This is a genomic window from Pseudomonas sp. WC2401 (assembly GCF_041200115.1).
GTDB classification, from domain to species: domain Bacteria; phylum Pseudomonadota; class Gammaproteobacteria; order Pseudomonadales; family Pseudomonadaceae; genus Aquipseudomonas; species Aquipseudomonas fragi.
In genome coordinates this window covers 1,403,358-1,459,648 of record NZ_CP165623.1, presented here as the reverse complement: position 1 = coordinate 1,459,648, position 56,291 = coordinate 1,403,358, and the positions used below count along the sequence as shown (strand labels likewise).

The 56,291-nt window shown below is 56.9% G+C and carries 54 protein-coding genes and 7 tRNA genes (2 of these 61 cut by a window edge); 18 read left to right on the top strand and 43 right to left on the bottom strand.

Translation table 11 applies throughout. From position 1 onward, the window contains the following. Together cra and AB3G35_RS06695 are read left to right on the top strand one after the other, a co-directional pair. A protein-coding gene (gene cra / locus AB3G35_RS06700) for a catabolite repressor/activator (RefSeq protein WP_016779456.1) crosses the window boundary here: on the top strand, positions 1-201 show its 3' end. 795 nt of this gene lie to the left of the window's left edge; only the last 201 of its 996 coding nucleotides appear in the window; its start codon lies off the left edge, out of view; the stop codon is at positions 199-201. Positions 202-203: 2 nt separating this feature from the next. Next, entirely contained in the window at positions 204-986 is a 783-nt protein-coding gene (locus AB3G35_RS06695; RefSeq protein WP_134049271.1) for a TatD family hydrolase, read from the top strand. Positions 987-1,168: 182 nt separating this feature from the next. Here the strand turns inward: AB3G35_RS06695 and ampE are convergent, their stop codons facing one another. From ampE to AB3G35_RS06680, 3 genes are all read right to left on the bottom strand, one after another. Beyond that, positions 1,169-2,005, bottom strand: coding sequence for a regulatory signaling modulator protein AmpE (ampE, locus tag AB3G35_RS06690; RefSeq protein ID WP_169910906.1), 837 nt, complete (start codon positions 2,003-2,005; stop codon positions 1,169-1,171). Further along, a complete protein-coding gene (ampD, locus tag AB3G35_RS06685; RefSeq protein WP_016779453.1) occupies positions 2,002-2,565 on the bottom strand; it encodes a 1,6-anhydro-N-acetylmuramyl-L-alanine amidase AmpD in 564 nt (187 codons plus the stop codon). Before ampD ends, ampE begins: the two co-directional genes overlap by 4 nt. 83 nt (positions 2,566-2,648) lie before the next feature. Further along, complete coding sequence (locus AB3G35_RS06680; protein ID WP_369782405.1) at positions 2,649-4,091, bottom strand: DUF1631 family protein; 1,443 nt, start codon at positions 4,089-4,091, stop codon at positions 2,649-2,651. A 401-nt stretch (positions 4,092-4,492) separates the two neighbouring features. Between AB3G35_RS06680 and nadC the strand changes: the two genes are divergently transcribed. Beyond that, positions 4,493-5,341, top strand: coding sequence for a carboxylating nicotinate-nucleotide diphosphorylase (gene nadC / locus AB3G35_RS06675; protein WP_016779451.1), 849 nt, complete (start codon positions 4,493-4,495; stop codon positions 5,339-5,341). Positions 5,342-5,907: 566 nt separating this feature from the next. Here nadC and AB3G35_RS06670 read toward each other — a convergent pair. The 8 genes from AB3G35_RS06670 to AB3G35_RS06635 form a co-directional block, all read right to left on the bottom strand. Continuing rightward, a complete protein-coding gene (locus AB3G35_RS06670) occupies positions 5,908-6,399 on the bottom strand; it encodes a methylated-DNA--[protein]-cysteine S-methyltransferase (protein WP_088378960.1) in 492 nt (163 codons plus the stop codon). A gap of 2 nt (positions 6,400-6,401) precedes the next feature. Continuing rightward, positions 6,402-7,892 carry a DNA-3-methyladenine glycosylase 2 gene (locus tag AB3G35_RS06665; protein ID WP_169911383.1) on the bottom strand — a complete coding sequence of 497 codons (1,491 nt, stop codon included), beginning with the start codon at positions 7,890-7,892 and terminating at the stop codon, positions 6,402-6,404. Between the two features lie 520 nt (positions 7,893-8,412). Then, a complete protein-coding gene (locus AB3G35_RS06660; protein ID WP_047282207.1) occupies positions 8,413-9,456 on the bottom strand; it encodes a hypothetical protein in 1,044 nt (347 codons plus the stop codon). Then, a complete protein-coding gene (locus AB3G35_RS06655; protein WP_369782404.1) occupies positions 9,456-10,991 on the bottom strand; it encodes a hypothetical protein in 1,536 nt (511 codons plus the stop codon). The genes AB3G35_RS06660 and AB3G35_RS06655 overlap by 1 nt, the downstream gene beginning before the upstream one ends. Continuing rightward, entirely contained in the window at positions 10,991-11,806 is an 816-nt protein-coding gene (locus AB3G35_RS06650) for a hypothetical protein (protein WP_047282205.1), read from the bottom strand. The genes AB3G35_RS06655 and AB3G35_RS06650 overlap by 1 nt, the downstream gene beginning before the upstream one ends. 9 nt (positions 11,807-11,815) lie before the next feature. Beyond that, entirely contained in the window at positions 11,816-13,261 is a 1,446-nt protein-coding gene (locus AB3G35_RS06645) for a hypothetical protein (protein WP_369782402.1), read from the bottom strand. 815 nt (positions 13,262-14,076) lie between these two features. After that, complete coding sequence (locus tag AB3G35_RS06640) at positions 14,077-14,508, bottom strand: hypothetical protein (protein ID WP_369782401.1); 432 nt, start codon at positions 14,506-14,508, stop codon at positions 14,077-14,079. A 293-nt stretch (positions 14,509-14,801) separates the two neighbouring features. Then, the gene (locus AB3G35_RS06635) at positions 14,802-15,665 is read right to left on the bottom strand and encodes a hypothetical protein (RefSeq protein ID WP_369782399.1); all 864 of its coding nucleotides are present in this window, start codon (positions 15,663-15,665) and stop codon (positions 14,802-14,804) included. A gap of 1,981 nt (positions 15,666-17,646) precedes the next feature. On the opposite strand from AB3G35_RS06635, the gene AB3G35_RS06630 reads away from it, so the two are divergent. Continuing rightward, positions 17,647-18,570, top strand: a complete 924-nt coding sequence (locus AB3G35_RS06630) for a phage integrase N-terminal domain-containing protein (RefSeq protein WP_095001613.1) — start codon at positions 17,647-17,649, stop codon at positions 18,568-18,570. Positions 18,571-18,794: 224 nt separating this feature from the next. Here AB3G35_RS06630 and trfA read toward each other — a convergent pair whose 3' ends face one another. The 6 genes from trfA to AB3G35_RS06600 all read right to left on the bottom strand — a co-directional run bounded on the left by trfA (position 18,795) and on the right by AB3G35_RS06600 (position 22,702). Continuing rightward, positions 18,795-19,568 (bottom strand): plasmid replication initiator TrfA, encoded by a 774-nt coding sequence (gene trfA / locus AB3G35_RS06625; RefSeq protein WP_369782729.1) that lies wholly within the window; start codon positions 19,566-19,568, stop codon positions 18,795-18,797. A gap of 113 nt (positions 19,569-19,681) precedes the next feature. Beyond that, a complete protein-coding gene (locus AB3G35_RS06620; RefSeq protein ID WP_083331127.1) occupies positions 19,682-19,885 on the bottom strand; it encodes an AlpA family transcriptional regulator in 204 nt (67 codons plus the stop codon). 106 nt (positions 19,886-19,991) lie between these two features. Next, positions 19,992-20,741: a hypothetical protein gene (locus tag AB3G35_RS06615; RefSeq protein WP_369782398.1), complete on the bottom strand. Its 750-nt coding sequence runs from the start codon at positions 20,739-20,741 to the stop codon at positions 19,992-19,994. After that, the gene (locus AB3G35_RS06610) at positions 20,734-21,954 is read right to left on the bottom strand and encodes a tyrosine-type recombinase/integrase (protein ID WP_369782397.1); all 1,221 of its coding nucleotides are present in this window, start codon (positions 21,952-21,954) and stop codon (positions 20,734-20,736) included. Before AB3G35_RS06610 ends, AB3G35_RS06615 begins: the two co-directional genes overlap by 8 nt. A 164-nt stretch (positions 21,955-22,118) precedes the next feature. After that, positions 22,119-22,194: transfer RNA gene (locus AB3G35_RS06605), tRNA-Thr, on the bottom strand. A 100-nt stretch (positions 22,195-22,294) separates the two neighbouring features. Then, positions 22,295-22,702 carry a prepilin-type N-terminal cleavage/methylation domain-containing protein gene (locus tag AB3G35_RS06600; protein WP_016779448.1) on the bottom strand — a complete coding sequence of 136 codons (408 nt, stop codon included), beginning with the start codon at positions 22,700-22,702 and terminating at the stop codon, positions 22,295-22,297. A 211-nt stretch (positions 22,703-22,913) separates the two neighbouring features. On the opposite strand from AB3G35_RS06600, the gene AB3G35_RS06595 reads away from it, so the two are divergent. The 4 genes from AB3G35_RS06595 to yacG are packed head-to-tail and all read left to right on the top strand — an operon-like array spanning position 22,914 to position 25,819. After that, entirely contained in the window at positions 22,914-24,131 is a 1,218-nt protein-coding gene (locus AB3G35_RS06595) for a type II secretion system F family protein (protein ID WP_340078960.1), read from the top strand. Positions 24,132-24,133: 2 nt separating this feature from the next. Continuing rightward, on the top strand, positions 24,134-24,994 hold the full coding sequence (locus tag AB3G35_RS06590; protein WP_369782395.1) for an A24 family peptidase: 861 nt from the start codon (positions 24,134-24,136) through the stop codon (positions 24,992-24,994). 1 nt (position 24,995) lies between these two features. Next, entirely contained in the window at positions 24,996-25,619 is a 624-nt protein-coding gene (gene coaE, locus AB3G35_RS06585; RefSeq protein WP_016779445.1) for a dephospho-CoA kinase, read from the top strand. Continuing rightward, a complete protein-coding gene (gene yacG / locus AB3G35_RS06580) occupies positions 25,616-25,819 on the top strand; it encodes a DNA gyrase inhibitor YacG (RefSeq protein ID WP_016779444.1) in 204 nt (67 codons plus the stop codon). Before coaE ends, yacG begins: the two co-directional genes overlap by 4 nt. Positions 25,820-25,921: 102 nt before the next feature. Here yacG and AB3G35_RS06575 read toward each other — a convergent pair whose 3' ends face one another. After that, entirely contained in the window at positions 25,922-26,608 is a 687-nt protein-coding gene (locus tag AB3G35_RS06575; RefSeq protein ID WP_088378954.1) for an energy-coupling factor ABC transporter permease, read from the bottom strand. 109 nt (positions 26,609-26,717) lie between these two features. Here AB3G35_RS06575 and AB3G35_RS06570 point away from each other — a divergent pair, with 109 nt between their 5' ends. The 4 genes from AB3G35_RS06570 (at position 26,718) to AB3G35_RS06555 (ending at position 29,467) form a co-directional block, all read left to right on the top strand. Further along, complete coding sequence (locus AB3G35_RS06570; protein ID WP_016779443.1) at positions 26,718-27,347, top strand: DUF1780 domain-containing protein; 630 nt, start codon at positions 26,718-26,720, stop codon at positions 27,345-27,347. After that, positions 27,344-27,871: an MOSC domain-containing protein gene (locus AB3G35_RS06565; RefSeq protein WP_086795850.1), complete on the top strand. Its 528-nt coding sequence runs from the start codon at positions 27,344-27,346 to the stop codon at positions 27,869-27,871. Before AB3G35_RS06570 ends, AB3G35_RS06565 begins: the two co-directional genes overlap by 4 nt. Before the next feature lie 54 nt (positions 27,872-27,925). Continuing rightward, positions 27,926-28,099, top strand: coding sequence for a DUF3094 family protein (locus AB3G35_RS06560; RefSeq protein ID WP_016779441.1), 174 nt, complete (start codon positions 27,926-27,928; stop codon positions 28,097-28,099). A 66-nt stretch (positions 28,100-28,165) separates the two neighbouring features. Further along, positions 28,166-29,467, top strand: coding sequence for an NAD(P)/FAD-dependent oxidoreductase (locus AB3G35_RS06555; protein ID WP_134049263.1), 1,302 nt, complete (start codon positions 28,166-28,168; stop codon positions 29,465-29,467). A 197-nt stretch (positions 29,468-29,664) separates the two neighbouring features. Here AB3G35_RS06555 and AB3G35_RS06550 read toward each other — a convergent pair whose 3' ends face one another. Next, on the bottom strand, positions 29,665-31,062 hold the full coding sequence (locus AB3G35_RS06550) for a glutamate decarboxylase (RefSeq protein ID WP_088378950.1): 1,398 nt from the start codon (positions 31,060-31,062) through the stop codon (positions 29,665-29,667). A gap of 171 nt (positions 31,063-31,233) precedes the next feature. Here AB3G35_RS06550 and glsA point away from each other — a divergent pair, with 171 nt between their 5' ends. Together glsA and AB3G35_RS06540 are read left to right on the top strand one after the other, a co-directional pair. Continuing rightward, positions 31,234-32,187, top strand: coding sequence for a glutaminase A (gene glsA, locus AB3G35_RS06545; RefSeq protein ID WP_016779438.1), 954 nt, complete (start codon positions 31,234-31,236; stop codon positions 32,185-32,187). 15 nt (positions 32,188-32,202) lie between these two features. Next, positions 32,203-33,735: an amino acid permease gene (locus tag AB3G35_RS06540; protein ID WP_106117485.1), complete on the top strand. Its 1,533-nt coding sequence runs from the start codon at positions 32,203-32,205 to the stop codon at positions 33,733-33,735. Between the two features lie 118 nt (positions 33,736-33,853). On the opposite strand, the gene AB3G35_RS06535 is transcribed toward AB3G35_RS06540, so the two are convergent. The 9 genes from AB3G35_RS06535 to rluD all read right to left on the bottom strand — a co-directional run bounded on the left by AB3G35_RS06535 (position 33,854) and on the right by rluD (position 39,240). Next, positions 33,854-33,929: transfer RNA gene (locus AB3G35_RS06535), tRNA-Lys, on the bottom strand. 16 nt (positions 33,930-33,945) lie between these two features. Then, positions 33,946-34,021 (bottom strand) — tRNA-Asn (locus tag AB3G35_RS06530). 119 nt (positions 34,022-34,140) lie between these two features. Beyond that, a tRNA-Pro gene (locus AB3G35_RS06525) sits at positions 34,141-34,217 on the bottom strand. A 92-nt stretch (positions 34,218-34,309) separates the two neighbouring features. Continuing rightward, a tRNA-Lys gene (locus AB3G35_RS06520) sits at positions 34,310-34,385 on the bottom strand. 5 nt (positions 34,386-34,390) lie between these two features. Next, positions 34,391-34,467: transfer RNA gene (locus AB3G35_RS06515), tRNA-Pro, on the bottom strand. 9 nt (positions 34,468-34,476) lie between these two features. Next, a tRNA-Asn gene (locus tag AB3G35_RS06510) sits at positions 34,477-34,552 on the bottom strand. A gap of 306 nt (positions 34,553-34,858) precedes the next feature. Further along, a complete protein-coding gene (gene clpB / locus AB3G35_RS06505; RefSeq protein WP_016779436.1) occupies positions 34,859-37,426 on the bottom strand; it encodes an ATP-dependent chaperone ClpB in 2,568 nt (855 codons plus the stop codon). 120 nt (positions 37,427-37,546) lie between these two features. After that, entirely contained in the window at positions 37,547-38,281 is a 735-nt protein-coding gene (gene pgeF / locus AB3G35_RS06500) for a peptidoglycan editing factor PgeF (RefSeq protein ID WP_016779435.1), read from the bottom strand. Continuing rightward, a complete protein-coding gene (gene rluD / locus AB3G35_RS06495) occupies positions 38,278-39,240 on the bottom strand; it encodes a 23S rRNA pseudouridine(1911/1915/1917) synthase RluD (protein ID WP_029611231.1) in 963 nt (320 codons plus the stop codon). The genes pgeF and rluD overlap by 4 nt, the downstream gene beginning before the upstream one ends. Positions 39,241-39,388: 148 nt before the next feature. On the opposite strand from rluD, the gene AB3G35_RS06490 reads away from it, so the two are divergent. Next, positions 39,389-40,402: an outer membrane protein assembly factor BamD gene (locus AB3G35_RS06490; RefSeq protein WP_016779433.1), complete on the top strand. Its 1,014-nt coding sequence runs from the start codon at positions 39,389-39,391 to the stop codon at positions 40,400-40,402. A gap of 118 nt (positions 40,403-40,520) precedes the next feature. Continuing rightward, positions 40,521-40,751, top strand: a complete 231-nt coding sequence (locus tag AB3G35_RS06485) for a PP0621 family protein (RefSeq protein ID WP_016779432.1) — start codon at positions 40,521-40,523, stop codon at positions 40,749-40,751. A gap of 253 nt (positions 40,752-41,004) precedes the next feature. Here the strand turns inward: AB3G35_RS06485 and thiO are convergent, their stop codons facing one another. From thiO to pilV, 5 genes are read right to left on the bottom strand one after another with little or no spacing between them, the layout of a single operon-like run. After that, positions 41,005-42,105, bottom strand: coding sequence for a glycine oxidase ThiO (thiO, locus tag AB3G35_RS06480; protein ID WP_016779431.1), 1,101 nt, complete (start codon positions 42,103-42,105; stop codon positions 41,005-41,007). Positions 42,106-42,138: 33 nt separating this feature from the next. Then, the gene (locus tag AB3G35_RS06475; RefSeq protein WP_016779430.1) at positions 42,139-42,540 is read right to left on the bottom strand and encodes a type IV pilin protein; all 402 of its coding nucleotides are present in this window, start codon (positions 42,538-42,540) and stop codon (positions 42,139-42,141) included. Between the two features lie 10 nt (positions 42,541-42,550). After that, a complete protein-coding gene (locus AB3G35_RS06470) occupies positions 42,551-43,093 on the bottom strand; it encodes a PilX N-terminal domain-containing pilus assembly protein (protein ID WP_106116379.1) in 543 nt (180 codons plus the stop codon). 7 nt (positions 43,094-43,100) lie between these two features. After that, on the bottom strand, positions 43,101-43,784 hold the full coding sequence (locus AB3G35_RS06465; RefSeq protein ID WP_369782394.1) for a PilW family protein: 684 nt from the start codon (positions 43,782-43,784) through the stop codon (positions 43,101-43,103). Beyond that, positions 43,781-43,990 (bottom strand): type IV pilus modification protein PilV, encoded by a 210-nt coding sequence (gene pilV / locus AB3G35_RS06460; protein WP_081481015.1) that lies wholly within the window; start codon positions 43,988-43,990, stop codon positions 43,781-43,783. Before pilV ends, AB3G35_RS06465 begins: the two co-directional genes overlap by 4 nt. 249 nt (positions 43,991-44,239) lie before the next feature. Between pilV and AB3G35_RS06455 the strand changes: the two genes are divergently transcribed. Beyond that, positions 44,240-44,746, top strand: coding sequence for a GspH/FimT family pseudopilin (locus AB3G35_RS06455; RefSeq protein WP_369782393.1), 507 nt, complete (start codon positions 44,240-44,242; stop codon positions 44,744-44,746). Here AB3G35_RS06455 and ispH read toward each other — a convergent pair. From ispH to murJ, 6 genes are all read right to left on the bottom strand, one after another. Further along, on the bottom strand, positions 44,743-45,690 hold the full coding sequence (gene ispH / locus AB3G35_RS06450) for a 4-hydroxy-3-methylbut-2-enyl diphosphate reductase (RefSeq protein WP_016779425.1): 948 nt from the start codon (positions 45,688-45,690) through the stop codon (positions 44,743-44,745). The two genes, AB3G35_RS06455 and ispH, sit on opposite strands and share 4 nt — an antisense overlap. A gap of 65 nt (positions 45,691-45,755) precedes the next feature. Further along, positions 45,756-46,193, bottom strand: coding sequence for an FKBP-type peptidyl-prolyl cis-trans isomerase (gene fkpB, locus AB3G35_RS06445; protein ID WP_086795845.1), 438 nt, complete (start codon positions 46,191-46,193; stop codon positions 45,756-45,758). Further along, positions 46,186-46,704, bottom strand: coding sequence for a signal peptidase II (gene lspA, locus AB3G35_RS06440; protein ID WP_016779423.1), 519 nt, complete (start codon positions 46,702-46,704; stop codon positions 46,186-46,188). The genes fkpB and lspA overlap by 8 nt, the downstream gene beginning before the upstream one ends. Further along, complete coding sequence (ileS, locus tag AB3G35_RS06435) at positions 46,697-49,528, bottom strand: isoleucine--tRNA ligase (RefSeq protein ID WP_088378939.1); 2,832 nt, start codon at positions 49,526-49,528, stop codon at positions 46,697-46,699. The genes lspA and ileS overlap by 8 nt, the downstream gene beginning before the upstream one ends. Then, a complete protein-coding gene (gene ribF / locus AB3G35_RS06430; protein ID WP_369782392.1) occupies positions 49,525-50,475 on the bottom strand; it encodes a bifunctional riboflavin kinase/FAD synthetase in 951 nt (316 codons plus the stop codon). Before ribF ends, ileS begins: the two co-directional genes overlap by 4 nt. Before the next feature lie 118 nt (positions 50,476-50,593). Then, complete coding sequence (gene murJ, locus AB3G35_RS06425; protein ID WP_016779420.1) at positions 50,594-52,132, bottom strand: murein biosynthesis integral membrane protein MurJ; 1,539 nt, start codon at positions 52,130-52,132, stop codon at positions 50,594-50,596. Positions 52,133-52,383: 251 nt separating this feature from the next. Here murJ and rpsT point away from each other — a divergent pair, with 251 nt between their 5' ends. Next, positions 52,384-52,662, top strand: coding sequence for a 30S ribosomal protein S20 (gene rpsT, locus AB3G35_RS06420; protein ID WP_003443902.1), 279 nt, complete (start codon positions 52,384-52,386; stop codon positions 52,660-52,662). 275 nt (positions 52,663-52,937) lie between these two features. Here the strand turns inward: rpsT and AB3G35_RS06415 are convergent, their stop codons facing one another. The 4 genes from AB3G35_RS06415 to rpmA form a co-directional block, all read right to left on the bottom strand. Beyond that, complete coding sequence (locus tag AB3G35_RS06415) at positions 52,938-53,399, bottom strand: CreA family protein (RefSeq protein ID WP_369782391.1); 462 nt, start codon at positions 53,397-53,399, stop codon at positions 52,938-52,940. Positions 53,400-53,413: 14 nt separating this feature from the next. Further along, positions 53,414-54,532, bottom strand: coding sequence for a glutamate 5-kinase (gene proB, locus AB3G35_RS06410; RefSeq protein WP_369782728.1), 1,119 nt, complete (start codon positions 54,530-54,532; stop codon positions 53,414-53,416). A gap of 122 nt (positions 54,533-54,654) precedes the next feature. Beyond that, on the bottom strand, positions 54,655-55,881 hold the full coding sequence (gene cgtA, locus AB3G35_RS06405) for an Obg family GTPase CgtA (protein ID WP_016779417.1): 1,227 nt from the start codon (positions 55,879-55,881) through the stop codon (positions 54,655-54,657). Positions 55,882-56,078: 197 nt separating this feature from the next. Beyond that, positions 56,079-56,291 carry the 3' portion of a 50S ribosomal protein L27 gene (gene rpmA / locus AB3G35_RS06400; protein ID WP_003443913.1) on the bottom strand. 63 nt of this gene lie beyond the right edge of the window, so only the last 213 of its 276 coding nucleotides appear in the window; its start codon lies beyond the right edge, outside the window; the stop codon is at positions 56,079-56,081.

Genomic DNA, 56,291 nt, shown 5'->3' with positions numbered 1-56,291 from the left:
CCGCCATCGCGCCTGGCCACCTTTGGTGACACACAGCTGCTGGATTTCCTGCCACTGCCAGTCAATGCGATGGGCCAACAACACAAACTGATTGCCGAAACAGCCCTGAACCTGGCGCTGGCTGCAATTGAAGAGCAGAACTACGTGCCCGGTATCCATGCCATTGCGCGTAACTTCAAACAGCGTATCCACCAGGCCTGAGCATGCAACTGATCGACACCCATACCCACCTCGACTTCCCGGACTTTGATGCTGACCGCCCGCAGTTACTGGCAGGCAGTCGGGCGTTGGGGGTTGAGAAAATGGTGGTACTGGGGGTCTACCAGAGCAATTGGCAGCGCGTGTGGGACTTGGTCCAAACCGACAGTCAGCTGTATGCCGCGTTTGGCCTGCACCCGGTGTACCTCAACGAACATCGCCCCGAGCATGTGGTTGAACTGGGGCAATGGCTGAGCCGTCTGGCGGGGCACCCGCAAGTGTGTGCCGTGGGTGAGATTGGCCTGGACTACTTTCTGCCCGAGCTTGACCGCGAGGGCCAGCAACAACTGTTTGAAGCCCAATTACAGTTGGCTGCCGACTTTGCCCTGCCCGCCCTGCTGCATGTGCGCCGTAGCCACGCGCAAGTGATTGCCACCCTCAAGCGCTTCAAGCTGCAGCGCGGCGGGATCGTGCATGCGTTTGCCGGCAGTCGCGAAGAAGCCCGCGAGTATATAAAGCTGGGCTTCAAGCTGGGCCTGGGCGGCGCTGCGACCTGGCCACAGGCCTTGCGCCTGCGCAAGGTGATCGTCGACCTGCCGCTGGACGCCATCGTGCTGGAAACCGATTCGCCCGATATGGCCCCGGCCATGTACCCCAACCAGCGCAACAGTCCCCAGCACCTGCCCGATATTTGCCGGGCACTGGCCGAGGTAATGGGCATCAGCCCTGACGCCCTGGCAAGTGCAAGTACCACCAATGCCTGCGAGCTGTTTGGCTGGAAGCCCTGACCTCGCTCCCTGTAGTCGCTGACGAGTAGTATGAGGCTGCGTTCGAGCGCGAAGCGGTCGCAAACCTTGTAACCGCAGTACACCTGAATCACCGGGTTACATTGTTTTACGACTGCTGCGCAGCCGAACGCAGCCTCGTGCCTCGTCAGCGACTACAGAGTATCGACAGGGGTTGTGTGCTGTCAGAGCAACAACGCCCACACCGCAAAGCACGCATACCACAGCACCGCCGCACGCAGCAGCAAGGCCCACAGGGTGTCGAGGCTGCTCACGCCTTCAGGCCCAAGCTGCGGCACAGGGATTTCGGCGGCGGCACAACCGGCCTTGTCGATCAGCTGCGCAGCACTGATGTCCCAGCTCAGCAATTCATGCAGCATCACCCGGCTGACCGCCGCAAAGTTGCCCACCAGGGCAAAGCTGGCCGCCAGCAGCCGCACCGGCAACCAGTCAAAGGCATGGCGCAATTGCCCGGCACGTTCGACCAGCGCCGGGTTCTGGCTGTGTTCCTGCGCCAGGGCCAGCAGGCGATAACTCAAGACCGCCACCGGACCCAGCAGGAAGTACCAGAAAATCACTGCAAAGAAGCTTTGATAGGCCTGCCACAGCAGGTGCCTCTGCACGTTCTCCAGCAATTGCTCACCGCTGTCAGCAGTTACCCGCAGGTCACGCTCGGCCACATGAGCGGCCGCCTGCAGATCACCCCGGCGCCAGGCGTCGCGAAACGGCCCCAGCCCCCCCAGCAGATCGCCGCGCCCCAAGCTGTAAATCACCACCAGCAGATGGATTGGCAGCGCCAGCAGGCCATAAGCCACCGGGTGCAACACCACCAGCAGCAACCCCAATATCGCTGCAGGCAACGCAATCAGGATAAACAGCACCCACCAGGGCTTGTTGCCCAAACCAGCGCTGGCTTCCAGCTTGTGCAGCTCGCGCAACCAGCCGCCATCACGCTGCAGGCGCTGACGTACGCCCGAGAATTTCTCGACCAGAATCGCCAGCAGTAACACCACAAAACTCATTGTTTATCTCCTGTGTGCTGCAACGCGCTGCGAAAGCGCTGCCAGTCAAAAGCCGGCCCCGGATCGGTCTTGCGCCCGGGTGCCACATCGCTGTGGCCACATACCCGGTGCCCGCTAATGGCGGGAAATGCCGCCTGCAACTGTCGGCTCAAGGCCGTCAGCGCCTGATATTGCGCATCCGTATAGGGCAGATCATCGGTGCCTTCAAGCTCAATGCCCAGGGAAAAATCATTGCAGGTTTCCCGGCCCTCGAAACTCGAAACCCCCGCATGCCAGGCACGATCAAAACAGGAGACAAACTGGGTGACTGCGCCGTCACGTTCAATCAGAAAATGCGCACTTACCCTCAGGTCAATGATGCCTGCAAAGTAAGGATGTTCTGTGACGTCCAGTTGATTCTGGAAGAACTCCTGCACCTTGCCGGTGCCGAACTGCCCCGGCGGCAAACTGATGTTGTGGATCACCAACAGGGAGATTTCGTCGCTCGGACGCGCATTGAAGTTGGGTGACGGGCAATGGCGCACGCCATGAAACCAGCCGCTCGCGGGGTCCATCTGCATACAGGCTCCTTCGACAGGCAAAACCAAAGGCCCAGTATGCCGCGATGCGCGCGTCGATGGGGAGCAATCTGTGCCGGGCGTGATTACTCCGCGCCGGACTGCCGCAAACTGTCTATCACCGATTCCAGCGCCCGGTCGACTAACAGACGGTCATCCACCAGCAGGATACTGCCGTTGCGCAGTTGCACGATTAAATCGTTGCGGTTCTTTTCCAGCACCTTGGCCCCGATACGGTTTACAAAGATATGCGTACCGTCCGGCTCCAGAATCGTAATCAACTTACAACGCAACTGTGTGCAGCCCTCTTCCTGCAACTCGATCCAGCTGCCAATACGCAGCTGGCTGACCAACAGCAAACCCAGATGGCCCTGTTCATCGAGAGCCGGCAATGGCCACGGCTGCACCGGGTCCGGTTGCAGCGCCAGACGGCGTCTCGCCTGCTCGGCATCTCGGGTGCGCTGCTCAAGCAACTCCGTGCGGCTGCGCTCGCCGCGGGTGAACATCGAAAAGTCATGCAACAAGGACTCAAGCAACGCCGGGTTATTGCCGGCATAGCGGGCCAACTGCAGTACCACATGCTCGACCTTACGGTAGAGCGGATCGTTGCGGCTATCGGTGCAGGCATCCCAACCGATCGCGGCATCGGCCATGACGTTTAACAGGCGTCGGGCCGGATGGCTGTCACAGCTGAAAAAATTCTGATCGCATCGAGCGATCTGCAGCATCGGCTCACACAGCAGCGCGAGCAATTTGCGCAACGGTTGCGACAGATTGCTGTCATCGTGGATGTATTCAAAAATCAGCCCCACCAGCTTGCTCGCGTCTTCGCTGGCCTCGGGCAATGCTTGCGCATGGATCCCCACCTTGGCGGCGCAGCATGAGGCCCGGTCGGACAGGTCAGGCAGCACGCCCGTGGCGATCAACAGCTGGTTGGCATCGGCGTACAACTGCCCGGTCTGGTCAAGCAGGTACTTTTCGAACAGCCGCATCATGATCAGCTTGACCTTGATGTCCATGCCCTGGTCGCGCTTGGCCTGCAAAAAATACTCACACAACATCGCCGGGCCCAGCGGGTTGTTGTGCTCATCCAGAGGTACACAGCTGAGGGTATTGAGACGCGTGCTTAACTGGCACAAGGCCAACTGGCTGCGGGTCAGCACCCGCGTCACCATCGCATGAGTCACTTGCGTGCGCTCAAGATCATTGGCCATCAGCGAGAACACCGCTTGCGCCGGTGCAATGCCCGGCAGGGTAGGTTCACTCACATCGGGTTGGGTCAGCCGGATAAAGGCCTCGAACAGACGCTCAAGAAACCCGCGCTCAATGCTTTTGCGTTTTAGCCGCACATCGCGCATGGCCTCGAAAAACAGGCTTTGCTCGGTGTCGTTCTGCGCCTTGTCAGCCATTTTGAAGAGCGTGGCGTCAGCGTTTTCAAACAACACCTGCAGGTCGTTTCTGAGCTGCTGGGCAGCCTTGTCATGAACCTGCAGCAGGATCACAGGCAGGCGGGCAAGCGGCGAGTGCATCGCCAACTCCGTGGTGGTCCTGTGCCCAGGCCCCACTTTCCCGTCATTTTGCATCCTGGCCTCCCTGAAGGGTCTCTTCGCTTGCCAGTGAACGCGCGTGGTCAGAGCCATTTTTGACGCTCACAAACAGAAACCGGCAGGCGCTCGAGCACTGGCCGGTGTATCGAAATTTAGAGCTATGGCAGCACGTCAAAGCTATGGCGCCAATCGCAAGGCGGATTATCTTGTAAAAGATGGCGCTTGTACCAGCGGACTCTTCATTTGAATGAATGCAGGGGCAAATTAATGCTCAAAGTGCCGAAAACAGCACATTGCAGGTATTTGCATGTGACTCTTCGCACACCTTGGGTTCCCCCGTGGCATGCCCCTATAATCGGCGCACTTTGTTTGTGGAGCTCGTTATGCCGAATTTACGCCTGGCCGACCTCACTGCCGAAATCGAAGCCAACGTGCGTCGTGCGTTAGCCGAAGACATTGGCAGCGGCGATATCACTGCACGGCTGATCCCGGCCGAGCGCCTGGCCAAAGCCACGATCATTACCCGTGAAGCGGCGGTGATCAGCGGTACCGCCTGGGTCGACACTGTGTTTCGCCAGCTTGACCCACGGGTTGCCGTGCATTGGCAGGTGGCTGATGGCGAGCGCGTAAGCCCCAACCAGGTGCTGTTTCACCTGGAAGGCCCGGCCCGTTCGCTGCTCAGCGGCGAACGTAGCGCACTGAACTTCCTGCAGATGCTGTCAGGCGTCGCCACCCATGCACAGCATCTGGCCGATCAAGTGGCGGACACTCAGGTCAAGCTGCTGGACACCCGTAAAACCCTGCCAGGTTTGCGTATGGCGCAGAAATACGCAGTGACCTGCGGTGGCTGCCACAATCACCGTATCGGGCTTTACGACGCATTCCTGATCAAGGAAAACCACATTGCCGCGTGCGGTGGCATTGCCCAGGCCATCAGCGCTGCGCACAAGATCGCCCCGGGCAAGCCGGTCGAGATCGAAGTTGAAAGCCTGGCAGAACTCAAGGAAGCGCTGGCGGCAGGGGCCGATATCATCATGCTCGACGAATTGAGCATGGCTGACATGCGCGAAGCGGTCCGCCTGAACGCGGGCAAGGCCAAGCTGGAAGCCAGCGGCGGCATCAACGAGACGACCTTGCGGCCGATCGCCGAAACCGGTGTCGACTACATCTCCATTGGTGCTATGACCAAGGATGTAAAGGCAGTGGACTTGTCGATGCGGCTAAGCCTGTAACCCCCCTGTGGGAGCGGGCTTGCTCGCGATGGTATCACCACGGTTTTCCTGACAGCCCCCTGTGCCTGCATCGCAGGCAAGCCAGCTCCCACTGGACTTTCGGCGACATTGTGGGAGCGGGCTTGCTCGCGATGGTATCGCCACGGTTTGCCTGACAGCCCCCAGTACCTGCATCGCAGGCAAGCCAGCTCCCACTGGATTTACGGCGACATTGTGGGAGCGGGCTTGCTCGCGATGGCATCGCCACGGTTTGCCTGACAGCCCCCTGTACCTGCATCGCAGGCAAGCCAGCTCCCACTGGACTTGCGGCGACATTGTGGGAGCGGGCTTGCTCGCGATGGCATCGCCACGGTTTGCCTGACAGCCCCCTGTACCTTTATCGCAGGCAAGCCAGCTCCCACTGGACTTGCGGCGACATTGTGGGAGCGGGCTTGCTCGCGATAGCATCGCCACGGTTTGCCTGACAGCCCTCAGTACCTGCATCGCAGGCAAGCCAGCTCCCACTGGACTTGCGGCGACATTGTGGGAGCGGGCTTGCTCGCGATGGCAAAACCATGGCATATGTATCAGTCGTGCCGGCGGCACTTGATCTCATGTTCCAGCAGCCATTGTTTGGCTGCCAGACCACCGGCAAAACCGGTCAAGGTGCCATTGCTGCCAATCACCCGGTGGCACGGGATGATGATCGGGATCGGATTGCGCCCGTTCGCCGCCCCCACGGCACGGGACGCTTTGGGCCGGTGGATCTGCTGCGAAATCTGGCCGTAACTGGTGGTCAGCGCATAAGGAATGGTGGTCAGCGCCTGCCAGACCGACTGCTGAAAGTCGGTGCCCAGCGGTTTGAGAAACAGGTCAAACGTCTGACGCTCACCCGCAAAATATTCCTCCAGCTGACGGCGAACTTCTGCGAGCTTTTGTGGCGAATGCACCCAGCCTTCCTGCGGTGCATGGGGCCGACGGTCCAGCTCAAAACGCACTTCGCGCAAACCTGCATCATCGGCGACCAAGAACAACGGCCCAATCGGTGATGGCATGTACTCGTAGTAAATCTGTGTCATGTTCACACCTTGCGGGCAGCGGCCGAATCGGTCGCCGCACGCCATAAATACATCACTGAATAAGCTCGCCACGGGCGCCAGCTTTCAGCTAGTGCCTGCAGCCCCTTGGTACTCAACGGCTCGCCTTGGGGGTTGGCTTCGCGGCGCAGAATCAGGTCCGCCGCCGGAAACGCATCAGGATGCTTGAGCACGCGCATGGCGATGTAATGCGCGGTCCATTCGCCAATGCCGGGCAGTTGCACCCAGCGCCGGATAAAACGTTCCAGGGGTTGCTCCACGGCAAAGTCGACGCGGCCTTCCATCAGGGCACGCGCTATCTCCTGAATCGTGTTGATCCGTGCCTGGGTAATGCCCATTTGCCCAAGATCAGCCTGCGCCAACTGCTCGGGGCCGGGGAACAACCGATCCAGCCCCGAGCCCTGGTCGGCCTCAATGGCAACGCCATGACGCTGCACGATTCGACTGGCCAGGGTGCGTGCAGCAGCCACGCTGACTTGCTGCCCCAGTACGGCTCGCACCGCCACTTCAAAACCGTCCCAGCCACCTGGCAAGCGCAGCCCCGGATAACGCCCGATCACAGGCGCCAGCAGCGTGCTGGCATTCAAGGTGCGGGCGATAGCCAGCGGGTCGGCATCCAGATCGAACATGCGCCGGATCCGCGTGACGACCGCCAGCATCTGCCCGGGCGGCACATTGCGCAGTTCCAGTTGCAACGCATGCTGTTCACCCGGCCAGGCACTGACCCGCAACCAGCCGGGGGCGTCAGAATGGCCAAACACCCGCTGATAGCTGCGCTCATCGACCTGTTCGATACCGGGCAAAGCGCGGGTCTGCAAAAACCCCAACAAGGCCGCGAAGTCATAAGGCGGGCGATAGCCCAGGCGCAACACCAGTGCCTTGTCTGCCCCTGCCTTTGGGCTGCGCCTGAAGGCACGCGGCTCGGCATGATTGGCTTCGGCAAAGGCCGCATTGAAACGACGCAGGCTACCAAAACCGGATGCCATTGCCACTTCAGTGATCGACAGGTCGGTTTCGGTCAACAGCTGCTTGGCAAACAGCAGGCGCTGGGTGGCATGCACGGCCATCGGCGGCGCCCCCAGGTACTGAACAAACAGACGACGCAATTGCCGCGCGCCGATGTTCATGCGCTCGGCCAACCCCTCCAGTGAGTGCTCGGCCAGGTAACCCTCATTAATGAGCTTCAAGGCTCGCGCCACCAAATGCTCGCCCTGCAACCAAAGCTGATTGCCCGGTGCCAGCTCGGGCCGACAACGTAAACAAGGGCGAAAGCCTTGGGCCTGAGCCGCTGCTGCGCTGGGGTAATAGACCACGTTTTCAGCTTTTGGCGCACGGGCCGGGCACACGGGGCGGCAGTAGATCCGGGTACTGAGCACGGCAGTGAAAAACACCCCGTCAAATCGCGCATCGCGGCTCAGGCGAGCGATTTCGCAGGCTGCGGTGCTGGGCGTGGACAGGCTGTTATCTGTGGTCATGGGCCGCAGAATAGCATCGCGCTTTTGCCGCTTCTCGCCATTTTCGGACGTCAATGTGCCAGGCGTTGCGCAAGAACGAAAAAAGCCACCCGGCATTGACCGGATGGCTTTTGAAATGGTGCCGGAGACAGGAATCGAACTAATTTAACCAAGCCCAGTAAAAGCTCGAATACTTGTAGCTATAAAAACGAAATAGGTACTCATTAAGGCACTCAGCAAAAAACAAGGCCTACCGCCAGCTCTTAACTGGCGAGGCACATATGCTTTGTCCGGCAGCTGCACTTGTGCTGTTGCTCCATCATCACGGTCAGGCTGCGCATGTGTTCGTCATCCTAGCGATTCCGTATCTTATCGGAATGCCACGGATCGACCTTGGCGCTTGCTTCGCTCCAAGCGGTTGTTAGTCGTTACGACAGGCAGCAATCGGCCGATTCTGTTGATAAAGTCGGATTTTTAGATCATTTGAACTCAGGCACGACCACACAAGGAGACCCAGCTCGGTTACATGGGTGCCTTGATATCAGCGTCTAGTCTCGATCTTGTAGAAGTTTCTTTCAACCTGAATACGACGACGATCCGAAACAGGCGCGCTCTGGATCTGGCTTGTGAGCCGAACGAAGTATCTACACTCATTTTTTTCGCCGAGTGCTTTGATGGCTGACGTTGAACGAACGAAGTCGTCGTAGCCTCGTGAGGTATCGGCCATCAAATCGTCGAACCCAGGTAAAGCCTGGGCATCTGGCAGACGCGAAGCTGGCCAGGCCGGCTCAAAGGTTAGGTTGTCGTCTTTGAGAAAGACGGCCAGAAACATCTCAGGCTTTCCGGCACTATCAACCCAGCAAGGCGGCAGATCACCACCCTTGCCCCGACTCAGCTTGTTGTTGAGAAATTGCAACTGCCCCTTCAGGTCGCTATTTGCCTTCTGCAGTGCAACAGGGTTGAGCCCCGACTTTTCCGCAGTGGCGTAAGCAGTAGCATCCTGAACTATCTTCTGAACCTGCTCAGCCGTGGGGATAGAGTCAGTTTTCAGGGCATCTCTGACCGCTGTTTCTGTTGCTTTTAGCTCTTCAACCCGCTTCACGACATCGGTTGGCTTTACATCCTTTGAAGGATCAGTGACCAGCTTCTTGAGTTGCTCATAGGACATGAGCGTCTCCAAAACTAAGCGCTTTGCGTCATCCCCCTGATCCTTGCTCCCACTTTCTTCCAGCGCTTTATTGATCGGCACCAGCGCAGCGAGTTGTTCGTCCTTCTGGGTAAGGAGAACCTTCAGTCGCTCCGACTCGTCTCGAGTTTTGGAGGCATCCATGAGTTTGGCAATGACCTCGTCAGGGTTCTTGATACCGAGATTCTTCAGCTTCACCTTGAAGGCGTCGGTAGCTTCATCAATCGCCTTCTCGCGATCACTCAAGTCGTTCAGGCCTGCGACCTTTTGCTCGAGCGAGTTCTTCTCTTTTGTCAGCTTCCACACCTGCCATCCGGTCAAGAGGAGAAGGATGAACGCAAGCACCATCCAAATTTCTGTGATCGACAGATTGAACACCTGGTCATTCTTTTGACTCATTAAACTGGCCTCACGTCAGAAGTCGACGGCACCAAATGCGACGTAACATGGGTATCTACCTCACTAGGTATGACGTATTCATTAGCAGCTGGCTGACGAACCTCAATTTGGTTAATGTAATCAATCTTGCGAACTAGCTCATCGAGGTGATTGTAAGCAGTTTCAAGAGAGGAATTCCCGTGAATGACTTGCGACGCCAGCGCCCTATGGGTTTCGTTATTTGAAGCGATCGATTGGATCAACGGGGTCAAGGTAGTCTTTATCGATTCCGAGAACGCTTCGTTAGATCGCTGGCTGATTTCGCCGACGGCTCGGAAGGCCTCGACGATGTCGTTACTTAAGGAGGCCTTTGAATCGTCTGCTTCAATGTACTGATGGAGAGCCTGTAGCTTGTCGACAACCTTTTCTATCACTTCTCGGTTTGATTTTATTTCCTCCTGGAAGTCCTTTTGATAGTCATCCAAAGTATCGAGGAACTCCTTCTGTACGCGATCAACGCCTTCGATCATCGTCGTACCGTGGCTGCTCATCGCATCCATCAAACGCTGCTGGCTATCGACTATGCCACTGAGGGATTGCAGAGTTTCTTCCAGGGTTTGAGTCTTCGTGTTTAGACCGCGAATGGCGGTACCTACCGTGCGAGCAGCCGTCTTAACGTCGTCAGCAAGAGTAGAGATGCTTTCGTTAACCCCTTCGGTCGTCTGTGAAAGCACATCAATAGAGGGTTGGAGTTTGTTGGCGAAGAGGTCGTCCGGAAAGAGAGTTTGCTCTAAACGTCTCGTCGCCAAGTTGCCGAAGTCCAGAGCGTGGGACTCCATGCGTTCGAGAGTATGCCCACTCTTTTCGGCCAACCCGTTAATTGTCACCAGCAGATCATCACTAGCAGATTTGGCATCCTTGAGCATGGCCTCGAATGCCTCGTTGCTACGCTGGGTTGCATTGGCGAAGTAGGTATCCATAGCAGCAATGCTATGCTTTTGGATTTCTTCGATTTGCTCTCTGGCGCCGGCCGTAGTTTCTTTAGAGATCGCCACCACTTCGTCGCGAAAGCGAGTGAGCTTTTCGCGTGTCTCATCGAACATGAAGGCAAGCTGCTCAGACGCGCTAATGGCACGTTCTTCTACGCTACGCACCGCGTCCTCTTGATCGGGGCGAAATCCGACGTGCAATGTACGGGCAACCATGCCGATTGCGGTACTTACCATAGCAGCGCCAAAGCGTGTAGCCATGTTGGTCAAGTTGTCGCCGATACTCTGGATGTCGAAAAGACAGATGATTATGCTGACGACTGTGAATAAGAAACCGAGGTAATAGATCGAATCGGCAAATTTCGCGAGAGTCAGTTTGACGTCGTAGAGCTCGCGTACGCGATACCCTACAGCCCAATAAGAAAGCATTACTGTGATTGGGATTATGAAACCGAACCATATCGCGTCGTTGAACTTTAGGCTTAAGCCAGCGCTCACTATCTTGAGCACAAGAGCAATCACGAACCAGGTCTGGACGCGATAGATCAGCGCGTTTTGACTCTTCATTACAGCCCCTCCATGGGGTTAACACTTTCAAGGTTGGCTCCATTGGCCGAGAAGAACTCAGCCCAGAACTCCGACCGTTTCAGGAAGGGGGTAGCATTGGGTTCGGCGGCCATCATGTTGATTGTTACCGAAACATCTGCCAGCGAAGGAGCGACCGCTTTCTGGTAATAGCTCGTTTTAGCGAAGTCTCTGTAGTTGAGCTGCGCATTTCGATACATGGAGAAATCGCCGGTATTAGCAGCCATGTCTGAGAAGATAATCAGGCGTTTTTCGCCATTGGCATTCTGATGATTCAACCCATTAATGCTAGCCATTTGCAGCATTTCGAAGATTGGAGACGTTTTACCTCGGGAATCTAGGGGGATTCGGTTTACTACTGCCTCAAGAGGCTTCAAGAATTTCTCATTGAAATCCTTGTCCACAAACTTCTTGGTCCTGTTAAAGCCCTCACCCTCGACCCATTGGCCTGGGTTGCATCTTTCAAACACTGGATCGCCGTTATGCTTGTAGTCCTCTCCCAGCAGAAAAACTGTGAGCATGGCTCCGGCCGGAAGGTCTTTCATTACTAAATCTTTGAGTCGCTGCTTGAGTGCTGCCTTCTGAGTGAAGGGGAATGGCGACGTGTTGTCGATCAACACCACGAACTGTCCCTTCGGCCCACTGGAGGGGCACAAGGTGATTTTGTCGAACGTATCCTGAGTGTTGCTCTTCCACATCAGGAAGCCACCACCAGCAATAATAGCTACGGCTGCCAAAACACTAACGGCAACAAGCGCCGGCGAGGTGCTGCTTTTTTTTCGGCGATAAACAGACATCTTTCAGTCCTATACAAGGCTCTCAAGGGGCTTCAGCTGGTCGAATCTAGCAGTGAAGGACGACTGGACTTTAGATCGAGTAGGCTCAACGATGTCGCGTATTTGGCGAAGCATTTGCTCTTGAATACGCAGACGGTTTTCGTCGCTCTCGATACCGAAATCTGGGAAATCCTGATCGCTGAGCTCAACTGGATCATTGAAGTAGTCAGGCCTTGGCTTGCCTGCAGGCCTAGCTAGTTGATTCTCATACCGATATGCCTGAATCAGAGCCCTGATAGTATTATCAGCGAGGACTAGATGTTCCGTCACTTTCCTCTTGGCTACGGACTTCTCACCCATATTGGATTTAAAATATCGAATAGATTCCTCAGCTTTCTGAGCTTTGAGCTCGATCAGGCTGATCGTGCCCTGCTTCTCATCTTCAAGCTTCTCCGTCAGCTCTTGGATGAGCTCGATGACATTCCCACTCGCCGCCGAGTACTCACCGTAAACCTTCTCGTAGTCCGGATAGCGATCTTGCCAAGTGTAACCATGGCGCATCGCAACCATGCCGAAGATCACCGTGATGGCGCAGAGCGCGACGCCCTCAATGTCGGTGAAGGGTGAGACGTGGGCAACAAGGTTCTGCCATACGAGAGCTAGCTGGTTTGCGCCATCATCATCGATTTGGGGTAGAACAAAGCGGAGGTATGCCACTACGATACCGGCGCAAGCTGTCCACGCGAAACCAAAGACTCCTGCGAACCATCCCGCAGTCTTGCGCGCGGCATTGACGTGGTTTTTGTTGATGAGCGCCCTGCCGCAGAAGAATGCCACCACTAGGTTAAGGCCAGCAGCCATGACTGCCATCATCAAGCCCCCTAGGAAACCACCAGCTAAGCCTTGGGCGAAGAAGTTCGCGTTGATTAACGACTCAACTGCGCAAAACATGACTAGCACACTAAACTTGAAAATATGATCTTTAAAACCGTGCATTTTCGGCGGAGTGTCTGGCAGACGATTGTCTGCCCGGAACTGCTCAAGAATCACCTTTCGAGCTTTAGCAATTCTGATCGCTTCTTGAAGCTCACCATCTGCGCTTGAAAGAATCGCATCTGCTTTACGAGCGAACTCCTCACCAAGTTGAATGGTGTGATTGAATTCTTTTGTGAGATCAATCCCATCGAGCCGAGCCTGGATTTGAGTGAGCCATCGCTCACCGGTTTTGAGCGTGGCTAGGCGCAGCTTACCCACGGTTCCTTGGATCTGATGCTCAATTTCAGTCAGCCGCGTATCTCTGTAATCAGGAACACCCTTTTCGCCATGGGTACGCGCCGTCTCTATGATTTTGAGATCTGCCTTGATCTTGTTAGGGTCGATTCTAGGAAAGCTCGCCTCATCCTGATCCTCAACACGCTTACCAGTGCCCAACATGAAACTTCTGATCGCTTGCCATAACCTTTTCAGAAAAGACATTTCAAAATATCCATAACTCGTGATTGCCAACGAATCCTTATTGCACCCAGTCAGAAACAGGGAGCCAGTAGGGCTGTACTCCAGGAACTGGAAAGCTCAATAGATCCGTATCGACATGAGCTGATTTCACAGCTCGGTGGATCGGGACACGCTGGTTTTTGAGGCTATCGCCCCAACCTTTATCCGCACGGTTCCACCGCTGTTCGGCAGTTGTCTCACGCGAGTACCCGATGGTTAAGGAATGTGCCCATGCCCGAAATGGGATTCACGGCATGCTAGCGGAAAAGAAAATGCTGTCAAAGTGCCATTTTCAGACTTGTTGAAGATAAGTGGGGAAACGTAGGAGTGAGCAATCTGCATGAGGGTCGGGGTCAACTGAAATAGGTCTCCACTTGGCCCTGATGCTTTTGGACACTTTTTTTGCAAAAAAACGCCCGCGCGCAGAGAGAGCAACTGCCAAAGTTCGCGGCGTTCGGCTTGGGCCCAAGCCGGTATTAACACTGGAACAGGTCAGTAATGCGCGACAATCGATTGCCGAAGAACAGCGTCAAATGACAGAAGCTGCTCATCTATTGGGAGTACATAAAGCGCCCCTTTATAGAGCGCTGAGCAAATAGCGAGCTCTGTTTAGATTTTAGCCTAGGCCTGTCGACGGCGAGTTCAACTCTATCTTATTTTGGCTTCGAGAGTTTATAGTCTAAGTACAATTTGGATCAGCAGTCCTACTCGCCTTGGCTCCTTCACTCTATAAAAAGCAGCCCCCCTTTACACATCAAATTTAATTTAGACGTAAAGCCCAGAAAAAGCCATTTTCTCTACTTACCCCCCTTGCATTCAAATAACCACTCCTTAATATCGTTAATTTGCGCCTCAAGCATAGCCTGCTTGGCTTCCAACAAATACAGGCTGTATCGCCCAGCAACATCTATTTCGTAGATAGCTGGCACATTGCATTCCTCTACAGGCTTGAGTGAAATCTCAGTAGCAGCAACCGTTTCCACGACATATAACGAGCGTAACTTTTCCGAACCATCAGTGGCACCGAAAGCGACATACAAACCTTGCTGAAGTCCAACAACATTTATTTTTAATCCTTCTTTATCTTTTGGCAGGAATGCTGCAACCTTTACTCTTGCATTTTGTCTATGAACAAGAGCACTCCAACCTCTTTTATAATACTGTCTATCCATACTTGAAAAATGAGGATTTTCAATACAACCGGCATAATCGATGGGTAGTAAAAGCATTATAAACCTCACAGTTATTTGTAAAAATAACCCTATCAACTTTCCTTCTTGCCCTCCACCGAACTTGATGCAGTTTCGTGTACTCGGCGGCACACCCACGAGCTCGCGTCAGATTGCCGCAGTTCGACCAGCATCTAGTACTAACCGGCACTGGCAGAGATAGGTCAATGGGCATGGGCAGCGGATGGGGCAAAGTAGTTGAATTGCCCCCAATCTACCTGCGTACCTTGGGTTAATCTGACGTCGGCGAGCTCTCGCAAGCATTCACCGACCCCGGTCACTTGGAAGTGTTGCTACGGGTTTCCAGCTATCTTCCGGGCGTAATAACGATCACTGAGATCCTTCTTCGGATCAGCCTTGACCCATCTCACTGGTTTACTACAGCCCATGCAGATCAGTACATTTTTGTCCGCGCTAAGGGTATACAGGGCAGCGCTAGAACCAGCTCCGACCTTCAAGCCAGCATCCGTCACCTCAAATTCAGGAGCCTCATACCCCAGTCGATCCATATTCTCAAATTTGAACGACCAGACTCTTATCTGTTTTGCACGCCAGATGCCCATGATGGTTAAAGGATCATGCTTCGTAGTGCGCTGATATACCCAATCACCTTCATATGGTGTCAGCTTCGGGGCCTCGGAATCCCGGCGTATCTTTTCCAGGGTTTTCTTCTGCATTTTTTCCAACTCGACATTCAGGGCTTCCTCTTTTCTACGGGCTTGCTCCTCAAGCATCTGACCCACGTCATACGGCCCTTTGGGGTCATACTGCCAAACATGCTCATCCGCACTCATGCCTAGAACCTTGCAATTAAGGCAGTCAAGATTCCGCTCATCGACATTACGCTTCATAACCAGACGAGTCGTGCCACTAACAGCATCAAGAAGTAGTTTTTCATCTTTAACCGACACGTTCATTTTACCGAGCGGTTTGATGCCGCCCTTCCCAAAGTCCCCGAAGACTTCTGCTTCAGAGCCATGAATATTGAGAACCATGGTTCCATTCATGCTTGAGTCTTTGAATCGGTATGCACCAGTGAAGTCTTCGGCTCCGCAGCCAGAGAGGAGAGCTCCAGTAACAGCAGCTGTGGCAAATTTTATTAGCGTATGCATAACGTCCTTCATTACTTTTAATTTTTTCGGCGCAGTGATCTTCACTTACGAATTGATGTCATTTTGGCATCACTCACTCAGTTAACGCATCACCATTTCGGTTGAGCTGCCCGATAAAAATCCCGGCGCGATATTCATCTAGGCACAGCAACAAGGGCATCCAGTACAGGCGCAGGACGTTGCCTTCTCTAGAGATGAATACAGGCCGCGTCACGGAGGACGACCACTTCATACCTGGACACAGACAGCTAACGACCATCAGCTCATCAAGATCAGCCCGCATCATCGGTCACTCTCCCGCCGCTCTAGCCATTTCGCCAGCAACCACAGGCCAGCTCCGATGAAGGCCAACACCAAGATCGCCCACAATGGCACCAGACGATGGGAGCCCAACAAGAAGCCCGCGCCTACGCAGGTAACACCCACAAAAATTCGCCCCATACAGATCACCTCCGCTCGTAATGAGTCGCCACGCTACCCCGTGGTCCCTATGTGTCATCGAGCAGCAGGGAAAAATCGTCGGCTCCCGCACTGGGATCTGAAAGCGCCGCAGCGGGGTTGAAGGGAATAACCACGGCACCCTGATAGTGAAGCAGCGAAGGCCGCTTACTTCTCAGTGGTTTTTGCGGGTTTCCCAATGGCTGGGGGAATTTTCGCCAGGATGCTGTGGCGGATTCACGATGCACTCCCAGCGTCAGGGAAGTGTGAATGCAGTATTTCTCAGTGCATTTCTGCAGCCGCGCAGAAGCAGTTCGATGCTACCGAGCGGTTTGCCGTTAGGTTTCTGAGGTTTCTGGATATGGTGGGCCGTACCGGCGAGCCCCAACTATCTGACGTCAACGCCGACACCAGGGCGGTCGCTGCCGCCCCTCCTGCCCTGAAACTATTCGCCCTTCAATTCTCTTTTACTCTCTGCCTGAGTACGCGCCGTGTGAGCTGTAGAGCACTACGTCAAACGTATTCACATGCTCTCCTGCATCGGTTGATGCCTAGCCCGCGCTGCAACCAAATCGCTGAGGAAGTCTATCCAGAACCCAGCGTATTTGGCGGGGAGAAAAACCTGCTCATGGTGTCCCATCATTGTTGATCTGACCAGCCGAGATAACGAGCGTCAGGTCTGCCTCTACTGAGCCCCTATGTGCTCATCCCCATCATCGCGCGTCGTGTGGGCGCCCCACTCTCTTTTCTGAGCTGAAAGCCAGAAAAGAGAGTGGGGTGAAGCAACTGCACCGAGTTCGGTTGCACTGGGTTTGATGGTCTGCGAGAAATGATCACAGCAGGTGAAGAAAATTTTCGCGCACGACTGATGAGCCCTGCAAAGGGCGAAACTCGTGGCAACGAGTCTCGTGCTACAGGTTGTTTGATTCTCTGGAACAACCGCCTTCGCCCTCACCGCGTCATCGCAGTGAGGGCGAAGGTCGATGTGGGTTGAGGCTGTCATCAGCCTGACCTGCAACTACAGACCAAAGGCGTCCGTACCAACGCCCCTGGGTCGTAGTTTGGACGGGTGCCAATCTACGAAGGAGGTGGTTCTCAACGCTTGGCTTGGGATCTCGGTTCGAGCTTGATGCAGTAGTGATGATCCATTGAGAGCGCCTGGCGCTTCCCGCCCAAGGTGTGGTCTGCCAGCGGGGGCAGACAGTGAACGTGGGTGCAAACCGTACTTGCTTCACTGGCACACATCACGTCACGACCAGGGCGGTTGGAGTCCTGGAGCGCACGTTACGTAAATAGCAGTAACCGCATCCAGGTGCGAAGTTAGGGTGCTGGCAATCCCCATCGCGCTTTTCATCGCTGCACGTTTTGAGCATTGCTCGCGGCTCGACGATGACGCAACAGGGTTCGTCACACCGCAGACCGTATCAACGATGCAAAACCAGCCCAGCAGGCTGGCCGGAACCCAAAATGGGTTGTCCGCCCTCCGGGGTGCCTTTGTGTGCGGGAAACCGTGCTACTGGCAGCAAGTTCGCTTTCACGTATCCCCCTGCGCGCAACTACATATTCATTGGAAACACCAGGAGCAGTTATGGCCGGATGGAAATCCTCACTGGCATCCGTGCTCAAAGAGCACAACAGCATCAAGGCCTCGGATGGGACAGTTGCCAGTCATGAGACGCAGCACAAGCGCTCGACCGTGCTTTTTCAGGCATTCACCGATCTGAGAGAAATGGGCTACAAACTCGACAGTGTCAGTCAGCTCAAAGGCCGTCATGTGGAGGCGCTGACCCGACACTGGCTGAGCAGGGAACTTTCCTCCTCAACCCTGCAAAACCGCCTCTCCACCCTAAGAACATTCACCTCCTGGATTGGTAAAGAAGGCATGGTGGAGAGCACCGAGCGTTATTTTCCGAACCATGAGGCAGCCAGAACTTCGATCAATACTCAGGACAAGGGTTGGGAGGCAAACGGAGTGAGTGCGACGCAGAAACTGGATGACCTACGCGCCCTGGATGAACGTGTAGCACTTCAGGTGGAGCTTCAGCTCCGGTTTGGTCTCAGGGTAAAGGAATCAATCATGCTGCGCCCTCACCTGGCGGACAAGGGCAGCTACTTGGCTGTCAGCATCGGCACGAAAGGCGGTCGGGACCGCACAGTACCCATCGATACTCCTGAGCGCAGAGAGCTGATTGATAGAGCTAAGGCTTATGCAGATCGCCGTACCGCGAGCACTTCCGATCCAAGCAAGTCGTTGAAACAAGCGCTTGGCCACTACAGCCGTATTGTCGCCAAAGCTGGGCTGACCAAGGCTCAGCTTGGCGTTACCTCACATGGCCTGCGTCACGCCTTCGCCAATGAGCGTTATACCCACTACTCAGGTAGCAGCTCACCGATTGAAGGAGGAAACCTCAAATCCCATAACTGGGAGTTGGATCGTTTTGCACGCATGGCGGTTGTCGAAGAATTGGGACACTCTCGTGAGGACGTGTCCACGCATTATCTCGGACGTTAGAAATAACGCATCAGGGACTGAAGATTAAGAATGATTAAAAACTGATTAGTGCCTCCTGCAAAAATCTGTGCAATGCCTATTCCTACTGGGCTCCGGACCGATCTCAGCACCGCGATACAGGAGTGCTGGAACGGTAACCATAGGGGGGCAAGAACTGTATTGTCGGAGTGCTGGAACGGTAGTCGCGGGTGCTAGAACGGTATCTAACGGGCGCTGGAACGGCATCAGCACTTATTGGCCAGGTGTCGACGCTGCGAAGAGCTCGGAGTAGTTTTGACTCGCACCAACGCACCCTCAATTGCATAGCTGAAGGGCTGACCTGCGGCGTTGCTTGCTCGTGCCAAGGAGTTGAGCGCTTTAACCAGATCCGTCTTGAAGTCATCTAGTGATTTGGCTCTACTCCCACATAGTCGGTGCAGAGTTTCGATTTTTAAACGATATGGATTGGCATGGGATGCATAGAAACCATGCAACCACTTCGCAATTGGTTTTCCACGCAGTTCCTGACGAATAGACCAATCCACATCAGTGAAGTGGTCAGTCTCAAATAATTTAAGGAGCTTTGGATTCAAGCGAATTATATAGCTTTTAACACGAGCTCCGTGATCGCGATAGATCTCATCAATCAGACTTCCCTCATACGAGTAGTCACCGACTCTTAACTGTAGTTCGGTCGCCCTCATTCGGCTAAGTTGCTCACCAAGGATTTTACGATTTTTCCCCGAATCAGTTTTACCGAGCGCTTTCAGTAGTTGATAGGCTGTTATCCTGCACTCTGCACCGAGTTCCTGAAGCCGCGTCATGTGCAGAACGGCCTCCCATACATCCAATTCAAGCTGATCGAGCAGCCCCCCTGTGTATAGGATGCTAATTCCACCTAGCGCATGGATTTCACTTTGCTCCAAGTATGGGCGTGGCCTTTTGCCCGCCACACTAAATAGCGCTGAACGAAGAACAAAGTTCGGCACACGCCGAACTGAGTCTGACCAGTTCGGCATTAGGCTACGAACATGTTCACCCTCAACGTCTTGGGGTTTTATACAAGAGCGCCTTTGTTTCTCATCTAGAAGGGCAAAAATTCGGCGAGGGATTGGCATATTGGTAGCCATCATTAGCGAATGGATGCAGTGATTTTTTCAGCAACCCAGGCATTAACTTGCTCAGAAGGCCATGCTACAGAATTCGCCCCGAGCGAAATCCCAGCGGGAAAATCGCCCGCCCGAATCAGCCGATAAATTTGAGATTTGCTCAGCCCCACTTGGGCACAGACACTAGGAAGGCGAAGCAGTAAAGGTGAGGCGAATTGAGTAGCCATCTGGACAGGTCTCCTTAGAACCGGATTGGATGGCTAGGGATTTAATGGCACCTCGGGCGGTGAGTCGTGGCAATTGCTATTTTCTCAGAGGAAATTCCAATTTTTCCTATGACTCATTTTCACCATAGGAAAAATCATCCCCCATATATTTTCGAAGGGTTTTTTGAGTTTTGGGCATGTCAATGTCTGCTGCATCTGCGAGAGATAAAACTGCCAAACCCAAATCAAAACTCTTACGAGACGAGCGAAGCTTTGAAGCACGATGTTTAATACTAGTTGCACGTCTTCTAGCCGCATCATCAAGGGGCTGCTCGGCATGGGCTTTATCAACCTCCTTTATCAGGCTAATCAAACCGTTGATGATCAGGCTAATTGAGTTTAACTCTTTTGTTTGAAACCCCTTCCGCTCGTCACTGCATTCATTTTCGTCACCTGCAATACCATTCAGCAGAAAACTCGGAACTTCAATTCCTGCATCAAGAGCCCACTTACCAAGGGCAGCTTTAGAAAAATATACAATACTTGCTGGGATATTCTTAGATTGCTGATCGTCCTCACAGTAACAATTCACCAGGCTTTTATCGATTTCAGCTGGAGAATCAAAAAAATCGTAGAAATACTTACTAAGCAACTGAAAATAGAACACGTATGACCTAGGAGAGCGCTTCGCACTCCCCGACTTTCCGACCCAAAAAAAATTATTGACTGAGTTGGGGAGCCACTGGTTAACACCGTATTCAACATATAGCTCTTCAATTAGTTCATGGAGAGCATATGCAGCTTCTTGGGTGCTGACCTTGTAGCAACGAACGTACGCTGGAACTAAATCAGACAGACGCATCAAATCATCATTCATACGCGCTCTCCCCACTTTCAGCGTATGCTCCGGTAGCGCTGTATGACAAAATATCTAAATGGTCGGCATACCACTGAAGCATCTCGCGCCTCCCCTCCAGATACTGGGCATGGTTGTAGGTACCGCGAATACTGTTCTTATCCACATGCGCCAATTGGGTTTCGACCCACTCACTGCGGTATCCCTGCTCATGCAGAGTGGTAGACATCGTGTGACGGAATCCATGACCCGTAGCACGACCGTCGTAACCGGAGCGCTTGAGCAGTTGGTTGATAGCGGCCTCGCTCATGGGTTTTGCCGGATCATTACGACCAGGTAGTGCAAGCGTGTAACCACCAGTAATGCTTTCCAACTCACGCAGTGCAGCTACTGCCTGTTTACAGAGCGGTATCAGATGGGCGCGGCGCATCTTCATGCGTACAGCAGGGATAAGCCACAGTGCCTTGTCGAGGTCAAATTCCGACCAAGGAGCGCCCCTGAGCTCTGCCGTACGCACTCCAGTCAGGATTAGCAGGCGGGTTGCGATCTTAACTACGTCATGACCAGAGCACGCTTGAAAACTGCGTATGAGCTCCGGAATTTCTGCAATAGGCAAAAAGGGATAATGTCGAGATGTAGGGGTTTGAAGAGCCCCTCCGATATCTGCGATTGGGTTGTACTCAGCACGACCAGTGGCAATCGCGAAGCGGTATACCTCCTGGCAGCGCTGCCGAACCTTGCGCAGCTTCTCCAAAGCACCTCGCGACTCTATGCGGCGAAAAACCTGTAGCCACTGCATGGGCTTGATTTCGGTTAAGGGGAAACTTCCCACCTGGGGGAAAATATCTAACTCAAAGGCTTCTATAACGTCATCGGCATAACCTGCTGACCAGCGCGGCGACTTATGTTGATGCCACTCCAGCGCAAGGCTCTTGAACGTATTTGCGCGAGAGATTGCGGCTTGGGCTCGCGTAGCCTTACGCTCGACCCCAGGATGCCGCCCTTGTGCCACAAGCTGGCGAGCGTCGGAAGCAAGCTGCCGCGCCTGTGCGAGGGTTACCTTATCGATAGTGCCAAGAGAAATGTGCGACTGCTTGCCATCGAGACGGAATCGCAAACGCCAAGACTTACCGCCCACCGTGCGAATCCATAGAAAGAGACCACCGCCGTCGGCAAGGCCATAGTCCCTCTCGCGCGGCGCAGCATTCTTTACTTGCAAAGCCGTCAAAGACATCCTGAGTACCCATAGATTATTGAACCACCTAAGGTACTCGCAAGGGCACTCATAAGACAAGCGCTCGGACTGGACTGGATGGCACCAGCCTGAACAGGAAGCCCGCATTAAGCGGGCTTCTTGGAGCTACATGATACTGCCTGACAGCGCCTGAACCTATTAACTGGTGCCGGAGACAGGAATCGAACCTGCGACCTTCGCGTTACGAGTGCGCTGCTCTACCGACTGAGCTACACCGGCGGTATGTGTAACGCTAGCACCGACGCAAATGCCCGGCAATTACGGCAATGCGGGCCGCAGTGCAAGCAGGCCAGCACATCGGTAGTGGGCCAATCACTGGCTATTTGCAGGCACCGCTGGCCAGGCAAGTACCGTTTTGCGTCCAGATCAGGGTGCTGCCGGAATTGCCTGGGGTCGGTACCAGTACGCTGACCCAACCGCCTGCGGCCTGGGTCCCTGCCAGGGTGATCACACCATCGACCACTGTCATGCCCGCGGCCAGGTTTTCCGTGGCTTCGGCCGGTCCCGGGATACCGTTGGTGCCGGCATCACAGGCCATCAAATCATTGGTCTGGCTGTAGCACAGGGCAACGGCCGTCTTGTAAGTGTTGCTGATGGTGTTCACCTCGGCAAAACGGGTCTTCATCACATGCTCGTGGTAAGCCGGAAATGCGAACGAAGCAATCAGACCGATGATGGCAACCACAATCATCAGTTCGATCAGGGTGAAGCCTTGTTGTTGTTTCACATGAAGTCTCCAGAAAAGGGGCACCCACGGGTGCCAGGCAATGCTGTGCAGGCAAAAAAGTGCGCACAGGCTATCAAGGTTAGTGGGCCGTTGCTCCACAACTGCATCGCAGACACGTTTGCTCACCTTCCAGTTGCCGGGCCAACGCGCAGTGCATCTAGTCTTTGGTCTGAAAACACAGCCGGGCGCGCAGCGCTCCAAGGATCGATGCATGGCAACACAGGCCGTTAAAAACACCCTCTACCGGTGGCAAGGCACAGATGGCAACGGCGTTAAAACCAGTGGCCAGATCTCGGCTGACAGCCACGCCATGATCAGGGTCCAACTACGCCGCCAAGGTATTACCGTTAGTAAAATCCGCCGCCATTACAGTCGCGATCGCGATGCAGGCAAATCCATCACGGCGCTGGATATCACCCTGTTCACCCGCCAGTTGGCAACCCTGATCAGCGCCGGCATTGCCTTGCAGCAAGCCCTGGGGGTGATCGCCGACGGTTTCGAGAGCCGGGCCATGCGCCAGCAGGTCACCGAACTCAAACAGGACATCGGCGCAGGCACCAGCCTGGCGGCAGCACTGCGCAAAAGACCGGCACATTTCGACCCGCTGTTTTGCAGCCTCGTAGAAGCGGGGGAACTGGCCGGGGCGCTGGACGTCATGCTGCAACGGGTAGCGACCTACAGGGAGAAAACCGAAGCCCTGAAAAAGAAAATCAAAAAAGCCATGACCTACCCCAGCGCCGTGCTCTTGGTGGCGCTGGGGGTCTGCAGTATTTTGCTGATCGCAGTGGTACCGCAGTTTCAGGGCGTGTTCCGCTCATTCGATGCGCAACTGCCGGCGCTGACCTTGTGGGTCATCGGCCTGTCTGATGGCCTGCAGGCACATGGCCTGTGGCTGCTGTGTGTGTGCGGCGTCATTCTGGCCGGCCTTCATCATCGCTACAAACATTGCCCAGCCTTGCGCCAGCGCATTGATCGCTGGCTGCTGCATTTACCCGTGCTGGGCAATCTGCTGCACATGTCAGCCATCGCCCGTTTTGCGCGCACGCTGTCGACCACCCTGGCTGCCGGGGTGCCATTGCTCGAAGCGCTGAATAGTGTCGCCAGCGCCACGCGCAATAACCTGCACAAGGACGCAGTGCTGCGGCTCAAACAACAGGTTGCGACTGGTAGCCCGATCCATGTGGCAATGGCTGCAGTCGGAGTATTCCCGGGCATGGCAATTCAGATGACAGCAATTGGCGAAGAATCCGGCACATTAGACAGCATGCTGGACCACGTTGCCGCCTATTATGAAAGCGAGGTCGACACACAGGTCGACCACCTCACAACGTTGCTGGAGCCGATCATCATGGTGGTACTTGGAGTTATGGTTGGCGGGCTGGTCATCGCCATGTACTTGCCGATCTTCAACCTGGGCCAGGTAATCTGAGCATGATTGAATTGCTGAGCCATCACCCCGACGCGTTTATCGCCTGCGCCCTGATTCTCGGCTTGCTGGTGGGCAGCTTTATCAATGTGCTGGTGTGGCGCTTGCCCCAGATGCTTGAACGGGACTGGCAGGCCCAGGCGCGCGACATACTGGGCTTGCCCGAGCCTGCCAGGGGCCCTGTGTATAACCTGCTGCGCCCGCGCTCCCACTGCCCAAATTGCCAGCATTCACTGCGTGCCCGGGAGAACATTCCGCTGCTGAGCTACCTGTTTTTACGCGGCAAGTGCTCACACTGCAAAACCCCGATCAGCCTGCGTTACCCCCTTACGGAGCTGGCCTGCGCGGCATTGTCGGCTTTTGTTGCCTGGCATTTCGGTTTTGGCGCCCAGGCAGGCTGGATGCTGGTGCTGACCTGGGGGTTACTCGCCATTTGCCTGATCGATGCCGAGCATCAAATCGTGCCCGACGTGCTGGTTTTCCCGCTGCTCTGGCTGGGCTTGCTGCTCAACAGCTTCTCCCTGTTCACCACACTGGGGCAGGCCGTATGGGGCGCAGCGCTGGGCTATGCCTGCCTGTGGTCGGTGTTCTGGATGTTCAAACTGATCACCGGCAAGGACGGCATGGGCTACGGCGACTTCAAGCTACTGGCCGTGCTCGGCGCCTGGGGCGGGGTTGCGGTTCTGCCGCTGACCATCCTGCTGTCTTCACTGCTGGGGGCCGCTGCAGGGGTTGGGCTGTTGCTCTTGCGCCGGGCCAGGACCAGTACCCCGATCCCTTTTGCACCGTATCTGGCAATTGCCGGCTGGATTGCATTGCTCTGGGGTGGTCAAATAACCGGCTTCTATTGGCAGGTTTCGGTTTGACATGATGACTCCACCCTCCAAACCCTGGATTCTCGGGCTTACCGGCGGTATCGGTAGTGGCAAAAGCGCCGCTGCCGAGCACTTTGCCGCGATGGGCATACATGTGGTGGACGCTGATCATGCGGCGCGCTGGGTCGTTGAGCCGGGGCGTCCGGCGCTGGCCAGGATTGCCGAACACTTTGGCACGCAGGTGCTGCAAGCCGACGGGCAACTCAACCGCGGCGCATTGCGCAACCTGATCTTTGCCGATCCCGAGCAACGCCGCTGGCTTGAAGCACTGCTGCACCCGCTGATTCGTGAAGAGATCGCGGACAATCTGGCGCAGGCACAATCGCCTTATGCCATTCTGGTTTCACCGCTGTTGATCGAGTCCGGCCAATACACGACAACCCAACGCGTACTGGTGATCGATGCACCGCAAGCCTTGCAGATACAACGCACGCTATTGCGCGACAACACCAGCGAACAGCAGGTCCAGGCCATTCTCAAGGCACAGGCCAGCCGCGAAGATCGCCTTCGCCACGCTGACGATGTGCTGGTCAATGACAAGGATCTGAAGGCGCTGCAGACTGAGGTCGAGCGCCTGCATCACTTTTATTTAACTCTGCGTGGAGGCCAACCATGACCAAACCTATGACCATCGACTGCCCGACCTGCGGCACAGCCGTGCAATGGGATACCACCAACGCGTTTCGCCCGTTTTGCTCTGACCGCTGCAAACTGATCGACCTGGGCGCCTGGGCCAGCGAGGAGCACAAGATCCCGGTCAGCCCGGATGCTGAAGATGATCTGTTTTCTGAAGACCTGAGCGAACGCCTGCACTAATAACGTGGGAGCAGGCTTGCTCGCGATTCAGGCAACCCGGCCTGTCAGGTAAACCGCAGCGATACCATCGCGGGCAGCCCGGCTCCCACAGGGCAAGGCCATTTATTCGGGGCCATCATCCTTCCACGGTGCCGCCAGGTAGCGGGTTCGATTGAAGGTCTCAAGCCACTCGGGGCAGAACACCACCAGTGCGGTAACCAGCATCCCGTTGATAAACGCCTCGGGAAAGATGATCAGCCACAGATAACCGACAAAGTCCTCCAGCCAGAACGGCATCACGAACAACCCGTCCAGCCACAACACCCCAAGCACCGCCCCGATACACAGCAACGCCGCCAACGCTGCGGCAAAAAAGCCCGAACAAAAGATATACACAAAGGGATTACGCGGCTGCGCCCGCTCGACCATGCGCGCACAGCCTTCGGTCACGGCGATCGGCAACAGAATCAGCAGCACGCCATTGACCCCCATCGCGGCCAGTTCCTGACGCCCCAGCAGCACCAGCCCCACTTGCGCCAGAAGCGCACCGACAACCGCCAGTGGCCAGTCGAGAAGCAACGTGACCACTGTCAGGCCAATAAAGTGATAAGACACCCCGCCCTCAAAGTCGCGCCGTACCAGCCACAGCAAAAACAGCCCGAACACCGTTCCAAACAACAGGTGCTGGCGCCGTGTGTCGCTAAACAGCTCAACCCAGGGCGTGCGCCAGATGGCCCACAGCACAACGGGAACATAAATCAGCCAGCCGATCACCAGCGTTTGTGTGGATAACACCTGCGTACTGATCATCTGCCTTGCCCTGCCTGTTCAAAACACACCGCTCAACCCTCCCTGGTGGATGCGCCTGAGTCTACACCCGGACTTTCAGTAACACCTGTTTCAAGGCTAAGCTGCGTGCATGGACGACTCAGATTATCTACGCCTGCTCACCATCCAGGCCGAGCAAGCCAATGCCTTTTTATCCAATGCCCGCAAATGGGAGCGTGAGCGTTGGGTCTGCCAGCGCCTGCTGCAAGGCCTGAATATCCCCTACCACAGTGAAGATTTCCTGCAGGCAGGCCAGGAACCTCCTGACGTGCTGTTCGGCGACGCACGCTTTGAAGTGTTCTTTGTGCTCGATGAAGGCCGACGCCTGAACGATGAATGGCGCGCAGAACTGCAGCGCAGGCGCAGTGCCTATTCCCTGAGCCAACTGGTCAGGCGCGAAGCGCGGCCCAAACGGATTCCGGCGAGCAAGCTGTTGCAGCGCCTGGGTCCGACCCTGCATAAAAAAGCCACCAACTACAAAGAGCGCGATATCGACCTGAGTCAGCTGGATATCATTGCGTTTTCCAGCCTCAAGCGCGAAGTGCTGGACCTTAACAGCCACTTTCCGCCGCCCACTGAATATTTGCGCCAGGGCTGGCGTTCGCTGTCGCTGGTAGGCCCTACCTTTGCCCGGGTGCTGTTTGCCCAGCCGGACGCACCGGACTTTCTGCGCAACAACCTGGGGCGCAGCATTATTTTTGATGTGGGCATCAGCCTGTGAGCCCGCTGCAGGAGCTTATGGCCGAAGTCCCGCAAACCGGCCGCGTGCGCTGGATTGGCGTGCGCCCCGAGTCCCGGGCAGACATGCTCGAACTGGACGCGGTAGAAGCCCGCCGCGAAGCCGGACTGACCGGCGATCATGCCCGGCCCGGCGCCCGTAATGCCCGCCAGGTGACCCTGATACAATGGGAACATCTGGCCGTTATCAACTCGCTGCTGGGGCGCACAGCGGATCAGCCGATCCTGGCGCAGGACTTGCGGCGTAATCTGGTGGTCAGCGGGATTAACCTGTTCAGCCTCAAGGGCCGGCGTTTCAGGGTTGGCCAGGCCATCCTCGAAACCACCGGCTGGTGCCAGCCCTGCGCGCGCCTGGAACAGCGCCTTGGCCGCGGGACGTTCCAGGCGGTACGCGGCCACGGCGGAATCACGGCCCGGGTAATCGAAAGCGGGATCATTCGTCTAGACGACGAACTGCGGGTCGAGCCGCTGGGGCCGCACGGCTATGCTTCTTTTCATCCCGGTTGATCAATGCTGTAGCTTTTACACACCCTGCAACGTCTATTTGACGAGGCCAAAAATATGCCCAGCCGTCTGAACCCCGATGATCTGAAGCGTGTCGAAGAGTACCTTCAACTGCCACAAAATCAGGTTGAGCGCCGGCCTTTCAGGCCCTGGCTGCTCCTTGCCATCGTGGTGGTTGCGGTCATCGGCATGGGCCTTTTGAGCCGCCTCCTGAGTTACCTGGCGCTATGAGCTGCGTTGCGCTCGCCCAGGCACCCTCAGGCACAGAATTCTTTTCAAGCCTTGTGAGTGATACCCATGACCCATCGTATTGTTATCGTCGGCGGCGGCGCCGGCGGCCTGGAGTTGGCGACCCGCCTGGGCAAGACTCTGGGCAAGCGCGGCAAGGCCAGCGTCACGCTGGTCGATGCCAACCTGACCCATATCTGGAAACCGCTGCTGCATGAAGTCGCTGCCGGTTCGCTGAACTCATCGGAAGACGAGCTCAACTACGTCGCCCAGGCCAAATGGAATCACTTTCAATTCCAGCTGGGCCGCATGAGCGGTCTCGATCGCGAACTGAAAAAGATCTCATTGTCGGCAACCCTCGACGAAAATGGCGAGGAACTGGTGCCTGCCCGCGAGCTGGCTTACGACACCCTGGTGATTGCGGTGGGCAGTACCACCAATGACTTCGGCACCCTAGGCGCGGCCGAACACTGCCTGTTCCTCGATACCCGCAAGCAGGCCGAAAAATTTCACCAGCAATTGCTCAATCATTACCTGCGTGCCCACGCCGGGCAAAGCGATGCGCTCGAACAGATCAGCGTGGCCATTGTCGGTGCAGGCGCAACCGGGGTCGAACTGGCAGCCGAACTGCACAATGCCGCCCACGAACTGGCAGCCTACGGCCTGGACCGGATCAAACCGGAAAACATGCATATCACCCTGATCGAAGCGGGCCCACGGGTACTGCCTGCCCTGCCGGACCGTATTGGCGGGCCTGTGCATAAAACCCTGGAGAAGCTCGGGGTCACAGTGCTGACCAACTCCGCCGTCAGCGAAGTCACAGCTGACAGCTTGATCACCAAAGATGGTCAGGTGATTCCTGCGAGTTTGAAGGTTTGGGCTGCGGGGATTCGTGCGCCAGGGTTTCTCAAGGACATCGCGGGCCTGGAAACCAACCGCATCAACCAGCTGGTGGTCCGCCCTACCCTGCAAACCACCCGTGACGACAATATTTTTGCCTTTGGCGATTGCGCTGCCTGCCCGCAACCAGGCACCGACAAGCTGGTGCCGCCTCGCGCCCAGGCCGCTCACCAGCAGGCGTCGTTGCTGGCCAAGTCGCTGAAATTGCGACTTGAAGGTAAAACTCAGCTGCCGGACTACACCTACCGCGATTATGGCTCGCTGATTTCCCTGTCGAGCTTTTCGGCTGTGGGTAACTTGATGGGCAGCCTGATGGGTACGGTCATGCTGGAAGGCTGGTTGGCGCGGATGTTTTACATCTCGCTGTACCGCATGCACCAGATGGCACTGTATGGCACCTTCCGCACCTTGATGCTGATGCTGGGCAGCAGAATCGGACGCGGCACCGAGCCGCGCCTGAAACTGCATTAACACCGTGGCGCTTGGAGCCGCTGCCGAGCCTGCGAGCCTGCGTCCGGCTGCGTAGCAGTCGTAAAATCAAGCACTATGGAGTGTCAGTTACACCCTGCACTCAGTGTTTACGATTGCTTCGCAATCGGGCGTAGCCTCGCAAGCTCGGCAACTGCTACGAAAGCGGCTTGCAGCGCACCATAGAATTGCGGGGCGGGTTAACGCCCTGCGTGATTCCCCGCCTCGGCTTCACGGCCTTTAAAGCCGTGGGGCTGATGCTCATCAAAGAATTGCACCGCGCGCACAAAATCCTCCAGCAACAACTTGGCCATGTCGATCGACATACCCTGCTTCACCAAAATCCGCTGCACCACGACGTTCTCGACATTTGCCGGCAAGCTGTACGCGGGCACCAGCCAACCACGGGTACGCAACCGGTCTGCCAGGTCATATAGCGAGTAAGAAGTTTTCGCCCCCGGCTTCAGACGCCAGGTCAACGCCGGAATCCCCAACTGCGGGTCACCGTTATAGAGCATCTCGAACGGCCCGACCTTGACCAGCTCAGCCGCGAGAAACTGCGCCGTCTGGTAGCAGGCGGAATGAATACGCTCATAACCTTCACGCCCAAGGCGCAAGAAGTTGTAGTACTGCGAGATGATCTGCCCGGCCGGGCGTGAAAAATTCAGGGCGAACGTTGGCATATCGCCCCCCAGATAATTCACATGGAACACCAGCCCTTCAGGCAGCTCCTTCTCGTCGCGCCACACTACCCAGCCTGCGCCCAGTGGCGCCAGGCCGAACTTGTGCCCGGAGGTACTGATGGACTTGACCCGCGGCACGCGGAAATCCCAAAGAATGTCCGGCGCACAAAAGGGTGCCAACATCGCGCCACTTGCGCCGTCGACGTGCAGGTCAACGTTCAGCCCGGTGCTTTTTTGCAGATCATCCAGGGCATCGGATAACGGCTTTACGGTTTCATACAGGCCGGTGAACGTCTGGCCAAAGGTCGGTACCACCACGATGGTGTTTTCATCGACCCTCTCCAGCATGTCCTCGGGAGTCATGAACCAATGGCCTTCAGACATTGGCACTTCACGAATCTCGACATCCCAGTAACGGGCAAACTTGTGCCAGCACACCTGTACCGGGCCGCACACCATATTCGGTGCAGTGGTCGGCTTGCCTGCCGCCTTGCGCACCGCACGCCAGCGCCACAAGGCAGCCAGGCCACCCAACATGCAGGCTTCACTGGAACCGACCGTGGAAGTACCGATGGTGGTGGCCGCAGCCGGCGAATGCCATAAGTCCGCCAGCATATGAATACAGCGATTTTCCAGTTCCGCAGACTGGGGGTACTCATCCTTGTCGATCATGTTCTTGTCGATCGACAGGTCCATCAGCTTGTGGACCTCATCCTCTTCCCAGGTCTGGCAAAAGGTCGCCAGGTTCTGCCGGGAGTTGCCATCCAGATACAACTCATCGTGGACCAGTTGATAAACCTCCCCTGGCGCTTGCTCAGCCTCGGGGAACAGCTTGATCGCAGCGGCATGAGCCAGCGCAGAAGAACCAAATACGGGATCGACGTCCTTGTTGCGCTTGATACGGTGCAGTGCCATATGAACTCTCCTTGAGTAGTGGTCAACCTGTGAGCCCGCCCTGGTCACTCTGGCTCAACTTCGGCCAAGCCAGCATAGACAAGCATTTGAGGTCTGCCGTCCGATTTCCGACCATCGTGCATTTTCCGATCTATAGTCTCGGATCTTGAAAGTACTCACGGAGCGAGCACGATGAAGCAAAGACCCACGACCGTCGACACCACGGTAAAACAGGCGCTGGACCAAGCCCTGCAACGGTTTGCCAGCAATCAGCACGGCAAGAATGCCAGCTATATTCCTTACCTGGCCTCAGTGCCATCCCATCTTTTCGGCATCAGCATCATGTTCTGCGACGGCACCCATGCCGAGGTGGGCGATACCGAATATGCCTTCGCCATCGAGTCGATTTCCAAGGTTTTCACCCTCGCCCATGTGCTCGATGAAGTGGGGCCTGAAGCCTTGCGCAGCAAAATCGGTTGCGACCCTACCGGCGAGCCGTTCAACTCGGTGATTGCCCTGGAATTGCACAAGGGCCGACCCCTCAACCCATTCGTCAATGCAGGGGCGATGGCCACCGTCAGCTTGCTTGAGGCCGACACGGCGCAAGCCCGTTGGGACCAGATCCAGACGACCTACAACCTCTTCGCCGGGCGCGGGCTGACAGTCAACGACGAGGTGTATCAGTCCGAAGCCAAGACCAACCAGCACAACCGCGGCATTGCCTGGCTGCTGCAGAGTTACGGCTATATGCACGCCGACCCGATGGAAGTGTGTGCCGTCTACACCCGCCAATGTTCCGTGGCGATCACCTGCCATGACCTGGTGATCATGGGCGCTACCCTGGCCAATGGCGGCGTCAATCCGATTACCGGAAAACGCGCGGTGCAGGCCAGGAACGTGGCGCCAATCCTCTCCGAAATGACCTTAAATGGCCTGTATGACACCACGGGGGACTGGTACTACAAAGTCGGCTTACCGGGCAAAAGCGGGGTCGGCGGCGGGATTCTGGCTGTGGTTCCGGGCGTGTGCGCCATCGCCGCCTTTGCCCCGCCGCTGGATGTGGCCGGTAACAGCGTTCGCGGTCAACTGGCTGCCGAATACCTTAGCCGCACGCTCAACCTGAGCCTGCTGCACGAATTCGCGTAAGGGGGCGGACTAATTATGGCTACCACCAGCAAAGCTAAAACCTACATGTCCTGGCTGACCATCTGCTTCATGATGGTTGCCGCTGTTGCCAGTATTCGTTCGTTGCCCAGCATGGCCGTTTATGGCCTGGGTTCAGTGTTTCTCTATGTCATCCCGGCACTGCTGTTTTTCATTCCGGTCTCCCTGGTCGCCTCTGAACTGGGCACAGGCTGGAACGGCGGAATTTATGGCTGGGTCCGGCAAGCCTATGGCGACCGTCCGGGCTTTTTCATCATGTGGTTCATGTGGGTGCAAGTGGTGGTCTGGTACCCCATCGTGCTCGGGTTTGGCGCCAGCACCATGGCCTATCTGATCAACCCGGAGCTGGCCAAAAGCGGGGTATTTACTGCGGCAGTTATCATTGTTTTGTACTGGCTATCGACATTTGTGGCACTGAACGGGCTGACCGCACTGTCGAAACTGACGTCCTGGTTCATGCTGCTGGGCACTGCATTGCCCGCCGCGCTCCTGGTTTTGCTGGGCGTGGCCTGGCTGGTGCTGGGGCATAAATCGGCAACGCCACTGACCTGGGATGCCTTGATCCCGGCCATTTTCGATACCCACTCCACGGTCAAATCCGGCTCGCGCAACCTGCACCCGGACTTCTGGCAGGAATTTACCGGCGCCATCACCGGGCTGGTCCTGATTGTGAGTAACTTCCTGGCGTTTGCCGGTATCGAAATGAACGCCATTCACGCGCGCGAATTGCGTAACCCGCAAAAGGAAATGCCACGGGCGATTCTGCTGGCCTTCTTTATGATCCTGCTGGTATTTATCCCGCCTACCGTGGCGATTTCGCTGGTGGTCCCTGCGGACTCAACCAGCCTCACCGCCGGGGTTATCCAGGCTTACGCGGCGTTCTTCCAGGGTTTCGACATGCCGTGGGCCACCCCGATCATGGCCATCTTGCTGATTATCGGTGCACTGGGCGGCGTACTGGCCTGGACTGCCGGGCCGTCTACCGGCTTGCTGTTTGTCGGCAAGGCCGGGATGCTGCCTCCGGTAATGCAGGAAGTGAACAAAAAAGGCGTGCAAAAAAACATTCTGTATTTACAGGCCATTATCGTCACCTTGCTGTCGACGATTTACATCTTTCTCGACAACGTATCTGATGCCTTCTGGATGATCAGTGCGATGGCAGCACTGATGTACCTGATCATTTACGTATTTATGTTTATGGCGGCCATGAAGTTGCGCAAAACACAGCCCAATGTAAAACGTGGCTATGTGCTCAAGGGCCTGCACGGCTGGTGTTATCTGGGGTTATTTTCGACCTGCGTAGCACTGATTTTCGGCTTTATACCGCCCAACAGCTTCAGCAGCATGCCGTTTTTCGAATATGCGGGGATCTTGTTGCTGGGGTTGATCGTGGCAGGCGTGCCGCCGTTTATCTTCTATGCATTGCGCAAGCCGTCATGGCAGATGGTGCCCAAGGCAGAAGCAGATCAGTATTCGGCCGCGCTGCAGGATCTTCAGGACGCGGACAACAAGGCTGCAAACCCAAGCTGAAGCAATAACCTCGGCAGCTGCTACGCGCGGGTGTAGTTATTGCGGCTCGAAGGCAGCGACAGGGCTGCGTTTATTGCAGGCATAAAAAAAGCGTCCAATGGACGCTTTTTTTATAAAATGGTGGGTCGTGTGGGATTCGAACCTACGACCAATTGGTTAAAAGCCAACTGCTCTACCAACTGAGCTAACGACCCAAAAGTACATTGAAAATGGCTCCACGACCTGGACTCGAACCAGGGACCCAATGATTAACAGTCATTTGCTCTACCAACTGAGCTATCGCGGAACTACATACTTCAATTAAAACGTAAATAAAAAAGCGCCCCTGCGGACGCTCTTTTATGGCCTCTGATGCGACTGGCATCAGCGCCTTATTTTCTACACCCATTACTGCCGGGCAGAAAATGGTCGGGGTAAGGGGATTCGAACTCCTGACATCCTGCTCCCAAAGCAGGCGCGCTACCGGACTGCGCTATACCCCGGTAAAAAAAAGCACCTTCAAGAGGCGCCTTCTTCGATCAGTGCTTTTGGCCTCTGATCTTAAGATCTAACCCCAGCGAACTGGAGCCAAAAATGGTGGGTCGTGTGGGATTCGAACCTACGACCAATTGGTTAAAAGCCAACTGCTCTACCAACTGAGCTAACGACCCAAAAATGGTCGGGGTAAGGGGATTCGAACTCCTGACATCCTGCTCCCAAAGCAGGCGCGCTACCGGACTGCGCTATACCCCGGCTTGAAAATGGCTCCACGACCTGGACTCGAACCAGGGACCCAATGATTAACAGTCATTTGCTCTACCAACTGAGCTATCGCGGAACTACATATTTCAATTTGTAACGTTGTTGCCTTACTGCTTTGCAACACTCTTCGAGTTCTACGCATCGCTGCGTTGGCGTCTCTGAGGTCGGCTATTCTACAAGCTTTAGAAGCCTTGTCAACCCTTATTTTTCGTTAGAAGACAATTACTTAGCTCTTCTAGCGGGCGTCTCGGTTTGGGCCAAGTTGCCGTTCCGGGTTGCTTGCTGCGGGGCGCATATTACAAGCGTTTTCCTTACAGATCAACACCCTAGAAAAAAAAGGCCTCGCAAAGCGAGGCCTCTCTTAAAACACCGCCTTCAAACCTTATGCGAAGACGATTTCGTCGTCCTTCACGCTGGCTGTCACGGTGGTGCCTGGCAAGAACTGACCGGACAGAATCAGTTGCGCCAGCGGGTTTTCGATCCAGCGCTGGATCGCCCGTTTCAGAGGGCGTGCGCCATAAACCGGGTCGTAACCCACCGCAATCAGCTTGTCCAGAGCATCCTGGTTCAGCTCAAGGCTGAGGTCACGTTCCGCCAGACGGCTGCGCAGACGACCCAACTGGATCTCGGCGATGCCGGCAATCTGATCACGGGCCAGAGGCTCGAAGATCACCACTTCGTCGATCCGGTTCACAAACTCCGGACGGAAGTGGGTGCTGACCGCATCCATCACCGCTGCACGTTGCGCTTCGCGATCGCCCACCAGCTCCTGGATCTGTGCAGAACCCAGGTTGGAGGTCATCACGATCACCGTGTTGCGGAAATCTACGGTGCGACCATGGCTGTCAGTCAGGCGACCGTCTTCCAGCACTTGCAGCAACACGTTGAACACATCCGGATGGGCCTTCTCGACCTCATCCAGCAGGATCACCGAGTAAGGCTTGCGCCGTACCGCTTCGGTCAGGTAACCGCCTTCCTCGTAACCCACATAGCCTGGTGGCGCACCAATCAGTCGAGCCACGGAATGTTTCTCCATGAACTCGGACATATCGATCCGCACCATCGCCTCTTCAGTATCAAAGAGGAACTCGGCCAGCGCTTTGCACAGCTCGGTTTTACCCACACCGGTCGGGCCGAGGAACATGAACGAGCCGCTTGGCCGGTTCGGATCACTCAGGCCGGCACGGGAACGGCGCACAGCGTTGGACACCGCCACAACCGCCTCGTCCTGACCGATCACGCGCTCATGCAACAGGCTTTCCATTTTCATCAGCTTGTCGCGTTCGCCTTCGAGCATCTTGGAGACCGGAATACCCGTCCACTTCGATACCACTTCAGCGATTTCCTCTTCGGTCACCTTGCTGCGCAACAACTGGTTCTCAGTTTTTTCGCTGTGCTCGTCGACCATCTGCAGGCTGCGTTCCAGATCAGGGATGATCCCGTACTGCAACTCGGCCATGCGGTTGAGGTTACCGCTGCGGCGGGCCACTTCAAGCTCCTGGCGCGCCTGCTCGATTTTCTGCTGGATCTGGGCAGAACCCTGCACTTCGGCTTTTTCCGAGGTCCAGATTTCTTCCAGGTCCGAGTATTCACGCTCGTGACGCTCGATTTCTTCCTGCAATTTCTCGAGGCGTTTTTTCGCTGCCTCGTCTTCTTCTTTCTTCAGCGCCTGGGCTTCAACTTTGAGTTGAATCAAGCGACGCTCAAGACGGTCCAGCACCTCAGGCTTGGAGTCGATCTCCATGCGGATGCGGCTGGCCGCTTCATCCATCAGGTCAATCGCCTTGTCAGGCAACTGCCGGTCAGTGATGTAACGATGGCTGAGCTTGACCGCGGCAATGATCGCGCCGTCGGTAATCGCCACCTTGTGGTGAACCTCATAACGCTCTTTGAGGCCACGCAGGATCGCGATGGTGTCTTCTTCGCTCGGCTCGTCCACCAGTACTTTCTGGAAGCGACGCTCAAGTGCTGCGTCCTTCTCGATGTATTGGCGGTACTCATTGAGCGTGGTCGCACCCACGCAGTGCAACTCACCGCGAGCCAATGCAGGCTTGAGCATATTGCCCGCATCCATTGCGCCCTCGCCTTTACCGGCGCCGACCATGACGTGCAATTCGTCGATAAACAGGATGACCTGGCCTTCCTGTTTCGACAGCTCGTTGAGCACCGCTTTCAGACGCTCTTCAAATTCACCGCGGAACTTGGCACCGGCAATCAACGCACCGATGTCCAGCGACAGCAGGCGTTTGCCTTTAAGACCGTCAGGCACTTCGCCGTTGATGATCCGTTGTGCCAGACCTTCGGCAATCGCGGTTTTACCCACGCCAGGCTCACCGATCAGTACCGGGTTGTTTTTGGTACGGCGCTGCAGGACCTGGATGGTGCGACGAATTTCATCGTCACGACCGATAACCGGGTCGAGCTTGCCTTCTTCGGCGCGCTTGGTCAGGTCAATGGTGTACTTGTCCAGCGCCTGGCGCGACTCTTCAACGTTGGGGTCATTGACCGCTTCGCCGCCACGCAGGTTGTTGATGGCGTTTTCCAGGGCTTTCTTGCTCACACCCTGGCCCAGCAACAACTTGCCCAGCTTGCTGTTGTCGTCCATCGCGGCCAGCAATACCACTTCGCTGGTGATGTACTGATCGCCCTTTTGCTGCGCCAGGCGGTCTGCCTGGTTCAACAGACGCGCCAGATCCTGCGACATATTCACGTCGCCAGTAGGATTCTGGATTTTTGGCAGTTGATCCAGCTCTTTGGTCAGCTCTTTACGCAGGCTGTTTACATCGAAACCGACTTGCATCAGCAGCGGCTTGATTGAACCGCCCTGCTGTTCCAGCAATGCCTGCATCAAGTGCGCGGGCTCGATCGCCGGATGATCGAGGCCAACGGCCAATGACTGGGCATCGGACAACGCCAATTGCAACTTGCTGGTTAATCTATCTATACGCATTCGTCACCTTCCTTATGAGCAGGCCGGAGGGATGGAAACTCCTGAATGAAGAAACCTGCCAGATACCATAGTAGATGCGGGCGATTACGAGAGTTTCAAGCGTTGGTCGAATGACCTGGATCAGCTGGACGGTCTTTCGATCCAGACCAGTGATGCGAAACGGCCAGTATTGGGGCTGCGCCGATAGGAGAAGAAACGCGGGTCGGTCACGGTACAAAAACCGCCACCGTACACAGCCGTGATACCGAAACGGGCCAGGCGCAGACGCGCCAGCTCATAGATATCAGCCATATAACGCCCGGCATTGATGCTGGGCACAAAGGCGGCTTCAGCCTGGGGCAGATCTTTGATAAAAACCTCCCGCACCTCGCCCCCGACCTCAAACGCCTTGGGGCCAATGGCCGGGCCAAGCCACACAAGAATCTCCCGGGGCTCTACATTGAGGCTTTGCGCTGCGGCTTCAAGCACGCCTGCCGCCAGCCCGCGCCAGCCGGCATGGGCGGCTGCAACACGGGTACCGGCACGGTCGCAAAACAGCGCAGGCAAGCAATCCGCCGTCATTGCCGTGCAGGCAATTCCAGGTGTTGCAGTCCAGCTGGCGTCAGCTTCGACTATCAGCTGCGGATTGGCAGGTGCGACCACAACCCCGTGAACCTGACTAAGCCAGGCGGGCTGTACGTCAAAAATATGGGTAAGGCGTTGGCGATTGTGTGCAACGGCAACTGGATCGTCGCCCACATGGTCGCCCAGGTTGAAGCTGTCGAACGGCGCCACACTGACGCCGCCCGCACGGGTGGTCACACAGGCCCTGATGCCTGCCGGCGCAGGCCAGTCAGGAATCAGGAAGGTATTCACCCGATAAATGCCTCACGGTCTTGCTTGAGCAACGTCAGCAACCAGACAAAGTCGTCTGGCAGAGGCGATTCCCAGCTCATGCGCTTACCGGTCGTCGGATGATCCAGCTCGAGGAAACGAGCATGGAGCGCCTGACGCGGGAAGTTTTTCAGGGACTCGACCATCGTCACACTGGCAGACGGCGGAATACGGAAGCGACCGCCGTAGGCAGGGTCTCCGACCAACGGGAAGTTGATGTGAGACATATGCACACGGATCTGGTGCGTACGCCCGGTTTCCAGCTTGACCCGCACATGGGTGTGGGAACGGAAACGCTCAAGCACACGGTAATGACTCACCGCCTGCTTGCCGCCTTCCATAACCGCCATGCGCTGGCGCTGCTGGCCGTGACGGCCGATGGGCGCGTCGATCTTGCCCCCGGCGGTGACGACACCGATAACGATGCACTCATAGATACGGCTGACACTGCGGCTCTGCAACTGTGTAACCAGTTGCGTCTGCGCCTGGATGGTCTTGGCGACCACCATCAGACCGGTGGTGTCCTTGTCCAGGCGATGCACGATCCCCGCACGCGGCACATTGATAATGTCCGGTACGTGGTGCAGCAAGGCATTGAGCAAAGTACCGCTGGCATGCCCTGCAGCCGGGTGCACCACCAGGCCCGCAGGCTTGTTGATGACCAGGATGTCATCGTCTTCGTAGACGATGTCCAGGGGGATGTCTTCAGCGATCCACTCACCCTGGGCTTCCTGCTCTGCAGTCAGCTCCAGGATGGCACCGCCGTGCACGATGTCACGGGGGCGTATGACGGCTCCGTCCACAGTCAGGCGGCCGTCTTTGATCCAGGCGGAAAGGCGCGAGCGCGAGTGCTCAGCGAATAATTGTGCGGCGACTTGATCGAGGCGTTGGCCACCCAGTTCGGACGGCACCTCTTCGCGAAGTTGAATTTTCTCGGACATGCTCATCAGGACCGCGCCAAGCCTTTGGTTTCGGCTGCGCGCTTGTGGTTAAATACGGCGTCTTTTGCCCCGAGGCTTTTCACGGGGCACTCATCATAACAGGACGGACCCGCCCAAGACAGCGGCCGTCATAGGGACGCAAGCCGCCATGCAAGTGAGACACCTGCTGCTGATCGCCATCCTCGCACTGACCGCCGCTTGCTCGTCGACTAAAGAAGTCGTTGACGAAAACCTCAGCGAAGTCGAGCTGTACCAGCAGGCACAGGCCGACCTGGACAACCACAGCTATACCAGTGCTACCGCCAAACTCAAGGCCCTGGAGTCACGCTACCCGTTCGGGCGCTACGCCGACCAGGCCCAGCTTGAACTGATTTATGCCTACTACAAGAACTCCGAGCCCGAAGCGGCCAAGTCGGCTGCCGAACGGTTTATCCGTCTGCATCCACAGCATCCCAACGTTGATTACGCCTATTACCTCAAGGGCCTGACTTCGTTTGACCAGGACGTGGGCCTGCTGGCGCGCTTCCTGCCGCTGGACATGACCAAGCGTGACCCGGGCGCTGCACGCGACTCCTACAACGAGTTCGCCCAGCTCACCAGCCGCTTCCCCAACAGCCGCTACGCACCCGACGCCAAGCAGCGCATGATTTATCTGCGCAACCTGCTGGCCGCGTATGAGATCCACGTAGCCGATTACTACCTGACCCGTCAGGCTTATGTAGCCGCCGCCAACCGTGGTCGTTATGTGGTCGAAAACTTCCAGGAAACCCCTTCGGTCGGCGACGGCCTGGCGGTGATGGTCGAGGCTTACCAGCGCATGCACCTCGACCAGCTGGCCAGCACCAGCCTTGAAGTGCTCAAGACCAACTACCCGGACCACCCGAGCCTGGTAGACGGCCAGTTTGTGCCGCAGGTTTCCGACTCGGATAACCGCTCGTGGCTGAGCAAGGCCACGCTGGGCCTGATCGAATCCAGCACACCGCTGCCACCGGGTGAAACCCGTGCAAACATGGACATCCAAAAGCAGTATCAGGATGCCAAGGATGCAATCCCGGCCGAGCTGAAGCCAAAAGATGCCGATGGCAACATCATCGAAGAGCCAGAGGCACCAGGCAAAAGCCGTTCGTGGTTCAGCTACATGACCCTGGGCCTGTTCGACTGATTGTTCAGCGCCTGAAAAAAGAGCCCTGCGGGGCTCTTTTTTTATGTTTGATTTGCCGCTGTGCGCCTGCCAGGTCCTTGGCTAAACTGGTGCATCTTTTCTCGAATAGCGAATAACCATGCTTCGTTTACTGATCTGGGCTGCGCTGATTGCTGCGGGTGTTTGGCTGTGGCGCAAATACAAGGCCGGCATGGCCGAGAGTAAAAAGCCGGTCGACCCGGGCGCTCAGCCAATGGTGCGCTGCGCCCACTGTGGCGTACACCTGCCCCGTGACCGCGCCCTCAGCCAGCGGCAGGAATGGTATTGCACCCAACAGCATCTGGAGCAAGGGCCAAAGCCAAGGGGTTAAACCCAATTCGCAACTACACGAGATCTTCGTAGCAGTGCCGAAGGAACGAGGCAGCTACCAGTTGGGGAAAAAGTGATGGCTGAAAGCCCCTCACCCCAACCCTCTCCCGGAGGGAGAGGGAGCTGATCTGTGGAGATTTTGAGGCCACGTGCGGTCAGTCCCCTCTCCCTCCGGGAGAGGGCTAGGGTGAGGGGCTTTTGGCTGGGCTTGACCTGCAACAGAGTATCTACATGGATTTTTTGTTTACCAATGATCAGACCCGCCCCGCTGGCGCATAAGGCGTCGGGTCGATAATCGGCTCACGCCCCAGCAGTAAGTCTGCAAATAACTGGCAGGACGCCGGCGCCAGCACCAGCCCGTTGCGGTAATGCCCGCAGTTAAGCCACAAGCCGTCAAAGCCCGCTACCCGGCCAATATACGGAATGCCCTCGGGAGAGCCCGGCCGTAGCCCGGCCCAGTGCCCAACCACTTGCGCATCGGCCAAGGCCGGGATCAATTCCACTGCCGAAGCCTTGAGGCTCTCAAGGGCCGTGAGGGTCGGGGTTTTATCAAAGCCTTCATGCTCGAGCGTGCTGCCGATCAGGATATGACCGTCGCGACGCGGAATGGCATAACGCCCTTTTGCCAACACCATGCACGACAAAAAGTCAGCCGCGCACTTGTACAGGATCATCTGGCCCTTGACCGGTTCCACAGGCAACTCCAGCCCCAGCCCGCTCAACAATTCGCCGCTCCAGGCACCCGCCGACAACACCACCTCATCACCGCGAATCTCACCCCGGGCCGTATTGACCCCGCACACCCTGTCGCCCTCGCGCACAAACCCGAGCACCTCGCACTGTTCATGCACAGTGACATTCGGCATGGCCTGCAACGCAGCCTTCAGTGATTTGACCAGCCGCGGGTTACGCACATTGGCCACATTGGCCATATAAATTGCGTGCGCATAGCCGCTGCCCAGGACGGGCACCGCATCATGAACCGCCGACATATCGACCGCAGCCAGTGGTCGCCCTTCGCGCCCAGCCCACTCCAGCGCCTGGGCCTCATCGTCCAGATCCAACCAGTACAGCCCGGTGGTGTGTACTTCAGGATCAATCCCTGTCGAGGCAAACAAACGCTTGGCCAATTGCGGGTAAAAGTCCTGTGACCAATGCGCCAGTGCCGTAACGGCACGGTTGTAGCGCCACGGATAAAGCGGCGAAACAATACCTCCGCCCGCCCAGGAGGACTCCTGCCCTGCCCCACCACGTTCCAGCACAATCACCTGCTCTACATCCGCAGCCAGATTAAACGCAGTCAGCAGGCCAATAACCCCGCCCCCGACAATCACCACCCGTTGCTGCCTAGCCATCTGTTAATCCAGCCCGTCATTCAAAATCAATCGTTAGCGCCCCCAACACTGCTGCAGTGTCAGGCCAGGGGCGGCCTGGGTTATTGCTGCCATACCGGTGTGGGCCAGCGTAAAACTCCCGCACGGATCCCCAGCCATTGCCGAACCTTGCCTGGGAGTCGCCTCCAGCCGGTAGCCGTGATCGGCAAGCTCTGCACTTATGTGGTAGTGCTGATTACCTGAACTGAGGCCTTTCACACCGCTGTATACCGCGTTCCTGGTGTAAAAGCGCTCAAGACTTTGGGCTTGCTCCATCATCAGGACGATGATTTGAGAGCGATAGGCCCGCTTTACATAATCGCCGTACAACGGATAAACGAATGCACCAAGGATACCGATGATCACCACAACGATCATCAGTTCGATCAGGGTAAAACCTGCTGCAGGTCGATACATTGGGTGCTTCCTATTGCAGCTGCCGCCACATGACCCGTTGAAAAACCGGGGCAACACTCGCTTGCGAAGTGTTATCCGACCCCTGATAACGCGCATAGATACTTTCCAGCACCGTGCGTGATTGCCCATGCCAGCCAATGCCGGTCACTCGATACAAACCCGTCGTGGTGGTCGCTGGCAAATGGGCCGGGGTAATGCTTGGGCCAAGGTTCTGGACGCCATATAACCCATCCGCAACACTGACCCAAAGCACACTGGATACAGGATCAATGCCCGCCACCGCCTGGGTGCGTGCTTCCAGGGGCGGGTTGCAGCTTGCAGGCGAGGCGCAGGGCAAAAGCCTGGCCCATGCGCTGTGAAGCCACGCTTCGCCACTGCCAAGCGCCGCTTCCGCCGCCTCAAATGAGTGGTTGGCGTGCTGAACGCCAGCTGCCATTTTTTCCTGTTGCGTCGCACTGACCATCGCCGCCATCCCGATCAGGCCGAGCAGTACCATGCCTACCAGGCTGACCAGCAGTGCCATGCCGCGCTGATAATTCAATGACACAGGCATAGCCCCCCTAAGCCAGGCGGTTACGCAAGGCGACTTCCAGCTGATAGGCCTGGTCTTTGGCCCGCCCCGTGCGGTCGCGCAATGTCAGGCCGATACGGATGCTGCGCAGCCGGCTCCCCTTGACCAGGTGACGCTCATAACGCAGCGCAGAGTGCGCACTTGCCGAATCAGCCACGCCAAAGCTCACGTCAAATGCCGCCACGTTGTCGAGCAGCACCGTTTTATTGGGCCCGACCTTCAACTGCCCCTGCTCAAAACGATAAAACAACTCACGCAGGGGGAACGCTGTTTCACCCGGCGCCAAGCTCAACCTTGCCCCGGGGTAGGCCCTGGCGACGGTTGTACAGTCCGAAACCACTGTCCAGTCCGGTTTGGCAGACTGAAGGCCTGCGCTTGAACTGATCATGCGCAATACCCCCCCTTGCCAGGAAACCGGGGTCTTGAACGCCGCAGGCGCATCAACAATATGATCGGCCGACAGACAGCCCAACATGCCCGCCATGCGAATCTCCCGAGCCAGTTTGCTCAGCACAAAGCGCGCATCCTCTTGCAGCATGGCCGACGACTGCTGGCCCAGATAAGCCTCGCGACTGCTTGCAAACAACTGCGTCATGCCCAGTACCACCAGCATCCCCAGGGCCAGGGCCACCATCAGTTCAATCAGGCCAAAACCTGAACGCGGGCTGCTCATGATGAACCCGTCTGCGCGCGGACCTGCTCCTGCCGGCTGTAGGCAATAAAACTGTCCTGGGTAGTTATCAGCGCGCTGGCCGTGTGCTTCAAGGCACTGAGTTGCATACCGGCAGAGCCCAACAGGCTGATAAACAGAATCAACAGCGCGATAAGCACTTCGATCAAGCTCATCCCGCGTTGCCGGCTTTTATCTAATCGAGGCATCCGAATCGTCCATATCAGAAAAGTCGACGGCACGCCCTGTGCCGCCCAGATAAAAGCCTAGCCTCCTCCACGGCGCTGCAAGGTAGGACGAAGCCAAGCAAGCCGAACCGATTTTTCACCTGGCTTCGTGAGCAATTAAGAGTCAGAAAACATGATGAAACCATTGCCTGAAACCTGCAGCGCCAGGCTCAGCTATACCGAGAAAACACACCTGCAAGGTCCAGGGAGGACAAGGTGCATCAACGTGGCATGAGTTTGACCCAACTGCTGCTGACGCTGATGATCGTGGCGATTACGGCCCGATTTGCCAGCCCGGCCTATAACACCCTTATCGAGCATCAACAGCGCCAGGTCGCTGCCGAACAACTGGCCAGCAGCCTGCGCAACGCCCGCGCCCAAGCACTACTGCGACAGCAATATGTAGTGGTTTATCCACGCGAAAATAACTGGGGCCGAGGCTGGCGGACGATTCTGGACGTGAGCGGGCAAGGCCACCTGGACAAGAGCAACCCGGTGCTGGTCGAATCACAGGGCAGCGGACGCATACCCATTGCGGGCAATGCACCGGTTAAACAGTATGTGCGGTTTAACCCGCTGGGCGAACCCCAGCTGATTGGGGGCGCTTTTCAAGCAGGCACACTGCATGTTTGTCAGGCAAGGACTGCACAGAGCCACTATCAAGTGGTGCTGGCAAAGAGCGGGCGCATTAGCCTGCGCAGCGATAAAACTGCACAGGCGTTATGCTGGCACGCTTAGGTGATGGCGCGAACGCGCAACTCTTTGGGCATGGAGAACGTAACATTCTCTTCACGGCCGGCCAGCTCATCGGCACCGGTTGCACCCCATGCATGCAATTGCTGGATCACGCCACGCACCAGCACCTCAGGGGCCGAAGCACCTGCTGTGATACCAATGCTCTTCACACCGTCGAACCAGCTTTTTTGCAGGTCTTCGGCACCGTCGATCAGGTAGGCGGGGGTCTGCATGCGCTCAGCCAGTTCACGCAGGCGATTGGAGTTGGAGCTGTTCGGGCTGCCCACCACCAACACCACATCGCACTCGTCGGCCAGTTGCTTGACCGCGTCCTGACGGTTTTGCGTGGCGTAGCAGATATCATCCTTGCGCGGCCCGCCAATGGCCGGGAAGCGCGAACGCAGGGCGTCGATCACTCGGCTGGTGTCGTCCATCGACAAGGTAGTCTGGGTTACAAAGGCCAGTTTTTCCGGGTCTTTGACCTGCAGGTTGGCGACGTCCTTTTCATCTTCGACCAGGTAGATCGCGCCGCCATTGCTGGCGTCGTACTGGCCCATGGTGCCTTCGACTTCCGGGTGACCGGCATGGCCAATCAGGATGCACTCACGGCCGTCACGGCTGTAGCGCGCCACTTCGATATGCACCTTGGTGACCAGCGGGCAGGTCGCATCAAAAACTTTAAGGCCGCGACCCGCAGCCTCTGTACGCACAGCCTGGGAAACGCCATGGGCACTGAAGATGACGATGACGTCGTCCGGCACCTGATCCAGTTCTTCGACAAAGATTGCGCCGCGGGAGCGCAAGTCTTCAACGACAAATTTGTTGTGCACCACTTCGTGGCGAACATAGATAGGCGGACCGAATACTTCCAGAGCGCGATTGACGATTTCAATCGCACGGTCCACCCCGGCGCAGAAGCCACGGGGGTTGGCGAGTTTGATATGCATGCTGGGCCTCGTGGGACGCGCAGAAAAATAATGCCAATCAGGCCCGGCCACAGCCGGGCACTGAATTACAGCGCTTGAACGTCTTTGATTTCCACGTCGAAGGTCAGGGTCTTGCCTGCCAGCGGGTGGTTGAAATCAATGGTGACCTGCTCGTCATCAAACTCTTTGACCACACCCGGAAGCTCGGTGTTGGCCGCGTCGTTGAAGATCACCAGCAAGCCTTGCGACAACTCCATGTCCTTGAACTGCGAACGCGGAATGATCTGCACATTTTGCGGGTTTGGCTGGCCAAAGGCGTTTTCCGGAAGAATCTCCAGTGTGCGCTTGTCACCCGCCTTGAAACCGAACAACGCCGCTTCAAACCCTGGCAGCAAGCTGCCATCACCGACCTTGAAGGTGGCCGGGGACTTGTCGAAGGTGCTGTCGACGGTGTCGCCGTTTTCCAGACGCAAAGCAAAATGCAGCGTGACCTGCGTGTTCTGACCAATACGCTGCTCAGTCATGAGCGGTTTCCTCGGACTTTTTACTTTTGAACATATCCAGCGCCAGCATCACGGCACCTACGCAAATCGCACTGTCGGCGAAGTTGAACGCAGGGAAGTACCAGCGATTTTGCCAATGCACCAGAATGAAATCGACTACATGGCCGTAAACAATACGGTCATACAAGTTACCCAGCGCGCCACCCAGGATCAGGGCAAGGGCAATGGCCAACCAGGTGTCATTGCGCCCCAGACGCTTGAGCCAGACCACCAGCACGGCACTGACCACCACCGCGATCAATGCAAACAGCCAGCGCTGCCAGCCAGCACTGTCGGCCAGGAAGCTGAAAGCCGCGCCGGTGTTGTAGGCCAGGGTCCAGCTGAACAGGTCCGGGATCACCACGATCTGCTGGTACATCTGCAGCGCGTTGTCGAAGTAGACCTTGCTGGTCAGGTCGATGACCAGGACCAGCACCGTCAACCAGAGCCAGCCCAGGCGCCCGAAGCGCCCGGTAGTGCTGGTATTAGGCATAGTGACGTACCTCACCGGCGCCGCTGATGTTGTCGACGCAACGACCGCAGATTTCCGGGTGCTCCGGGTTCACACCGACGTCTTCACGGCAGTGCCAGCAACGGGCGCACTTGGCGTGGGCCGACTTGACCACCTTGAGCTTGAGGCCGGCGACTTCGGTCACCACGGCATCCGCTGGAGCCTGCACCAGGGGTGCAACGCTGGCGGTGGAGGTGATCAGCACGAAGCGCAGTTCGTTGCTCAGCTTGGCCAGGTCCGCTGCCAGGGCATCTTCGGCGAACAGGGTGACTTCCGCCTGCAAGTTGCCGCCAATGGCCTTGGCTGCACGCAGGTTTTCCATCTCCTTGTTGACCGCAACCTTGACCGCCATGATCCGCTCCCAGTAGGCGCGATCCAGTTCGGTGCCTTCCGGCAGCTCGCTCAGACCTTCATACCAGGTGTTGAGCATGACCGATTCGTTGCGCTCGCCCGGCAGGTATTGCCACAGCTCGTCGGCAGTGAATGCCAGGATCGGTGCGATCCAGCGCACCAGCGCCTCGGAGATGTGGAACAGCGCGGTCTGGCACGAACGACGGGCCTTGCTGTCAGCACCAGTGGTGTACTGACGGTCCTTGATGATGTCCAGGTAGAAGCCGCCCAGCTCCTGCACGCAGAAGTTGTGCACCTTGGAGTACACGTTCCAGAAGCGGTATTCGCCGTAATGCAGCTCCAGCTCGCGCTGCAGCAACAGGGCGCGGTCCACCGCCCAACGGTCCAGTGCCAGCATTTCTTCGGCAGGCAGGATGTCGGTGGCCGGGTTGAAGCCGGTCAGGTTCGACAGCAGGAAGCGTGCGGTGTTGCGGATACGCCGGTAGGCATCTGCGCTGCGCTGCAGGATCTGGTCGGAAACCGCGATTTCACCCGAGTAGTCAGTCGAGGCAACCCACAGACGCATGATGTCGGCGCCCAGGGTGTCGTTGACCTTTTGCGGTGCAATCACGTTGCCCAACGACTTGGACATCTTGCGACCAGCCTCGTCCACGGTGAAACCGTGGGTCAGCAGCTCGCGGTACGGCGCGTGGTTGTCGATGGCGCAACCGGTCAGCAGCGAGGAGTGGAACCAGCCACGGTGCTGGTCGGAGCCTTCCAGGTACAGGTCGGCACGCGGGCCGGTCTCGTGACCCATAGGGTGCGAGCCGCGCAGTACATGCCAGTGCGTGGTGCCCGAATCGAACCATACGTCCAGGGTGTCGCTGATCTTGTCGTACAGCGGCGCTTCGTCGCCCAGCAGTTCGGCGGCGTCCAGCTTGAACCAGGCCTCGATACCTTCAAGCTCAACGCGCTTGGCCACTTCTTCCATCATTTCGACGGTGCGCGGGTGCAGTTCGCCGCTTTCCTTGTGCAGGAAAAACGGGATCGGCACACCCCAGTTGCGTTGACGCGAGATGCACCAGTCCGGACGGTTGGCGATCATCGAGTGCAGGCGGGCCTGGCCCCAGGCCGGTACGAACTGGGTATCTTCGATAGCCTGCAGCGCACGGGCGCGCAGGGTATCGCCTGTGGTCGGCTGCTTGTCCATGCCGATGAACCACTGCGCGGTAGCGCGGTAGATCAGCGGGGTCTTGTGGCGCCAGCAGTGCATGTAGCTGTGGCTGATGGTTTCGGTGAACATCAACGAGCCGACTTCGATCAGCTTGTCGATGATGTTCTGGTTGGCCTTCCAGATGAACTGGCCACCGAAGAACTCCAGCGATGGCACATACACGCCATTGCTTTGCACCGGGTTGATGATGTCGTCGTTGACCATGCCATAGGCTTTGCAGGTCACGAAGTCGTCTACGCCGTAGGCCGGGGCGGAGTGAACCACGCCGGTGCCGGCGCCCAGTTCGACGTACTCGGCCAGGTAAACCGGCGACAGGCGGTCGTAGAACGGGTGACGGAAGTTGATCAGCTCCAGCGCCGAACCGGTGGTGGTGGCGATCACCGAACCTTGCAGGTTGTAGCGCGCCAGGCACGACTCGACCAGCTCTTCAGCCAGGACCAGCAGTTTGTCACCCACATCGACCAGCGCGTAGGTGAATTCCGGGTGGACGTTAAGTGCCTGGTTGGCCGGAATGGTCCACGGGGTGGTGGTCCAGATAACGATTGCGGTCGGCTTGCTCAGGGCTGCCAGGCCAAAGGCCTCGGCCAGTTTGGCCTCGTCGGCAACCGGGAAGGCAACGTCGATGGCCGCGGATTTCTTGTCCTGGTATTCAACTTCAGCTTCGGCCAGGGCCGAACCGCAATCGAAGCACCAGTTCACCGGCTTGAGACCCTTGAACACGAAACCGCCCTTGACGATTTCGGCCAGGGCACGGATTTCGCCGGCTTCGTTTTTGAAGTCCATGGTTTTGTACGGGTTGGCAAAGTCACCCAGCACACCCAGACGGATGAACTCGGACTTCTGGCCCTCGATCTGCTCGGTGGCGTAGGCACGGCACAGCTCGCGGGTCTTGTCCGCAGGCAGGTTTTTACCGTGAGTCACTTCAACCTTGTGCTCGATCGGCAAACCGTGGCAATCCCAGCCCGGCACATACGGCGCGTCAAAACCCGACAGGGTCTTGGAGCGGATGATCATGTCTTTCAGGATCTTGTTCAGCGCATGACCGATATGGATAGTGCCGTTGGCATACGGAGGACCGTCGTGAAGTACGAACTTCGGACGATCCTTGCCAATCTCGCGCAACTTCCCGTACAGGCCAATGCTGTCCCAGCGCTGCAAAATTTGCGGTTCGCGCTGTGGCAGGCCGGCCTTCATTGGGAAGGCGGTGTCCGGGAGGTTTAGCGTGGCTTTGTAGTCGGTCATTTCAGGCTCTTTTTAAGCGGTTGACCCAGCCAATAGGCTCGGGCGGCGGCGACGTCCGCATTGATCGCCGTCTTGAGCGCCTCCAGGGAGGCGAAACGCTGCTCATCACGCAGCTTGTGGTGGAATGCCACGTTCAAACGCCGACCATACAGATCGCCGGCGAAATCCAACAGATGTACTTCAAGATGGGCGCTGCCATCCCCTGCTACGGTTGGCCGCACGCCGATATTGGCGACGCCGGGCCAGGTCTTGCCATCGATCTCGACGCTGGCCAGGAACACCCCGGTCAACGGTACACGACGACGCTTGAGCTGGATATTGGCGGTCGGCGTGCCCAGTTGGCGCGCCAGTTTTTGCCCGTGCAATACCCGGCCAGCGATTTGAAAAGGACGTCCCAGCAAGCGTTCTGCAAGGGCGAAATCGCCGCCAGCCAGGGCATCACGCACCTTCGTGCTGCTGATGCGTACACCGTCAAGCTCGACGGTTTGCGCCGCCTCGACGGTAAAACCCTGCATCTGCCCGGCCTGTTGCAGGAAGTCAAAGTCGCCGACGCGGTCGCAGCCAAAACGGAAGTCGTCACCGACCTCCAGGTGCTGCACACCCAGGCCGTCGACCAGGATGGTATCGACAAATTCGGCGGCGCTGAGCTTGCACAGGCGTTGATTGAACGCCAGGCACAGCACCCGGTCGACACCGGCGTCAGCCAGCAGTTGCAGCTTGTCGCGCAACCGGGCCAGACGTGCCGGCGCCGTGTCCGGGGCAAAGAACTCGCGCGGCTGCGGCTCGAAAATCACCACGCAGCTGGGCACGCCCAACTCCAGCGCACGCTCACGCAGCCGGCCCAGGATTGCCTGGTGACCACGGTGTACACCGTCAAAGTTGCCAATAGTGGCGACACAGCCCCGATGCTGGGGCCGCAAATTGTGAAGGCCTAGAACCAGCTGCATAACGCGCTTCTTGCTCATAAAGTGGTCGATTATAACCACACCCAGCCCAGTACGACAGGCAACAGCGCAAGGCAAATCAGGTCATTTCGACAAAATCGACGTCTGACCCGTCATTAGCCTACATAAGTGACTTGCGCGCGAAATCTTTCAAACGCAGGCCCAGCAACAGCAGCATGCCGAAATACGCCAGCACGCCCGCGACAACCAAGCCGCCCAGGCGAATAAAGCGCTCCAGCATATTGCCGTGATCCCAGGCCGGCATCACCTGCATCAAGCCCAGCAATACCGCTGACATCACGGCCACGGCCAGTACCAGCTTGAACAGGTATTTAGTCCAGCCTGGCTGGGCGACAAACAGTTTTTGCCGACGCAACTGCCAGAACAGCAACCCGGCATTGATACAGGCGCCCACGCTGATGGCCAGTGCCAGGCCCGCATGCTGCAACGGCACAATAAACACCAGGTTTAGCAACTGCGTCACTACCAGGGTGAATACCGCGATCTTGACCGGGGTGCGAATATTTTGCTGTGCATAAAAGCCTGGGGCCAGCACCTTGATAATGATGATCCCCAGCAGCCCCAGCGAATAAGCGATCAATGCTCGCTGGGTCATGGCCGCATCCAGCGCCGTGAACTGGCCGTACTGAAACAGTGAAACCGTCAGCGGCTCGGACAAAATGGCCAGCGCCAGCGAGCATGGCAGCACCAGCACAAAACACAGGCGCAGGCCCCAGTCGAGAATCCGCGAATATTCCTGGCGGTCTTTATTGGCGTAGGTCTTGGACAGGGTTGGCAGCAGGATCGTGCCCAGCGCCACCCCTAGAACCCCCGACGGCAACTCCATCAGGCGGTCCGCGTAGTACATCCATGACACCGAACCGGCGACAAGGAAAGAAGCAAAAATCGTATTGATGATCAGCGAAATCTGACTGACCGACACACCCAGAATGGCCGGCAACATCTGCTTCATCACGCGCCACACACCGGTATCGCGCAGATTGAGGCGCGGCAATACCAGCATGCCGATTTTTTTCAGATGCGGCAGCTGGAACAGCAACTGCGCCAGCCCCCCCACCAGCACGGCCCAGCCCAGGGCCATGACCGGAGGATCGAAATACGGCGTAAGGAACAATGCAAACACAATCATGCTGACGTTCAGCAAGGTCGGCACAAAGGCAGGTACGGCAAAACGGTTCCAGGTATTGAGGATCGCCCCGGCCAGGGATGACAGCGAGATCAGCAATATATAAGGGAAAGTGACCCGCAGCATGTCGCTGGTCAGCTCGAATTTTTCCGGAGTCGTGGCGAACCCTGGAGCCGTTGCCCAGATAACCCAGGGGGCCGCCACCATGCCCAGCACGGTGACAATGGCCAGCACCAGGGTCAAAAGCCCGGCGACATAAGCAACGAAAGTACGGGTCGCCTCCTCACCTTGCTGGCTTTTGTATTCGGCCAGAATGGGCACAAATGCCTGGGAGAAAGCCCCCTCGGCGAAGATCCTGCGCAGCAGATTGGGCAGCTTGAAGGCAATAAAGAACGCATCCGTGGCCATTCCGGCACCGAAGGCACGCGCAATAATGGTGTCGCGAATGAAGCCCAGAACCCTGGAAATCATGGTGATTGAGCTGACGGCAGCCAACGACTTGAGCAAATTCATTGAAAGAGTTTTTGCCTATTAGAGAAAGAGCTGGCGAACAAAGCGCCCACTTATGCGATACTGCGCGCCGCAACAGCACAGAGCCAAGCTCGCGAGTTTACAGGTCAAGCGCCGGAAATAAATATCCCGTCTGCCTCGATCCACCACTCAGCGGATCGCATCAAACGCCCTTGACAAGAGTTCTCGTCATCGGCATGATTCGCGGCCTATTTTGTTTGTTATTTCCCAAAAGTCTTTCGAGGAGCTCGACGGTGGCCAACACACCTTCCGCCAAAAAACGTGCAAAACAGGCTGAGAAGCGTCGCAGCCACAACGCCAGCCTGCGTTCCATGGTTCGTACCTACATCAAGAATGTAGTTAAAGCCATCGACGCAAAAGACGCTGCTAAAGCGCAAGCTGCTTATGTTCTGGCTGTACCTGTTATCGACCGTATGGCCGATAAAGGCATCATCCACAAGAACAAAGCTGCTCGCCATAAGAGCCGCCTGAATGGCCACGTCAAGGCGTTGAACCTTGCGACTGCCGCTTAAGCGACAAGCTTGTTAAAAAACCGACCTTAGGGTCGGTTTTTTATTGCCTGCGATTTAAGCGACACCCTTGTAGCAGCTGCCGAAGGAACGAGGCTGCGTTCGGTTGCGCAGCGACCGCAAATATTCAAACCCAAGCTTGTCTGACACACAGCAAAACCCGGTTTTACGACGGCTTCGCCGCCGAACGCAGCCTCGCTCCTTCGGCAGCTGCTACAGATCCGGAATAAAAATCGGCAAAAAAAAGCCGCGACAAGCGCGGCTTTTCTTGAACAACGCTACTCGTGTGGCCACGGCAAAATCGGGATTGCCGTTACGGCATTCTGCGGACTGCCTTCGATCAAGCGGTCGCTGTACACCAGATACACCAGCGTATTGCGCTTTTTATCGAGAAAACGCACCACCTGCATGGTCTTGAACACCAGCGAAGTGCGCTCCTTGAACACCTCATCACCATCCTTCAGGTCGCCCTTGAAGCTGATCGGCCCGGTCTGACGACACGCAATCGACGCTTCGGCACGATCCTCGGCCAGCCCCAGACCACCCTTCATGCCGCCCGTCTTGGCGCGGGACAGGTAGCAGGTCACACCGCCCACCTTCGGATCATCAAATGCTTCGACCACAATGCGGTCATTGGGCCCGACAAATTTGAAAACCGTCGATACCGAACCAATCTCTTCAGCCGACGCCAGCAACGGCATTGCCAGCATCAACCCCAACAAACCGCCAATCAAGCGCATATCACACCTCAAAATCAAACCAGAATCAGGTTATCGCGGTGCACCAATTCAGGCTCCGCCATATACCCCAGCACAGCGACAATCGCATCCGACGGCTGCCCGATGATTTTTTGCGCTTCAGCAGCACTGTAGTTGGCCAGGCCACGGGCAATTTCCCGCCCGTCCGGCGCCACACACACCACCATCTCGCCACGACGGAAACCGCCCTGCACCGCCTTGACCCCAACCGGCAGCAGGCTTTTATTGCCCTTGGACAAAGCCGCTACAGCCCCCTCATCCAGCACCAGCGTGCCACGGGTTTGCAAATGCCCGGCCAGCCACTGTTTGCGTGCAGCCAACAGACCACGCTCAGGGGACAGCAAGGTGCCCAGGCGCTCGCCCGCCTTTAGACGATCCAGCACCCGCTCCAGACGCCCACCCACGATGATCGTGTGCGCCCCGGAACGCGCCGCCAGCCGCGCCGCACGCAGCTTGGTCTGCATGCCACCACGCCCCAGCGCGCCACCGGTACCGCCCGCCACAGCGTCCAGCGCCGGGTCATCGGCACGAGCTTCGTAGATCATCCTGGCATCAGGGTTATTACGCGGATCAGCGTCAAACATGCCGTCGCGATCGGTCAGGATCACCAGCAGATCAGCCTCGACCAGATTGGCCACCAGCGCTGCCAGCGTATCGTTGTCACCAAAACGGATTTCGTCGGTGACCACCGTGTCATTTTCGTTGATGACCGGGATCACACCCAGCTCCACCAGCGCACGCAACGTGCTGCGAGCATTGAGGTAACGCTTGCGATCAGACAGGTCATCATGGGTCAGCAGGATTTGCGCGGTATGCCGGGAGTGCTCGGCAAAGCTCGACTCCCAGGCCTGTACCAGGCCCATCTGGCCAATGGCCGCAGCCGCTTGCAGCTCGTGCATGGCACTCGGTCGCACCGTCCAGCCCAAACGGCTCATGCCGGCCGCCACAGCACCCGAAGACACCAGCACCAGCTCAACGCCAGCCTCGTGCAACGCCACCATCTGCTCCACCCAAACGCCCATCGCTGCGCGATCCAGGCCTTTGCCATCCGCTGTCAGCAACGCGCTGCCGATCTTGACAACCCAGCGCTGCGCACCCGTCACCTTGCTCCGCATCTTCATCCAACCTATGCCTGAGAGCAGCGCGACCGAGCGCTGCCATGGAATTATTTATGATTACCAATTCGTAGATGCTAAAACGCCGCTCATTGAGCGGCGCTGTAGTTTACTGCAACGAATCAGTCGCGGACGTAAATGATTTCCGGACCATCTTCATCATCTACATCTTCTTCGTCCCAGTCATCTTCACCGATGTCATGGACGCTCTTCACGCCGCTGCGGCGCAGGGCACGCTTGTCATCCAGGGCCTGCAACTGCGCACGGGCTTCATCTTCGATGCGCTGATCCAGCTCGGCCAACTCTTGCTTGTAAGCAGGGTCGGCAGCCAGACGATCAGCACGATCCTCAAGATAACGCATGATGTCATGGCAGAGCTTGTCGGTACCGATCTTGGCAATCGCCGAGATTACATACACCGGGCCGGTCCACTCAAGACGATCAACCACTTCCTTGACGCGAGCATCGTGCTCGTCTTCAGGCAGCGAATCGCACTTGTTCAGCACCAGCCAGCGATCACGCTCAGCCAACGAAGGGCTGAACTTGGTCAGCTCATTGACGATGACTTCAGCGGTATCAGCAGCACTTTCAGTACCTTCCACCGGCGCCATGTCGACGAGGTGCAACAACAGGCGGGTACGCGCCAGGTGCTTGAGGAAGCGAATGCCCAGGCCCGCGCCATCGGAAGCCCCTTCGATCAAGCCAGGAATATCGGCGATCACAAAGCTCTTCCAGCGATCCACGCTGACCACACCCAGGTTTGGCACCAGGGTAGTAAACGGATAGTCCGCCACTTTCGGCTTGGCTGCAGACACCGAACGGATAAAGGTACTTTTACCGGCGTTCGGCAAGCCCAGCAGGCCAACGTCAGCCAGCACCTTCAATTCCAGTTTCAGGTCACGCTGCTCACCCGGCTTGCCCGGCGTGGTCTGGCGTGGCGCACGGTTGGTACTGGATTTGAAACGGGTGTTGCCCAGCCCGTGCCAGCCACCATGCACCACCAGCAAACGCTGGCCGGCCTTGGTCAGGTCACCGATGATTTCCTGGGTGCCAGCGTCGATCACCGTGGTACCGACCGGAACACGCAGCTCCAGGTCTTCACCCTTGCGACCGGTGCAATCCGTACTGCCGCCGTTCGAGCCACGCTGGGCATCGAAGTGACGGGTATAACGGTAGTCAACCAGGGTGTTGAGGTTTTCGTCGGCGATCATGTAGATCGAGCCGCCATCACCACCATCACCACCGTTTGGGCCACCGTTCTCGATGAATTTCTCACGACGGAAACTCATGCAACCGTTACCACCGTCGCCTGCTTTTACTTTGATCGATACTTCATCAACAAACTTCATATCAAAACGCGCCTCTCGTCATTAGGACGAGCCGTTAAAAACCAAGACATAAGACTCTTGCAAAAATGAGCGCAGCGACCTCAATCAACGACCGTTAAATCCAGCGCCAGCAGCCCATACAAACAGTTTTGCAAGAGACTCACCCCACAAACGAAAAAGCCCCGTCGCAAGACAGGGCTCTTCCAGCTACCAAGCTATTACGCCGCGACGACTGCAGTCTTCGGAACGATGCTTACATAGCGACGACCGAAGGCGCCTTTAACCTGGAACTTGATCACGCCTTCCACTTTCGCGAACAGGGTGTGATCTTTGCCCATACCAACGCCGTAGCCAGCGTGGAATTGGGTGCCGCGCTGACGCACGATGATGTTGCCCGGAATGATAGCCTGGCCGCCATACATCTTCACGCC

Coding starts and splice junctions, on each gene's coding strand:
- AB3G35_RS06695 (WP_134049271.1), top strand. CDS start 204: ATGCAACTGATCGACACCCATACCCACCTCGACTTCCCGGACTTTGAT.
- ampE (WP_169910906.1), bottom strand. CDS start 2,005: ATGAGTTTTGTGGTGTTACTGCTGGCGATTCTGGTCGAGAAATTCTCG.
- ampD (WP_016779453.1), bottom strand. CDS start 2,565: ATGCAGATGGACCCCGCGAGCGGCTGGTTTCATGGCGTGCGCCATTGC.
- AB3G35_RS06680 (WP_369782405.1), bottom strand. CDS start 4,091: ATGCACTCGCCGCTTGCCCGCCTGCCTGTGATCCTGCTGCAGGTTCAT.
- nadC (WP_016779451.1), top strand. CDS start 4,493: ATGCCGAATTTACGCCTGGCCGACCTCACTGCCGAAATCGAAGCCAAC.
- AB3G35_RS06670 (WP_088378960.1), bottom strand. CDS start 6,399: ATGACACAGATTTACTACGAGTACATGCCATCACCGATTGGGCCGTTG.
- AB3G35_RS06665 (WP_169911383.1), bottom strand. CDS start 7,892: ATGACCACAGATAACAGCCTGTCCACGCCCAGCACCGCAGCCTGCGAA.
- AB3G35_RS06660 (WP_047282207.1), bottom strand. CDS start 9,456: ATGAGTCAAAAGAATGACCAGGTGTTCAATCTGTCGATCACAGAAATT.
- AB3G35_RS06655 (WP_369782404.1), bottom strand. CDS start 10,991: ATGAAGAGTCAAAACGCGCTGATCTATCGCGTCCAGACCTGGTTCGTG.
- AB3G35_RS06650 (WP_047282205.1), bottom strand. CDS start 11,806: ATGTCTGTTTATCGCCGAAAAAAAAGCAGCACCTCGCCGGCGCTTGTT.
- AB3G35_RS06645 (WP_369782402.1), bottom strand. CDS start 13,261: ATGTCTTTTCTGAAAAGGTTATGGCAAGCGATCAGAAGTTTCATGTTG.
- AB3G35_RS06640 (WP_369782401.1), bottom strand. CDS start 14,508: ATGCTTTTACTACCCATCGATTATGCCGGTTGTATTGAAAATCCTCAT.
- AB3G35_RS06630 (WP_095001613.1), top strand. CDS start 17,647: ATGGCCGGATGGAAATCCTCACTGGCATCCGTGCTCAAAGAGCACAAC.
- trfA (WP_369782729.1), bottom strand. CDS start 19,568: ATGCCGAACTGGTCAGACTCAGTTCGGCGTGTGCCGAACTTTGTTCTT.
- AB3G35_RS06620 (WP_083331127.1), bottom strand. CDS start 19,885: ATGGCTACTCAATTCGCCTCACCTTTACTGCTTCGCCTTCCTAGTGTC.
- AB3G35_RS06615 (WP_369782398.1), bottom strand. CDS start 20,741: ATGAATGATGATTTGATGCGTCTGTCTGATTTAGTTCCAGCGTACGTT.
- AB3G35_RS06610 (WP_369782397.1), bottom strand. CDS start 21,954: ATGTCTTTGACGGCTTTGCAAGTAAAGAATGCTGCGCCGCGCGAGAGG.
- AB3G35_RS06595 (WP_340078960.1), top strand. CDS start 22,914: ATGGCAACACAGGCCGTTAAAAACACCCTCTACCGGTGGCAAGGCACA.
- AB3G35_RS06590 (WP_369782395.1), top strand. CDS start 24,134: ATGATTGAATTGCTGAGCCATCACCCCGACGCGTTTATCGCCTGCGCC.
- coaE (WP_016779445.1), top strand. CDS start 24,996: ATGATGACTCCACCCTCCAAACCCTGGATTCTCGGGCTTACCGGCGGT.
- yacG (WP_016779444.1), top strand. CDS start 25,616: ATGACCAAACCTATGACCATCGACTGCCCGACCTGCGGCACAGCCGTG.
- AB3G35_RS06575 (WP_088378954.1), bottom strand. CDS start 26,608: ATGATCAGTACGCAGGTGTTATCCACACAAACGCTGGTGATCGGCTGG.
- AB3G35_RS06570 (WP_016779443.1), top strand. CDS start 26,718: ATGGACGACTCAGATTATCTACGCCTGCTCACCATCCAGGCCGAGCAA.
- AB3G35_RS06560 (WP_016779441.1), top strand. CDS start 27,926: ATGCCCAGCCGTCTGAACCCCGATGATCTGAAGCGTGTCGAAGAGTAC.
- AB3G35_RS06555 (WP_134049263.1), top strand. CDS start 28,166: ATGACCCATCGTATTGTTATCGTCGGCGGCGGCGCCGGCGGCCTGGAG.
- AB3G35_RS06550 (WP_088378950.1), bottom strand. CDS start 31,062: ATGGCACTGCACCGTATCAAGCGCAACAAGGACGTCGATCCCGTATTT.
- glsA (WP_016779438.1), top strand. CDS start 31,234: ATGAAGCAAAGACCCACGACCGTCGACACCACGGTAAAACAGGCGCTG.
- AB3G35_RS06540 (WP_106117485.1), top strand. CDS start 32,203: ATGGCTACCACCAGCAAAGCTAAAACCTACATGTCCTGGCTGACCATC.
- clpB (WP_016779436.1), bottom strand. CDS start 37,426: ATGCGTATAGATAGATTAACCAGCAAGTTGCAATTGGCGTTGTCCGAT.
- rluD (WP_029611231.1), bottom strand. CDS start 39,240: ATGTCCGAGAAAATTCAACTTCGCGAAGAGGTGCCGTCCGAACTGGGT.
- AB3G35_RS06490 (WP_016779433.1), top strand. CDS start 39,389: ATGCAAGTGAGACACCTGCTGCTGATCGCCATCCTCGCACTGACCGCC.
- AB3G35_RS06485 (WP_016779432.1), top strand. CDS start 40,521: ATGCTTCGTTTACTGATCTGGGCTGCGCTGATTGCTGCGGGTGTTTGG.
- thiO (WP_016779431.1), bottom strand. CDS start 42,105: ATGGCTAGGCAGCAACGGGTGGTGATTGTCGGGGGCGGGGTTATTGGC.
- AB3G35_RS06475 (WP_016779430.1), bottom strand. CDS start 42,540: ATGTATCGACCTGCAGCAGGTTTTACCCTGATCGAACTGATGATCGTT.
- AB3G35_RS06470 (WP_106116379.1), bottom strand. CDS start 43,093: ATGCCTGTGTCATTGAATTATCAGCGCGGCATGGCACTGCTGGTCAGC.
- AB3G35_RS06465 (WP_369782394.1), bottom strand. CDS start 43,784: ATGAGCAGCCCGCGTTCAGGTTTTGGCCTGATTGAACTGATGGTGGCC.
- pilV (WP_081481015.1), bottom strand. CDS start 43,990: ATGCCTCGATTAGATAAAAGCCGGCAACGCGGGATGAGCTTGATCGAA.
- AB3G35_RS06455 (WP_369782393.1), top strand. CDS start 44,240: ATGAGTTTGACCCAACTGCTGCTGACGCTGATGATCGTGGCGATTACG.
- ispH (WP_016779425.1), bottom strand. CDS start 45,690: ATGCATATCAAACTCGCCAACCCCCGTGGCTTCTGCGCCGGGGTGGAC.
- fkpB (WP_086795845.1), bottom strand. CDS start 46,193: ATGACTGAGCAGCGTATTGGTCAGAACACGCAGGTCACGCTGCATTTT.
- lspA (WP_016779423.1), bottom strand. CDS start 46,704: ATGCCTAATACCAGCACTACCGGGCGCTTCGGGCGCCTGGGCTGGCTC.
- ileS (WP_088378939.1), bottom strand. CDS start 49,528: ATGACCGACTACAAAGCCACGCTAAACCTCCCGGACACCGCCTTCCCA.
- ribF (WP_369782392.1), bottom strand. CDS start 50,475: ATGCAGCTGGTTCTAGGCCTTCACAATTTGCGGCCCCAGCATCGGGGC.
- murJ (WP_016779420.1), bottom strand. CDS start 52,132: ATGAATTTGCTCAAGTCGTTGGCTGCCGTCAGCTCAATCACCATGATT.
- AB3G35_RS06415 (WP_369782391.1), bottom strand. CDS start 53,399: ATGCGCTTGATTGGCGGTTTGTTGGGGTTGATGCTGGCAATGCCGTTG.
- proB (WP_369782728.1), bottom strand. CDS start 54,532: ATGCGGAGCAAGGTGACGGGTGCGCAGCGCTGGGTTGTCAAGATCGGC.
- cgtA (WP_016779417.1), bottom strand. CDS start 55,881: ATGAAGTTTGTTGATGAAGTATCGATCAAAGTAAAAGCAGGCGACGGT.